Here is a 57,538-nt window from a genome sequence, read left to right as displayed (position 1 = left end):
CTTCTTTTCTGCATCGGCTTGTTTAGCCAATTTAGAGGCAGTTTGGTAATCAAATAAGGTTGCAATAACGGTTGAAAGCGCGAGCGAATTTTCGGCATCTTGCTGACATTTTTCTGCGTTTGCCTTGATGCCATCAATGCATTTGCTGGCCAATAAAGGCATGCAAGCGCCTAATAAATCACAAGACTCTGATACGCAATTTAGTATCAAAGACTCCCATACGTTTAAGTCCAGCTCACCCTCACAAGCACGGGTGATAGCCAAATCATTGCCGAGTACTCTAAAGTAAACCTGCATAGCCATTTCTGGCATCACAGGGTTGATTTTACCCGGCATAATAGAAGAGCCAGGCTGTACTGCAGGGATGGTTATCTCCCCCAATCCCGCTCTTGGGCCGGATGACATTAAGCGTAAGTCACCTGCAAGCTTATTAAGGTTAAGGGCAATGGCCTTAATAATGGCTGAGACTTTTATCCAAATATCTGCATTTTGTAGACCGTCGAATAAATTGTGCTCAACGGTCCAGCGGGTTTGAGTTACCTCTTCAAGGGCGCTAAATAAAAAGCTTTTATAACCTGGGAAGGTGCCAAACTCGGTGCCGACAGCTGTGGCTGAAAGCGGTAATTCTAAGCAGGAGGCTTTAATGTCATGCAACTCGCTAATCATTCTTTCAAAGCCATTACGGTAACCACTAAACTGCTGACCTAGGGTCGTCGGTAGGGCATCTTGAAAGCAGGTGCGTCCTAACTTAACGACGTCATTAAATTCGGTTTCCTTTTTCTGCAAGGAAATAACAAAGTTGGTCAAAACGCTTTCAAGATCATTTAAGGAATTAAATACCGCCATCTTCATGGCCGCTGGTATAACATCATTGGTCGATTGACCCATGTTGACATGGGTGTTCGGGTGAACTTGATCGTAACCCTTATGACCTGTCATGATCTCGTTAGCGCGATTTGCTAACACCTCATTGATATTCATATTGGCCGATGTGCCGCCGCCGCCATGATAAATATCGACGACAAAATTAGCGGGATCAGGGTTTGCTAGCATTTCATCTGCAGCCTGACAAATGGCTTTACATAAGTTCTCATCCAGCACTTGGGCTTTATGATTTGCCATTGCCGCTGCTTTTTTAATCTGAATAATACTTTCGACAAAGCTGGGTATGTTTGAAATGGTTTTGCCAGAAATATCAAAGTTCTCTTTTGCCCTTAGGGTTTGAATACCGTAATAAAGGGTTTCTTCTAATTGGCGCTCGCCTAGTGCATCATGTTCAATTCGCATTATTTTTCTCCTAACCTAGTGCCACAATTCGCGTTCTTCAGGGCCATAAAGACGCCCTTGAATACAGATATAAATTCCCGCAGGAGCATATTGAGCCGCCAAGCAAGCTGCGCCTAAATTAAACAAACCATCACTATAGGTGAAGCCATCAATCGGGCGTAAAGAGCCCGTTAAAATCACGGTCTTTCCGGCATAACTTGCTTTGTGCTTTTGTAAAAAACGTCCTAAGTCAAACAAGGTGAAGGAGCCATGGGTTAATACAATGGCCTTGGTCTGGCTATTAACAATGGCTGCCAACATATCCTCTCTGTCTGAGGTGGTCATTTCACGGCTGTCTTTCATGCATACCTGACTAAATTGGTATGCATCTTTATCAAGCGCACAATGTTGCTCTAGGTATTTTGGCAATACACTTTGCTCAAAACACAGGGGCCCACATTGGTCTGGGTCATAGTAAGAATCTATGGTACCGCCTGTTGTAATTAGGTGAAAATTGATTGGATTAGTCATATAAACTCCATTAAAGCCCAGTGATTAGGCGAGGCAACCAAAGTGCCAATTCAGGTATAAAGGTGGTTAGCATCACAACCGGTAGATAGGTCAAAAATACAAAGACCAGAGTCGGTTTGATGATTTGAGGTAATTTGACGCCACCTATAAGTGTGCCGAAATAGAGTATGGGGGCAGTAGGTGGTGTGATTAATCCCATGCCTAAGTTAGTCCCGATAATGGCGGCAAAGTGAACAGGGTGTACGCCAATTTCATTCATAACAGGTAATAGCAAAGGGGCTGCTAGCAAGATGCCCGATACATCTTCCATGAACATACCGATTAATAGCAGGAAGAGATTGACCAGTAAAAGCAATAAAATCTTGTTGTCTGTAATGGCTAATAGACTTTCTAAAATTTGCTGAGGCACATCTTCAAAGGTCAATACGCGGGCAAGCATACTGGCACAGAAGATGACTAACATTAAGACAGCCGTCACTTGTGCTGCTTTCCAGACAGCCTCGTAAAAAGAGTTCCAAGTCATCTCTTTATAGATCCAAAATGCCACAGGTAGAGCGTACATAACGGCAACCGCGGCCGCTTCTGTTGGTGTCGTAACACCCCCATAAATAAAGCCTAAGATGATTAAAGGCATGGCTAAGCCAAAACCCGCACGACGAGTTTTTAAAAAGATATTTTGTCTCGCTTCTTTAAAACTCGGCTTGTCTTCAACGACCAATGGCATATTGCGAGTCAGGATATAATTCCAAAAACAGAATAAGCAGATTAATAAAATAGCGGGTATAACAGGGGCCAAAAAGGCTGCGGTAATAGACGTGCCTGTTACCCAGCCATACAAAATCATAGTGGCGCTTGGCGGAATAAGTAGCGCTAACACGGCCGAACATGACACTAAGGAAGTGGCATAGCCTCTGTCATAGCCTTTTTCGACCATGCGCGGAATCATGATAGAGCCAATGGCAGCAACAGCCGAAGACGCCATGCCAGAAATGGCACCAAAGATGGCGGTGGTTACCACAGTAACGATACCCAGCCCTCCTCGATAATGACCAAACACACTATCCGCTAAGTTCAATAAGCGTTTGGCAATACCACCATTGGTCATGATGGAGCCAGCAAGGATATAAAGGGGGATAGCTAATAACACCATAGAGGATGTTTTGCTAAACCCAGAGGTAATAAGAAAAGACGTACTGCCGTACTCACCCATAACAATAAGAAATAGGGCTGCTGCAACAAATGTCAGTGCAACAGGGACCCCTATTACCATTAAGGTAACAAGCAGGGCGACGTCCCAGAGAATAATGGAACTCATGGTGAATATCCTTGATTAAGCTTTGTGTTTAATAAAGTCAGTGCAGGCTTCGATGACTTCGATGAAAAAATATAAAGTCATTAGCAGCATGCCGACTAGCATGCCACCGTAGACCCAGGCCATGGGAATACGTAGCTCAACTGAGCGAGTGTCAAACTCTAGATTGAATTGCACTATCTGCCAGGTTTCCCAACATAGATAAGCGCAAAGTAAGGTAGAAATAACACGGGTTAAAAAGTGAGCGAAATCAACAAATAGACCGGGCTTAACTAAGGTGTCGACTATGCTGGCAGAAATATGTTCTTTTGCATGAGTGCCATAGGCAGCCCCGATAAAGTACATAACAGCAGCTAAATAGCTGGCGCTCTCTTCAATCCCAAAAATGGAATAGTTGAAGATGTAACGACTCACTACTTGGACAAAAACAAGTAGTGTAAAAGCAATACTGATACCAAAAAGTACCCAACGCTGTAAGCGAAGTTTGAATTGCCAAAGTGAGGTTAGAGGGCTGACCGTTTTCATATTTTTAATTGTAGTCGCAGTCATAGCAGCGAACCCTTGTATTAGGTGGTACTTCAAAAGTGCTTCTACTTGTCGATCAATAAGAAGCACTTTTGTAAAGCAAATGACTAAGTACAACCATGGGCACTAGGCCCAATGGTGTACTCAATAACCCTGATTTATTTACTGTAGTAAGCGCTTAGTTTTTGGAAAAGTTCATCGCCAATTTCATCTTTGATATTTGGCCAAACATCTTTACGAATCGCATCAGAAAAGACTTTCATCTCTTCATCAGAGAAGGTAACAACCGTCACGCCAGCGTCCGTTAACTGTTGGCGATAGTCGATATCTGCTTGTGCTACACGCTTAAAGCGTTCTGCGGCCATATTAGTGGCAATGTTCTGGATAATGGCTTGGTCGCCTTTATCCAGTGTGTTGAACTTTTTGCTATTAATGATGAGAGAGTTAACTTCGAAAAAGTTATTGATTTGTAACCAGGTTTTAACAATACCGTTCCAATCACGTACGGCATTTTCTGGTGTTCCACCTATCATGCCGTCAATCACGCCAGTTTGAACCCCAGTGTAAAGCTCGGCCCAAGGCATGGTGGCTGTGTTATAACCAAGACGCTCAAGTACAGGGCGCTGAGTACCCACACCTGATGGCCAAACACGGATTTTTAGGTTTTTATGTTTTGCATCTGGGTTAGCAGGGTTTGTTACATTAGAGCTAACCGCCATGCCACCCATACCCACTGCATAAGGTGCTAGCATGGTGATGTTTTGCGGTTTAAGTAGGTCATTGACGACATCAAAGATAAAGCCACCATCACTCCATGAGGTTTCCGCTTCGTCATAGGTTGATACAGAGTAAGGGAACCAAGAAATATTCAAACGTTTGTCATACTTGGTCGAAAAAGACTGTACAGCGGCATCGACAACACCGTAGCGAATAAGCTCATAGACTTCTTCAAGGTCACCTAGCTGGTTTGCAGGGTAAACTCGAACATTAACGCGGCCTTCTGTTTTAGCCTCAACACGCTTGGCAAACTCTTTTGACCAATCATCTTGCTCTGATCCCGGTGGAGCAGGATGAGAAAGACGCAAGCTGGTTGCAGCAAAACTGCTACTTGCTGCTAAAGAAATTGCACCAGCGGTGACGGCTACCATACCTAGTTTGAAGATTTGTTTAATTGGGCTGCTCATGGGACTACCTCGGTTTAATTTTATTGTTTATTCTAGTTGTCCGCCAAGACATATGAGATGCACTCACTACCTGACTAAAGGCGTCTTGGGCAAATCCATTGAACGCCCTTACAAAAGTAAGCTCTACTAGCATCGGGAATTCTAATTTTAAGTATTACTAGAGCCGATGTTAGGTTCGTCTCTGGTAATAATGTCTAAAAAGGCTTGTTACAACCTAACGCCTTGGTGGGTAAACTAATGTTAGAAGTGATCAGTAAATAGGCAATACAAAGAAGGTCTAAAAGCCTTAACTTTCTTTAAATAAAATGAGCAAGGATGATTATGTACATTGAATCAGAAGCACAACTTAGAGAGCTCTATGGCTTTGCAAAAGGCAGAGCAAAAGACAAACAACTGGATGCATTAGAAAAGCATTCGATTAACTTTATCGAGCATTCTCCCTTTGTCACCTTATCCAGTTATGCTAAATCAGGTGCGTTAGATTCATCGCCAAGGGGCGGTGAGCCTGGGTTTATCAAGGTGATCAATAACAACTGCATCATCATCCCAGATGCAAGAGGGAATAACCGTCTTGATACCTTGGTGAACCTTCTTGAAACAGGCAATATTGGTTGTTTATTTCTGATCCCTGGTGTGGATGAAACTTTAAGAGTCAATGGCACAGCGCGTATTTCGACCAGAGAAGATTATTTGAGTCTCTTTGCTTCCCATCAAAAACCACCTATCTCATGTATCGAGATCCAAGTGACAGAGGTCTTTTTACATTGTGCTAAAGCGCTAATGCGATCTGAGCTTTGGTCTGAAGACACGAAAATTGAACGCTCTAAGCTGCCGACCATGGGTAGAATGATGCATGATCAACTTAAGATAGATGAAGAGCCAGAAAGCCAAGAGGCCATGATCGCCCGATATAAGCAGGGTCTTTAAAGCACAGACAAGGGATAAGGCAAATGAGCAGGGCTAGACGAGATGCACTAGATGAATTCCTCTCATGATACCTTAAGCCTTTTGCGTGGTAATAATTTAGAAGTGACGTAAGCTTGTCGTCCGCTGAGAGTCACCATAAGTTATTCTCTGCGCGTTACTTCTATTATCCTTCGGAGCGTTTGACAAAGTGAACAAAGTGTCCCCTTTGGCAGTTTTGCCATTTCTCGTATTTTTAAGTCTTTTTATTGGTAGCGGGCTTTATTATCAAAGCTTAGGTACTGATTTTGCCTTCTATCAAATCAAAGCCCCGGTGGCGATTTTACCCGCCATTCTGATTGCCTTTTTTATGGTAAAAGGGCCTTTCAATAAAGCCCTAGATACCTTTATTAAAGGAGTGGGCGATAACACCATTATTACCATGGTACTTATCTTTTTATTAGCGGGTGCTTTTGCCAGCGTAATGAAGTCGATAGGGGCAGTTGATGCGACGGTTAACTTTGCCTTAGCAAGTGTGCCTAGTAGTTTTGTTCTGCCGGGTTTGTTTATTATCTCTGCCTTTATTGCCACCGCCATGGGTACGTCAATGGGTACTATAGCTGCTATTGCACCCGTTGCCTTAGGTGTGTCTGAGGTCAGTGATATCGAGCTAGTGCTCGCTATCTCAAGTGTAGTGGGTGGTGCCATGTTTGGTGACAACCTATCTATCATTTCAGATACCACGATTGCGGCAACCCGCACCCAAGGTTGTGAGATGAAAGACAAGTTTCGTATGAATGTGAAGCTTGCCATTCCAGCCGCACTCATCACCTTGGTTGTCCTTTATTTTGCCGGTGCCGATAGCCAATTAGCCGATGTGGGCGACTATGAATACATCTTGATTTTGCCTTACCTAGCGGTATTAGCTTTGGCCGTTTTGGGTATCAATGTTTTTGTGGTGCTTTTTAGTGGCTTGCTACTCGCTTCGGGTATTGGGTATTTCCACCAAGAAACCTATGGCATTGCCAGCATTAGCCAAGATGTGTATGCAGGCTTTGGTGCCATGCAAGAAACCATGCTCCTATCTTTGTTGATAGGCGGTCTTGCTGCTCTCATGCGAAGTGAAGGTGGCCTAGCTTGGATCTCAGCCAAACTACAAGCCTTGGTAAGTAAACTTGCTGATCTAGGTTTAATGCAAACCAAAGCCGGTGAGATCTGTATTGCCTTGCTCGTCGCATTAATGAACTTTGCGACCGCGAACAATACCATTGCCATTCTCATCTCAGGGGCCGTAGCAAAAGAGATTGCCGAGAAATACCAAGTCAGTGCTGCCAGAAGTGCGAGCTTACTGGATATTTTCTCTTGTGTGGTACAGGGCTTGATTCCTTATGGCGCGCAAATTCTATTGGCAAGTTCTATCGCCGCTATTTCGCCTTTTGCTTTGGTTTCAAGTATCTACTATTGTTGGGCTCTTGCGATTATTACCTTGTTCTTTGTTCTGTTCTTATGGCCAAGGGAAGATAAGCGCTAATCGGTTTTATCACTAGATGCATTTAGGGAGAGGGTATGTCTGAGTATTATGCTTGCGTGCAATGGCACAAAGGTGAAGATGAAAGTTTTATCGATAACCAATATAGCCGAGCACATCAATGGCATTTTGATGGAGGCCTGAGTGTGCCTGCATCCTCTTCTCCTCATATCGTGCCTTTGCCCTATTCGGTTGAAGCGAATGTCGACCCAGAAGAAGCCTTTGTCACCTCTTTGTCGAGCTGTCATATGCTTTTCTTTTTATCTATTGCCGCTAAAAAGCGCTATCTGATTAATGAATATAAAGATGATGCTATAGGTGTGATGGAAGAAGACGAAGAGGGTAAAATTGCCATGACCAAAGTCACCCTTCGACCTTATGTGGCTTTCTTGGGTGAGCGTCAACCAAGCCTAGAGCAACTTGAAAAGATGCATCACCAAGCTCACGATCTTTGTTTTATTGCGAACTCAGTGAAAACCCAGATCGAAACCCAAGTGCGCTTGTCTTTGGTCTGAATAAAGTAAGAAAAAAGCGAAGATCGCAGAAAGCAAAAAGGGAAGCCAGTGGCTTCCCTTTTTTATGTCGTAAGACGTGCTTAAGCGGGTGTCTTCTCAGCAATATCCATAATCACTTTGAAGAAGTCTTTCGCTTGGTGCGGCCCTTGGATAACGTATTGATCGTTAATCACATAGGTCGGCGAGCTATCGATTTCTAGCTTCTTAAATTGCGCTAGCTTCTTCTCAACTTTCACCTTAGTTTCTTCTGTGAAGGCATCTTCAATCGCATCTTCATCAAGGCCAGCCTGCTTACCAATCTCAGCTAACACATCCACATCACCTATGTCTTTGGCATCGCTAAAGTAAGCGTGGAAAAGCGCTAACGCGAGGTTAGTACCAAGCTTCTTCGTATTGGCAATATGGATAAGCTGGTGGCTTAGGTAAGTATTAGGGATAATAGCCTTATCGCTAAAGTTAAACTCTATGCCTTCTTCTTTACCTACTTGCTGCAGCGCGTGATCCGCTTCGTTGAGTCTTTCTTCACTGCCAAAACGGCTAGTCAAATATTCGATTCTGTCTTGTCCTTGAGTAGACACTTCTGGGTGTAACTCAAGGGGCTGCCAGCGAATATCAAATCGATAATCATCACCTAGTTGCTCCATCGCTTGTTTTAAGCGTGAATAACCAAGGTAAGCCCACGGGCAAACGGTGTCACAAATGATATCGATACGAAAATCAGCCATACGGCCTCCAATAGTCTGTTTCTTTGCGACGCTTTATACCTTATTACGCGAGGGAGTGTTAGGGCTTAGAGTGAAAAAAATTGGAAATTGTGGATTGGGGTCAGAGGAGGGATAAGTGAGCCTCGTCAAATTTAACAGATTTTATCTTTGTATCGGTTTTGTCTCGGGTGTAAAATCATATAGAATCAATGAGTTATAAAGTAGTGAAACAATGGTTTTGTTACTGATTAAGCAGGGATTGAAATAAGGCGTATGTACGTTTAGCCAGGAAGGTGTTTAGTTGATAAGTAACCTTTCCTTTTTAAATCTTATCTAAAAAAGAGTGATGTGACGTTTTGAGTGCGGTGGATAAGTCGGACAAATCGAGCGTGTGTATTATTAAAGTTTTAGGTGATCACAATGAAGTACTTTGCAACAGGAATAGTTCATCCAGAGAGGGCGGCTGTATCATTTAGTAAAGTGGGGATGAAGATAGAAGGTGGTGGCGAAGTTGTTGTGCAATGTGATGCATCTCAACTCACAGTAAGTCTTGATGTTCCGAGTCTAGACGGTTGGATTGCAGCTCATATTACAGCGGAAGATATTGCGAATATTATAGTCGGAGCTCTAGGTTTCTCACTTGGGTGTGGTTATACAGTTGAAATAGTACAAATTACTGAAGAAGATGGAACGCCTCATGTTTTTGGCGTTCGCCCTAGAGGTGAATCTCCTAATGAACATCTAGGATTTGATCCTCATATACCTACTTTCAATGCAGCATATCGCCTTGCTGGGAGGGATGTTTTTTTTAGGCTGTCAGTACGTGATTACCTGAATGCCATGACTGATACAAAAGATTGCGCTACGTATTGTTTTAGAGCAATAGAAGGAATAAAGTCTTCTTTTAATAGCTGGGAAGATATGCATAAGGCACTAGGAACTGATCGTTCCGAGATAACAGAATTAGTAAAGAATTATGCTGACCCTGTACGTCATGGAAATTGGGTCTCAGCACCTATTACGAACTCGAAAATTAGGTGGAAAATGCTGGCTATTACAAAAAACGTATTAGATAAGTATTTGCAATATGCCGGCGAATACACTTAATAAGCACATCAAAAACCGCTCCAAAAGTTTTATCAGGACTAAGTTTAGTTTTATTAGGACAGTCACTCCGAGTTAATATTTTTACGCCGATTTCTTTTAAAAAGCTTGTCTTGATAATCTAAAATGCCTGTTTTAGTAATCTTTGTATCAATTAAATTCATATAAAAATGGTGTAGTATTAAATGGTAAAATCAATAACCGTATTATTTTTAAGTTTTATTTTTATTCCTAGTTTATCGCTTGCGGGAAGCGTTTCGCAGGTTACGTCTAAAGTAAGCTATATACGTAACTACACAATAGAAGAGCATAAAGGTCTAGATATACAAGTTAATTTTGATGTTGAGTGCCCTGGTAGTAGCAGTGGTTTCTACCTTGAAAAATCGGGTGATTCTGAAACGGCATTATCTTTACTTTTAACTGCATTAGCAGCAGAAAAGGAAGTCGTTATACATTACGAAGCTAATCACCAACCTAATTTTGCTAGTGCTTTAGATTTTTGTAGGATTTATTCTGTAGGTTTAAAGAGGTAAGTGAGTTGTCATATTGAAGGTTGTTTTTACATAGTATTATTATCAGGAAAGCCTCTCCAATTTGACCTTCTTTTATTCATCATTAAGATGGATGTTTTTATGATTTTTTTAAGCTGTCCATTAGCAAGGCGTTATATGATTAATAGGGTTCATTAATGATTGGTAGTTGTTTCTGTGAAAATGTTAAATTCGAAGTTAATGGGGTAATGCCAAAACTTTATCAATGTCATTGTTCTATGTGTCGTAAGGTTACGTCATCCACATCAAATACTGCGTTTATTATTCCTAAAGAAAATTTTAACTGGCTATCAGGAACTAGTGATATTAAAACTTATCAGAAACCAACAGGTTATCGAGTTGATTTTTGTGCATCTTGCGGCTCTACAGTACCAAATATGTATCGCAATATTGAGTTCTGGGTTCCCGCAGGTCTTTTAGATAATGCCTTAGGGTTAGAGATAAGTAATCATTTATGCGTATCATCAAAAGCAAGTTGGGACGAAATCTCGGATAAAGGAAAGCAATATGATGGTGTGCCTGAGCTGCACCACATAATAAGCCATTCAAACGGACACTAAACAGTTGGATAGTTTCGTTTCTCGCAATTGTAGCCAACAATTTATCGCCTCTAAGCAAGGCGTTAGATTTTCTATGTAATTGGAAAATACTAATGAGACACCCATTCCAATAAGAGGGATTTTATGAAGTTATCAGAGTTACAAAGCTATATTAAAATGGTTGATCACAAGTTTTAACATGGCTGTCCATTTAATTTCCGGTGGATAAATCGGACAAATTGAGCGTGCGCATTATTAAAATGTTATGTGACTAATATGAAATTTGAACATAAGAAAGTAGAACCAAGTAACATTGATTTTCAGACTCTTGTAGCCGAATTGAATTCATCGCTCCGAAATATAACGAGTGACTCTGGTGAAAGCTCGTTTGTATCTGATGATTTCGATTCATTGAAAGATGGATGCTTAGTTGTATATCAAGCTAATATTGCAGTAGCTTGCGGCGTATTTCGATACCACGAATTCGAAGTTTGCGAGCTTAAGCGAATGTACTCTAATAAATCTGGCGCCGGTTCCTATTTGTTAAAACAGCTTGAGCTCTACGCAGTAGAAAACGGTTATAGGAAAGCAGTCCTATCGACACGTAGGATTAACTTAAAAGCGGTGGCTTTCTATCAACGCCACGCTTACTTAGAATCAACAGCGTATGGAAAATATGTGGGTGTATCACGTTCAATATGCTTATCAAAAGTTCTAGTCACACAGTACTAACAGGACACCCTTAACAATTTGATCTAATTCCATTCATGGTCTAGTTTTATTGAATTCACTCAAGGATGAGGAATCTAATATGCCTAAACCACGTAAGACTCTAATACAGTACTAACAGGACACCCTTAACAATTTGATCTAATTCCATTCATGGTCTAGTTTTATTGAATTCACTCAAGGATGAGGAATCTAATATGCCTAAACCACGTAAGACTCTAATAAGTTTGCAAGACACCACTTATTATCACTGTGTTTCCCGCTGCGTGAGACGTGCTTTTCTGTGTGGTACCGATGAGGTAACTGGTCAAAGTTATGAGCACAGGCGAGGCTGGATAGAAGATAAAATCCTCTCTCTTACTGCTATTTTTGCGATAGATATCTGTGCCTATGCCGTTATGAGCAATCACACCCATTTAGTTCTTCATGTCAATACTGAGAAAGCGAATAACTGGTCTATCAGGCAGGTAGTTGAGCGTTGGCATCGTTTGCATAAAGGCACGCAATTCACCGAAAAATATTTAGAAAACAAGGGTTTGGCTGATTTCGAATTAGCCTCTGTTTATGAAAGCTGTGAAAAATACCGTGAACGCCTTTGTGACATCAGCTGGTTTATGAGAGAGCTGAATGAGCCAATTGCTCGTATGGCCAACAATGAAGACAAATGTACAGGCCGATTTTGGGAGGGCAGGTTTAAGTCACAAGCGTTATTGGACGAGGCAGCACTTGTGTCATGCATGGCATACGTCGACTTAAACCCTGTTCGCGCCAAGATGGAAGTAACACCAGAAACCTCAAAGCATACGAGTATCAAAACGCGTATCGAAGTGGCCAAAGCGAATCAAACTCAACCAAAAACTTTATTTCCCTTTATTGGCTATGAAAGAGAAGATCAACCAGAAGGGTTACCTTTTAAACTCATAGATTACCTTGAATTAATCGATCTCACAGGCAGGATCATGAGAGAGGACAAAAGGGGGAGTATTGATGTTTCTCTAGCTCCTATTCTTCAACGAATTAATCTCACATCTGAGCAATGGTTAGAAGTCACAACGGGGTTTGAGAAACACTTTAAAGCAGCAGTTGGTTCAGAAGCTTACTTAGCTGAGTATTGTGAACATACGCAGTTGCAACGGCGATCTGGATTAGGTGCTTGTAAGCGACTTCTTTCTTAGGTTTAGCTCACTAAATTCAGTTCTATTTTAATTAAACCTTAATATCGTTAACGCGAGGGTTACTCGTGGCTTCAGTTTGAAATTCACTGATAATTCTTTGTAATTGAGCTTCGATTTACAGGTTTTTCTTCCTTCTGATAAATAAAATACAAAAAAATGGAAAAGTGAGTTTCATTCAGATGAAGTTGTTTTTGATCTCTTTTAAAATGGATGTCTTATTAAAACTGTTAAATTAATTAAGTAGATGTGACGTTTTGGGTGCGGTGGATAAATCGGACAAACCGAGCGTGCGCATTATTAAAATGTTAGAATTACCTACATACTGGAAGTATAATCGATGACGATAAAAACAATTGAATGTGATGATTGGACGGACTTTAAGTCAAAGATAGTCGATGATCTTTATGACAACGGACGTTTTAAAAAAGGAAAGTTTTTGTTCCGAGGACAAGGAGGTGAAAATTGGTCATTAAGCCCTTCTTTTGACCGCTGGTATCATGGTGAGCTTAAAAATAAAGTGAACACAGCGAAAAGCCTTCTTAACCAATTCATAAAAGAATGTGAATTGGAAGATCTTACTGATGAAGTGAGAAATAGTGAAATTTTAATGTTAAGCCTTGGTCAACATCATGGACTCCCTACTAGGCTTTTAGATTGGAGTGAAAGCCCATATGTTTCTGCTTTCTTTGCTTTTAGTAGCCACATACGTGCTACAGAAAACTCTGGAGATAAAATTGCAATTTGGGTTATAAAAACTGAAGATCCTATTTGGAACTCGGAATTTGGTTGTGAGATAGTAAATGTTCCATCTTTTGGCAACGAACGCATAAAAAATCAACATGGAAAATTTACCTACCTGCGAACTCCACAATCTTCGATTGAGGAATACGTTGCGAGTTATCCAAATGATGGTGAATTAATCAAATATGTAATACCAGCGCATAATGCAGTTAACGCATTAGCTGACTTAGACTCAATGGGGATCAACTTCTCAAGAATATACCCAGGGATATCAGGAAATGCTATGTCAGCTCAAGTTAGAGTATTAGCTGGCCTGTAATTCTAACAAGTTGCTTAAACGGACAAAAAACAGCTGGCTTTTTCTCGTTCCTCGCTAATTTTAGCCAGCTATTTTGTTGCCGCTTAGCAAAGCGTTATAGCGCAAAAACTATATGAATATAGATTTGAGTAAGATTACAACTGAACGGGAGCTTCATGAGCTATTGGCCAGATGCCTATCCTTTCCTAGTTTCTATGGCCAAAATTGGGATGCTTTCTGGGATTCAATTTCTGATTTAGTGTCTTTGCCTGAAAAGATTATTTTTACAGGTTCTTCTGCTTTAAAAGATCGGCTCCCATCTTCATATGAACAGCTTAAAAACTGCTTCAATGAATTGGCAGAAGAGCGCCCAGATATTAACTGCGCTGTTTATTGGGAATAGCCCTATAACAATGCGCTCAAGCTTAGGACGCAGTAAACTGCGCTGCTTAGCATGAGCGTTAGAACCCTTTCAAAGCAATGGAGTATTTAATGGAAAGTGGCATTTTAGATGTCCTATTTAATGGGAATAAAGAAATATTTATAGGAGTATTAACGGGCGTCATTAGTGTTCTTGTTGCTTTACCTATGTTCAGGATACTTGAGAGAAGAAAGCTATTCTATTCTGAAGATTCAGGAAGGGATATTGAAGATAGAGATCGACTAAGGATACTTGAAAAAGAGGTAGTAAAACTTAGAAAAGAACTATCCAGTGACCTCCTGAAAAATGCATCTAAGCTCATAGATCAGGAAGTTTCCGTGTATTTATCGGAAAATCTTGAAAGAATGGCAAATGAGCAGTTGAAAGATACTGGTGTTATCGAAAAGCAGTTGTTTGAACAATTGGAAAATCGTGTTAACGAGCGAATTGATAACTTTCTGTCTTCAAAGTCAGATGAAGACTTTGCTGCATCAAAACGAGAAAACCACCTCATTCATAGAAGAGAATCTGTAGAAAAAGAACTTTATCATACTGTAGAACAAGAGAGGAGAAGTGCTGGCTTGTTGAAAAGTGTAATGATCAACCTATTTGTAATTGTTAACTTTGGATTGATTACATTATATCTACTAAAAGGAGCTGATATTTCTCAATATGGTGCTATTTCGTTGTCAGGTCTTTATGTCAGCCTTGCTGGTTTTATTATTTATATCTTCCGCGCTTCAAATTCGAGAACGTCAGTTCTTCTTGCTATAAAAGAAGACCTTAAAAAACAAAACTCCGCAATGGAGTACGTTGAAAACTCTAAGCAGTCAGGTTCATTAACAGAGCACGATATAGAATTTATCCGTATGCTAATGACAAACCATTCTGAAAGGGAGAAGAAAATAGACCACCCCTATGAGATGGTTCTTAAAGGTGTATCAGGTACAAATATCCAATTCAAAGGTGGGAAAATGGCTATCGCGGAGAAATCGGGTTCTAACAAGTAGCTCAAAAGGACGTAAAACGCTTGGCTTGCGCTCCTTCGTCGCTAATTATAGCCAAGCACTTTACGCCTCTTAGCTAGGCGTTGGTATGACTCCCCACGTCAAGCAAAACGCAGAGATCCTTGCTAAAAAAATAGCCATAAATTCACTTTCTTTAAATAAAGTGAGTTAACGTACAGAATGAAGCAAGTATATTCGTCGGTTATCATGCTGATATTCGTGGATTACTTGTTTTTGCAAGCAGCGCCTACCTTACTTTTTTCGTCGTGGCACCTGTCTTCAGTCTATGTTCGTGGATCAGTTAATTTTCATCAACTGCCATCCTAACGCCGTCGGTGGTTGTGCCACACCCGATGCTTGATCCCATACGCTAACTCAACAACTTTTATCATGCAGGCACTCTCGATAACCGTAATTTCGGTTCAACTGGTGTCAGCACTATTTCACGCGATATTGCCCAGATGTATGCAATCATTTCCCGTGCTATAGCTGTGACAATCACATTGTAATGTTTGCCTCGGCGCAACATGGTTTGATAGCGACGGCACAACCTAAGCTGTGCTTTCCAAGCAATGTCGACAATGGTTTTTCCTAGATCTTCTTGTCGTAGCTGCAGTTCTGTTGATATGTTCGCTGCGTAGCGATAAGTATGCGCACCTTCAACCAGCAATCGCCTTGCGCGACTGTTACCGCACTTGGTGATTGCACCTATGCTGCGCTTGCCACCACTACTGTGTTCACTAGGCACAAGCCCAAGATAACTCATGAGCTTTCTTGGGTGATCGAAACGAGTTAGATCCCCTAGTTCTGCAACAAGGCCAGTTGCGACAAGTAAACGTACACCGCGCATCGCTTGGATCGCTTTTACCACAGGGTAATAGCGCCAGTTTTTAACATGATGCTCTAGCTCATTATCAAGCCGTTTTAATCGGTTCATACGCTCAGTAATGGCTTGTATGTATTCCTGCAAAACAATCTGTTGAGCAGGGTACGGCAAGATCAATTCGGTTAACCAGCGTAAATGTTGTTTCGACCAATTGTCTTTTACTTTTGCAGTGACATTATTACGTAGTAGCAAGGCTTTGAGCTGATATTTACCGTCTTTAAGATCTTTCATTGCTGTTTCTCTGGCGCGGGATAAGTCGCGTACAGCTTCATCTTCAGGTTCGGGCACGTAGATTGCCGTGAGATCTTCTGATTTGAGTAACTTAGCCAGATTCATTGCATCCCGTTTGTCTGTTTTAATTCTATCGCCAGGCTTCTTAGGAATAAGCGAAGGGGCGATCACATAGCAACAATGGCCAAGCGATGTGATCAAGCGGTAGATCCAATAACCGCAAGGACCTGCTTCATAAACGAAGTGTAATGTTGCATCAGGGTATTTTGACTCAAACTGCCTGACCAGCTTTTTAACTGATTGTTTAGTGGATGGATTTTTTCCAAGATGAATTGGTTTGACACCCCGCACATCTTCGATATAAGCGACTTCAATAAACGATTTGTGTGTGTCCAACCCAATAAAAACGATGTTATGCTTAGCCATGCTAGTCTCCAGTTTTATATTTCTGACGAATATATTATGGCTCTGGTTTTTAAAACTAACCCACGATGTTGGAGGCTAGCTCCTCAACGAGTGGGGAGTCATTATGTCTAGATTTTCTATGTAATTGGAAAATACTAATGAGACACCCATTCCAATAATAGGGATTTTATGAAGTTATCAGAATTACAAAGCTATATTAAAACGGTTGATCACAACCCACAGTTAGCCCACAAGTATTTTCTCAAATTGATCGAGGAAGTCGGTGAGCTTTCTGAATCAATTAATAAAGACAAAACAGGACAACCGGAAATTTCAGAGCTTAAGGGAAGCATTGCGGAAGAGCTGTATGATGTTCTCTATTATGTATGTGCTTTAGCAAACATGCATGGCGTTGACCTAGAGAAAACTCATTTTCTCAAAGACGAGTTAAACAAGGTTAAGTTCGGTGGATAGTTCAGAAGCTAGGTAGCTAAGCCTAGCTCATTTGCTCGCGTCAGAATACTAACAGCATAGCCACTCCAATTTGATCTAATTCCATTCACTATCTAGCTTTATTTGATTCACTCAAGAATGAGGAATCTAAAATGCTCTCTTTTAGCTTTTTTAGGTAAGCGCAAATACCTTATTCGTCTTCTGTTCTTTTTTAGATAAGTGCTTATTATCACTGCGTTTCTCGTTGTATTTTCTATTAAAAGGCGCGTGCTTTTTATAGGAGCACACGCACTTGGTGCTGCAAGTTGGCACTGAAGAAGCAAATAATTGATCCTACCTAAATAAAAGCATCATCTGTGCTCTAAATAGAAGTGCACCACCTATAATTTTTAATTCGCACTTTCTAGGTTAACACGACCTAATTTTTCTGATTACACCTATGTTGCTAATTGTATAAATTATACAAGGTGTCATATCCAGGTAATACACATGATTTAGCTTTAATGGTGTGACTCTGTACTCACGTGCTGTGCCTTATCATGGCGTTAGGGTTTATAAAGTAACGGCCTATGGTATGAGTGAGTTACAGCAGAACATTCAAATCAAACAATTAAAAGAAAGGAATCAGTGAATGATCAGACTTAAGCAATGCCGAGCGATCGGTTTAGTCATTGTCGGTGTTTTATCAAGCTTACTATCGGGCCAAGCGTTGGCAGAAAGCTACGTCTATTTAACTAACAATACCATGGAAACCTTGACGCTCAGTACTCAGCAAACGGGACATGACAATATTCGTCATGGGGATCAGTGGCAGCAATTAGCTGCTGAAGTGCCACCATTAGGCACGGTTAAGTTTCTGCGTTTTAATCGTGACCAAGGCATTAAATGGGGAAAAGAATATATTTTTACAACAGCTGTTAATGGTGCGTCACAGCCAGTTTATTTAAAGCAAAAATTGCTCGGCACCCAGACATTTAGCAAAATGTGGCTCAGTGGTCAGGATGATCCATGGCACTATGATCGCGACATTCATCGTGTGTCTTTAGTTGATCAGCAACAAGTTTTGGCATTTAAATCTTCTTCAGCCAGAGTTTCAGGCGATGATATTCACTATGTGATCCACGAGAAATTTAATCAATCAGACAAGTCTCAATATTCTAATGAACTCAATGTACTGACTTACAACACCTGGGCATTACTGCCGCCGCTTGCCTCTAAAAATACGAGTGATAGGTTAGACACTATCGCTGAGTATATGACCCATTATGATGTGGTTGTCTTTCAAGAAGTGTTCGACCCCATTTTAACGGCGAAATTCAGAGCAAAAGTCGCGCAGACTTACCCCTATATGACCCAGATCCCATGGCAAGTGGGTAAGATTTTGACAGGAGGTTCATTTATTGCGAGCCGCTGGCCTATCGAAGCCCAAGACGCAGTAGTCTATGACGCATGTCGAGGAGATGGGTGTTTGGCTGCTAAGGGGATGAATTATGCGAAAATAAGAAAAGGCAGTAATGTGTTTCATATCTTTGGGACCCACACGCATGCGTATGCCAGTGAGCAAGATATCACGGTTCGTTTTGAGCAATTGGCACAGTTGAAACGCTTTATTGAAAGCAAGCAGATCCCATATCAAGAGCCTGTGATTATGGCGGGTGATTTTAATGTGGATAAGATTAACTATCCGCAAGAGCATTTAGACTTTTTAGCCTTGTTGAATGCTACAGAGCCTGAAGCCACTGGCGCTTATCCATATTCATACGCTGGCCCAGTTAACATTTATGCTGATGAAGCCTTTAATGAATACTTAGATTATGTTTTATATAGTAATGACCATATTGCGCCTTACGCTTCAGAAAATAAAATGCTGACACCGCGTAGTATCGACAGCCAGCATTGGCAAAGCTGGGATTTGTCTGACCACTATCCTGTAGAAGGGCGTTTTGCATTTCCATTGACTCCTGAATACATGCTTTTCTAAAAAAGCTTCGCAGCACACAGTAGGCTAACTGTCGGGCGAAAATTTGGGAGTAAAGGGCGTTAATTTTGGGTGGGGGTTATTAAGCGATTAGCCTGAGTACGAATTCTAATCGGTAACTCTAATCGACCCCCCCATCTTAATATATAGCCTTTTACACGATTGTCCTTTTAAAACTTTTATCCGTACAAGACGTATTACGCTTTCTATGGGAGAATAGCGCCTTTAATTTCTCTTCAATTTTAGATAATAGACCTAGATAAAAATGAATTTTGACGCAGCTATTTTTGATATGGACGGTTTGCTGCTCGATACCGAGCGAGTATGTATGAGGGTGTTTAAACAAGCATGTGCGGCACAAAATGTCCCTTTTCTAGAAGATGTCTATTTATCTATTATTGGCTGTAATGCAGCCGGTATTGAGCAAATATTACGTGATGGTTATGGGGCAGGGCTTGATTATCCTACCTTACATAGTGAGTGGAAAGAGCGTTATAAGGCGATAGTGATGCATCAAGCTATCCCTGTTAAAGAGGGGGTTGTTGAGCTTCTTGAATGGTTCAAACATCATAATATTGCGTTAGCCGTTGCGACTTCCTCTAATCAAGAGGTTGCTTTGGTCAAACTTCGCTTAGCCAAACTTGATCATTATTTTTCAACCATCACAACTGGCTGTGAAGTTAAGTCTGGTAAACCTGACCCTGAAATTTACCTATTAGCCGCAGAACGATTAGCGGTTGAGCCTTCTCGATGCCTTGCATTTGAAGATTCAAATAATGGAACTAAGGCTGCGGTCGCAGCAAATATGGAAACGTACCAAGTGCCTGATCTTGTTAAGCCTTCAGACGAGATTATCGCCCTTGGACATGAAGTTTATCCTTCGTTGTCCCATGTGCTGCAAAAATTAAAAGAGGTTGTATTGCCTGATTTTATTAACTGATTTTATCGAGACATTCATTCTAACTTTTTATGAGCTTCTCACTAGCAAAGAAGCCCTCAAAAGCTTTTAAAAAGGTCGCTTAATAAAGCTGATGTATGAGCTCTATAACTTTCATTAGCTATGTAAGTTGCTAAGGTAACTTGTATTCACTCCCTGTCATGCAAACTATCCATACAAAGCGTCCACCGTTGTATCTCACTACCCCTTTTGTGTCGACATCCGCTTGATTACTAACACCATCAATTTTTTCATTAATGCTTTTGGCCACTTTTTCAGGCACGCTCCATATACAGGCTGCGATCTTGCACGACGTTGAGTTTGCATTGCAGCCTTCAGGTGTGCTGCCTTTACTCCATTCGGTTTCCTCTTTTACAAGCAATTGTGCCGCAATATAATCAGGATGGCTCAGATACTGTTCAAACCCAAACCAATCGTTATTGTATGGTAGGTATGGGCCGTTCCAATCCTTTGTTCCAGGGTCTTCAATGAGATAGTCGATTGCAAGGTAGCCATACTTGACATTCGTATCAGACGTAATGGGAAGCACACTGCCTGTATCTTGCTCGTATCGATCTGCCGCTTCAAGCATTACCTGTAATTCATTAATAACCTTGTCTCGCTCAGTATCAACGTTTTCGCTGGCTGTTACTGAAAGCGATAATAAAGCAATCAGAATTGTGGAAAGCGTTTTCGTCATTCTTTTTCTCATGGTTCTAGTTGGGATGTTGGTTATGTTTGAAAGTAGTATTGTCAGCGTTTTAATTGCTGCGGCTATATACCACCTAATTTTACACCTGCTTCTCGTCTGCAAGCTGAGAGTAATCTCTCAATTGAATCTTTATCCTGAAGTGTTCTAGCTATTGCAACAGCACCAATCATCATTGCTGTGACTGATAAAATATCTTGTTCGTCACAGTCACAATAGTTACTCGCATGCTCCATAACGGCGGTATTCATGCCATTGTAAACGTTGGCATAAGCTGTTTTTATTGTTTTATCCTGCATATTGATATCTGTGGCTAAGAAAGCAAGCGGGCAAGACAAAGCGTGCTCTCCTTCAACATGCTCCAAACTTAGGTATTTATCTAGCAATAAAGATAACCACTGCTTATTGGATGTGCCCTCTGGCTTAGGGCTGGCAATTTTAGTCTTGCTTGCTCTAAATTTTAATGTTTCACGGTAAAGTTCTGCTTTGCTTGTAAAGTGAGCATAAAAAGCGCCTCGGGTAAGGCCGCAGTTACTCATCAAATCATCGATTGTTACGCCTTCAAAGCCTTTATTTGCAAATAGACTAAAGGAGCTATCAAGAATTTTTTCGCGAGTTTTATTTTTGTGTGCCTTTGTGTAGGGCATAGGGGTGGCCTTTCTTTACTTATTTATGTTTTTTATCATATAAAAAGTTTATTCAAAGATGAAGTGACATCTTTAGAAAGGAAGTACCTTTAAGCAAGGGAAGCTGCGAATAAGTTCTCCCGTCTCAGCATGTAGATAAAAGCAACTAGATTTATTGAGAGGCGCGTTAATTTAAATACTGATCTCTTTTAAAGTGGTTTTTTATTTAACTCTGTAAATCCCTAATTGGCCTTAGATTCTTTTTTGATAAAATGAACATGAATTCACAAAGTGTTCTTATTCTGAAAAATCCGTCAAAAATTGAGGAAAGTGGCTTTTTTGAGGTGAAACTTTAAACTTTATCTTTTAGAATTGCGACCTTAATAATTTGTTAATAAATATTTGTTAGGGACTGCGTTAAATACGCATATCAATACGAGTGATGAGTGCTTGCTGATGCAATTGAGCAAGGACATATAGAGATTTGTTATTTGAAATGACTAAGAGAATGCGCTTTTATTTAATAATAACAGCGACGAGTTTACTGTGGTGGTAATACCTAGCTTTTCACTTCTATTTTCTTTTATTTCTGACATTAGGCATTCTATGCATCCTCTTGGGCATTAACCCTAGGGTAATTGTGTATGTCTTAGGTATTGCATTTTCGAATATATCGAACTCGTTAGTTCATGCTGAGCGCTGACATTGACAAAAAATGGACTTTTTAAACTTTTAAGGAATAGACATGTTCTTGCTTCGTGGATTCATTTATCTTTTTTTTATCGTGGGGGTTGCCCAAGTCATCTCCCTTGAAGGCTTTGAGTTAGGGCCGAATGCCCAGTATTCTGAAGACTCACTGACTGAAACGCTTCAAGATGCGTTTGCTGGTTTCAGTGCAATTATATTTTTCTTAAGTGCTTATTTGAGCACTAAGTTCCGCTATGCTGGCATCTTACTTGGTGCTTTGATGTCTATGATGTTTGTACGAGAGGCGGATGCATTTCTGGATGAATATGTATTTGATGGCGCGTGGCAGTTAATTGTAACGGCTATTATCTTAACGGTTTTGTTATCACTAAAAGGCAAATTTGGTCAGGCATTCAATTCTGTAAAAGACTACTCTACGACGGCAAGCTTTGGTTTTATGTCCGCTGGGATTGTGATTATTATTGCTTTCTCTCGCCTTATGGGCAGAGGATCTCTGTGGCAAGCTGTAATGGATGATGCCTATATGCGTGTGGTAAAAAATATGGTGGAAGAAGGCACTGAACTACTAGGTTATACCATTGTTGTGCTTGCTGCGGTTGAGTTCTTTGTTTACGTTTATCAGCGTCGTGATCAAAGTATTCGAACCATGATCAAATCAAACTTAGTTAGGTTTCCTAAACTAACTTAATTTTTATCACTCTACTTTCTATTGGTAGGGCACTTAGTGCCCTATTTAAATACAGATAAATAACACTGCTATTCTCTAAATTCCAATCAATAAAAAAATCACCCTCGCAATTCTTATTTTAAATAAAAAAACTTCAACAGTATGACCGCTCTTTAACATTAGTGAGGCTTATTTTTATGATATTGTGTTTGATCTTTTAAAATGCATGTCTTGATAAAAAATGTTCTTCGATATGAATTATATACTCTATAGATATAAAGGAGTTTTCGGGTGAAGGGCTATTATATGATGCTGTATATAACAAAAATCAGAAGGGTTATAACAGCGTTTGTAATTGGGAAAAATATACTGTAAATTCGCCTGATAATGGTAGTTACAGAGCCAAATAAATAAGGTTTTTACCTCATCCCTAATGTGGAAAAGATGAACAAACTGAGCCTATGATCGATGAAAGTGTTATATTTTTCATAATCAACTTAGCTTTAGTGCGCGTGAAAATATGTATGACCCTATAAAAGATGGAATGGAAAAAAGTATCGGCCCAGTTAGTTATCATGAGTCTAAACCTCCGCAAACCCTACAACATATTGTCCATAGTTATTGGCAGATAAAAACTGAAACAACATTGGATGAAGATTTTACACTTCATGCTATTCCTGATGCGTGTATTAATCTTTTATTTAATCAGAAACAAACAGAGATAGCTGGTGTTACAGGATTAAAAACCACTTACACTGAATTAAACCTTGGTAAGAATTTTGATTATGCTGGCATTCAGTTTTTTCCTGGGGTTTGGCAAGGACGTTGTGACGAGACAAAAGGTAGTTTTGTTGGTTCAAAATATTTAGGTAAGCTCCCCCTTATTGATGTCAATGTTAAAACTCAAGCGTTGAGTTTTAGTGATAAGCTGCCTATCTTTTCGAATTTGGTGATGAGTTTAGTTGAGCAAAAAATTGTCGAACAAAACAAGATCGTTCAAAAAATACTCTCTAATTTGAATCGGGTGAGTCGCGTTTCTGATATGGCTGACCTTGTTCATATTTCCCCTCGTCAATTGCAACGAATCTTGAAGGAAACAACCGGCTTTTCTCCTCATGATTTTCTAAAAGTAATGCGTTTGCAGCAGTCATTAAAAGAAAATAATGTTGACCTTTATACTGATCAATCCCATTTTATTCGCTCATTTAAAAAGATTACGGGTTACTCTCCCACCTCTTACTTTCGTAAGTATGATGTCTGATTTGTACAATACTGACTGGGCGTCAGGTACTAACATGATGATGTCTTAAACACATTGAGGATAACATCATGCAACAAAATGCAGTGGGTTGGTTTGATATTTACGTAAATGATATGAGCAGAGCAGAAACTTTTTATGGCACAGTGCTACAACGAGAATTTGAAGCCATTTCTGATCCCTCAGATACCTCTGTGATTATGAAGGCTTTTGTCACCGACATGGATCATTATGGGGCTGGTGGTGCATTAGTAAAAAGAGAGGGAGTTGGGCCTGTTACGGGAGGGACAATGGTATATTTTGGTGTTGAAGACTGTGCAGCGGAAGAGTCTCGAGTTGAAGAGTCGGGTGGAAAGGTAATTAACCCTAAAATGTCTATTGGCAAGTATGGTTTTGTCAGCGTATGCATGGACACTGAAGGGAATTTATTTGGTTTAAGCTCGTTTCAGTGATAATAATTATCAGGCCAAAAATCAGCGGTTGCTATGGCTCCGCTGTTTTGCGTGTTAAACCTATTGGGCGTTTGTTAGGGAAGGTATCTTATTCTTATATATGCTAGTTTAATTAAAAATATTAGTTTTTAATTGTGCCTAATTATGTAGTAAATAAAACATATGATAAATATTTTATAAGGAAACAAATGAAAAAATTTATAAGTGCTTTAATTATGTTAGCTTCTTTAGATGTAGTCGCTGGTAGTCGTGTGGAGCAAGGAAAAATTTTTGAAGTGCTAAGCGGCCCTGAGCACGTGAAAGAGTCATGATTAAAGTGAACTCAGCACCAAGCTCTTTGCCAACTTGTTCAGCAAGTTATGGTTCGACTTGGAATTATGTATTTGATGGCTCTTCAGAAGTAGGCAAAAGAACATTAAATATGGTTTTAACGGCGTATGCGTCTGGTAAGAATGTTAAGTTGATAGGAACAGGCTCATGCGGTATTGATGGAAAACCTTATGACGTTGAGCAGCTTGGATCAATTATTCTGAAATAAGAGGGATAAAATTTACAAGGAATTAAAATAGCCGAGCAAATTAAAGAGGTTTCAATACCATTAAGTATCGCAGAGTCCTACTTGAAAGAAATGCTAAAAGCCGATGATACTAAAGACTTTGAACTTTATATTAAACGTTATGAGAAAGGTCGCATCGTAGGCTTTAGCCAAGAGCGGTTTCATAAGGATATTGAGTGCATGCACCAAAACAATGGGATGAATCTTGGTTATGAATTTTTAACCTCACTTCGTACTCAAAGCATTGATGAATTAACTGTCTTTAGATCGGTTTGGAAAGGCATCTACGAAAAACGAGATGCGGTAATCGAAATAGGGATTTATGAAAAAGAAGGCAACTGGTACTTGATTCGCTCCGCTGTTTATTAGTCTCTTACATCTATTTTTATGATGTTAAGACATTTCTTTTTTTAACCATGCCATAAAAACGTTTGAACGCATTAACCTTGGTGAGTTCGGGTCATAAACCATATAACGTTTCACTGGGTTTGGATGTGAAACAGGAATGGGGATGACCAACTCGCCATTATCAAGTTGTCGCTGGCATAAATAAGGTACAGCTAAAGTGACACCGTGTCCGTTTACTACGGCATTGATTGCCATATCCGTGCTGTCAACTTGAGTCCACTTCGTGTGTGCGCTTAAGTCTGTAGTCTCTGTGTGATCGAACCAAGTTTGCCAATCATAAGCCCTAGGGTTTTCTAGGGTAACCAACCAAGTCTTTAGTAAGTCTTTAGCTTCTATTAATGAAAGCTTGTCGGCTAATGCGGCTGAACAAATTGGATACACTTTTGTTTCACCAAAATACTCACATGCCAAGCTTCGAGGGGTCTGTTTTACTACTTCTGTGCCAAAACGTATGGCTAAATCTATGTGTGCTTGTTTTAAATCATCAAAGTCTGAAGAGGATACTACGCGAACTTTAATCTCAGGGTGTTGCTCGCTAAAACTTTGTATTCTGGGCATAAGCCAGAGCGTGGTGAAAGCTTGGGTGGAGCTGATGGTGAGTTCGCCAGCAATCTCTTCTTGGTGAATTTGGCTTAGCCCTTGGTTGATGATCTCAAGAGCTTTTTGAGCTGATTCGAACACTATTTGTCCCTGTTGGCTCAGTAACATCTCCCTGCCTTTACGGATAAATAATTTGGTATCTAACCCTTGTTCTAATTGCCGCATTTGTTGACTGACAGCGGCTTGAGAAATGCACAACTCTGCGGCGGCTAAGCTGTAACTTTTATGCCTAGCAGCGCACTCAAAAGTGACCAATAAATTAATATTTTTAAACAAAATGGATAAGCCTTGAATTTAACTGATGGAGAATTATAAGCATTCCTTATATTAGAAGTCGATTTATGTCGTTGGCAAATTGCTTTAATTATAAAGAAGATAGGTTTATCGAAAGTACGGAATGTTTTGTTATCTCGTACCACAAAAAGGATAAATACTATGTTGAGGATAAATGCCATGTCAGAATTTAAAAAGCTACATCAAAATGCCAAGCCACTTTTATTAGCTAATGTTTGGGATGCGGTCAGTGCAAAATGTGCGCAAGAGGCGGGTTATCAAGCCTTAGGGACCTCAAGTGCAGCAATCGCTAATATGCTTGGATATGAGGATGGGGAACACATTTCGTTTAATGAATTAGCATTTATGGTGCAACGTATTGCAAGCGCGAGTTTGTTGCCATTAAGTGTGGATATTGAAGCGGGATTCAGTCGAGACCCTGTTGTTATCGTCGAACATATTCAGCAATTGGCCGAATTGGGGGTAGTAGGGATCAATATTGAAGATAGCTTAGTTGATAAGGAACGAATGCTCGTCGAGACACATGAATTTACGAACTTGCTTTCTATAGTATGCGCTGAGTTAGCCAAGCATCAGATAGACGTATTCATCAATGTCAGGTGCGATACCTTCTTATTAGGGGTGGACAATGTGATTGAAGAGTCGATTAAACGAGCGCAAGCTTATCAGCGAGCGGGAGCTGACGGATTATTCTTCCCTTGTATTACGCAAGTTGATGATATTGAAGCGATAATCGAGCAGGCATCTATTCCGGTCAATGTCATGGCAATGCCTGAATTACCTGCTTTTGAGACTTTAGCGGAATTAGGGGTGAAGCGTATCAGTACTGGCAACTTTGCCCATGAAACCATGACTGCAACATTAAGGCATCATTTACTGACAATCAAAGAGCAGGGGAGCTCTGCTTCATTATTTACTTAGCCCTCTATTTAACTATTTACTTAGCTACTTAATTAGTTACTTAATTTAACTAGAGAACCAAAGAATTAATGAGGCGAGAAGTTGTCATGCTAATTTGCCTCATTCATCTAAATAGCTGTTTAGATGAATACAGAAGGGTTGAGTGATTTAACGCTTTAATCACGGATATTCGTTGTCCATCACACTTTATAAATAAGTAAAACAACCTAACTCTATCAAGATTATAAAAACACTCCGCTTTATCTTCATGTTATTATTCCTCTTTTAATAAGTATTAATATAAAACGAAGGTGGCGTGCACCCATTTCGTTTTGATCGCTTACATTCATTTCTATTTTTACAGAGGCTTATCATGTATGAATTGCCAAAAATAAACCTTAAAGGCAAGGTGTCAGCCCAGGAGTGGCAGACTCGTGTTGAATTAGCCGCGTGTTATCGTTTGTTTGTGATGCATGGCTGGGATGATCTTATTCATACGCATATTTCTGCGCGTATTCCTGATTCGGAACACTTGCTGATTAATGCATTTGGTTTGAGCTTTGATGAAATTACGGCATCGAATTTAGTGAAGATTGATATTCATGGCAATATCGTGGACCCAGATTGCCCGTTTGAAATTAACCCAGCGGGGTTTACCATTCATAGTGCTGTGCATGAAGCGAGACATGAAGATCAATGTGCGCTGCATGTTCACACGAATGAAACCATTGCGATTGCCAGCCTGGAAAAAGGCCTCTTACCTTTGAGTCAATACTCCATGTTTGCTTTGGCATCCATGAGTTATCACGATTATGAAGGGCTTGCGGTAAATCATGAGGAAAAGCTGAGATTGCAAGCAGATCTAGGCACAGCAAACTTTATGTTATTGCGAAACCACGGGGCGCTAACCATGGGGAAAACCATAGGGGACGCTTTTATGCATATGTACGACTTAATCCGTGCATGCCAAGTCCAATTGCAAGTGATGTCGACTGGTATGGCGCCTATTTATGTGGATCAAAGCATAGTCGATGGCATAAAAGCTCAGGCAAATATTGTCCATTCAGGACTAACAGGTGGACAAAAAGCTTGGCCTGCTATGATGAGAAGAGTTTCTCGTCAATATCCAGATTTTGCCGATTAGGTTGATGCGAGTATCAGTTTAATCGCTTGTAAAAATATAAATAAATATTATCTATGAAAGCCTCTGTCGAGAGTGCTTTTTAGAGCCTTTTTAGTGAATGGTTGAGAGAAAGTTATGAAAATCACTCGTGTAGAAATTTTTGATATTGAATGTCCTAAGCGTCCACCTTGGAATCCTGTGTTTGTGCGTATTCATACGGACGAAGGTATCAGTGGCGTGGGTGAAGCCGGTCTTGCGTATGATTGGGGTCACAGTGCGGCTGCGGCTATGGTGAAGGAAATTGCCGAAGCGGTTCTGATTGGTTTTAACCCTTTTAATACTGAGCTTTTGTGGTCAAAAATGCTGCGAGAGAGTTTTTGGGGATTAGGCGGCGGGCCGGTTTTATATTCTGCTATGAGTGCGATTGATACCGCACTTTGGGATATTAAAGGTAAAGCCTTGGGCGTGCCTGTTTACCAATTATTAGGTGGTAAGGTGAATGATGAGCTTCGTACCTATGCCAGCCAGTTACAGTTTGATTGGGATACCACAATCACTAAATTGATTGAACCAGAAGAATACGCACAAGCGGCGCTTAAAGCGGTTGCAGAAGGTTATGATGCGGTGAAGGTTGACCCGATTGTTTATAACCATGATGGTAGTTCTTCTTTTGACCGCACTAAGTTATTTACCAAGCCACAAATGCGCTTGTTTGGTGACCGTTTAAGAGCGATTCGTGATGCAGTGGGTGAAGATGTGGATATCATTTTTGAATCTCACTCCTTAATGGGGGCAGCGTCTGCGATTCAAATGGGCAGTGTGATCGAAGAAGTCGGCTGTATGATGTATGAAGAGCCAGTGAACTATTTAAATCCAGCAGTTCACAAAAAAGTGGCTGACAATGTGAAAGTGCCGATTGCAGGTGGTGAACGCTTGTATCACAGATGGGATGTGCGCCCTTATTTTGAAGATCAAAGTATTGATGTGCTACAGCCTGATGTGGGTCTATGTGGTGGATTCACCGAAGCGAAAAAAGTGTGTGATTATGCGGATGTCTACGATATTCGTATTCAAGCGCACGTCTGCGGTGGTCCTGTTGCGACAGCAGCTTCATTGCACTTAGAAACAGCGATTCCCAACTTCTTGATTCATGAGCATCACACTTATGCGACCAAAGATTGGAACCGCGAATTATGTATTCAAGACCCTCAACCTAAAAATGGTATTTTCAAGGTGTCTGAAACACCCGGTATCGGTATTGAACTGAACGACGAAGTGGTAAAACGCTCACCTAACGTTACCGTTAAGTAAGCACTTTCGTTTAAGGTTTGCTTGTGCTCAAGGTTTAATCCTAAAGATTAAACCTTGAGCTTGTACCAATAAGCTGCATTTGAATGGGTGAGTGCTGTAATTTGTTCTTGGTTCAACTGGGTCTTATTGTTGAGACTTAGATAGGATTGCCACAAATCATCATAGCCCTTTGAGAATAAGACTAAAGGAAAGTTACTGGCGAGCATCACTCGTTTATCGCCAAATGCCTCTAGGCAAGTATTAATCACGCTAAGCTGCCATGATTCTTTATACGTCCTTTCTGCCATCTCCCAGCCTGAGCACTTAATCGCACATTGCTCAAACTTACTTAAAGCAACAAGGCCAGTTTGCCATTCTTGCCAAGCCAAAGATGCTTGTTGTTCATTGTCCGTATTGGTTTCTATTGGAGGCCAGCCCGCATGATTGATAATCAAGCTTAATGTCGGTAAGACTTTAAGTATCTCTAATAATTTATAGATAGCGGGGAGATCACTGAGTGACATTTGCAAATCAAAACTTAATTGCTGGCTTGCTAGATAAGCTAGGTTGTTTTGTACCTTTGTTTGAGACAGTAACGCACAGGCTTCCTCATCTAAAATATGGCGACAACCCACTACTGATTGATGATTTGTTAAGGCCTCTATTTGATCTATAAAGGCGTCTTCATTAAGAGTGAGATCAATACCTGCGACGGCTTTAAAGGGAAGGGTGCAGCTTGACTCTAACCAAGCGATTTCTCGCCAAGGCTGATCGTTATCAAAACCCGCTTCAATATGAACAAATCCAGCAAGCTGGATCCCCTGACTAAGCATGAGAGCATCTTCATGAAAGTTATGACATAGCTTGGCTTTATCCGGCCAAAAAGGTGCATTACCTTCTCTTAGCCATTGGTAATGCCCTTGATTAAGCTCAAAAAAATGCAAATGGGGGTCAATAATATGCTTCATTCTATCCTGAATTTTCTGTCTTATAAAAGTAAGTTTATTGAGTGGTATAACCGCCATCAATTACCTGTAAACTGCCTGTGATGAACTTAGCTTTATCTGAGGCTAGAAATAAAACTAATTCTGCGACTTCTTCAGGCTGACCTAAGCGCCCCAAGGGTTGAAGCTTGGCTTCCTCTTGATGAATCTCTTTTTTGTTTGCGCCAGATTGATTGCAATAGTTATCGATAGCAGCATGATAGAGAGGTGTTTCAATCGTACCTGGGCAAACTGCATTGGCGCGAATATTAAAACTGGCGTAATCCAACGCTGTGGTTTTAGCCATAGAGGCCAAGGCCGTTTTGGTTAAGCTATAGGCAAAGGAGTTAGGTTTGCCGACTAACGCTTGTTCTGATGAAATTAAAATAATGGCGCCATTTTGGTTAGCTTTCATATTGGGAAGTACGGCTTTTACCGCAGCATAGGCACCTTTTACATTGATGCTAAAGATTTTATCTAGCTCATCTTCACTGGTATTTTCGATTGTCGCAGAGAGGTGTATGCCAGCATTTGAGACTAAAGCATCGATATTATGCTGCTTAGTTATGTCATCAATAATTTGGCTGACTTGGCCTATATTGGTGATATCACATTGGCAAAACACACCGAACTCACTTGATTGAAGGTCAAGGTTAAAGACCTGATAGCCATGCTCTAAAAATAGTTTTACAACACTCAAGCCAATGCCTGAACTTCCACCTGTGACTATGCATGTTTTTTTCATTTGTAGGCTCATCAATCATTTAATTTTCTTGAAGATACAGGATTTTCAATCAGTACAAAAGTTTTCCTTTAGGCTTAAACTTAAAGAGGTATCTTGAGTGGAAAACATTATAAAATAGGGTTTAAATGCTAAAAAAATCAAATACTAGGAAAATGATATGTATAAAGGAAGTTGCTTGTGTGGCTCTATTCAATTTGAGCTAAAAGGTGGTGTGGAAGATCCTATTTACTGTCATTGTTCATTGTGTCGTAAAGCAAGTGGTAGCGCCTTTGCGACGAATGGATTTATCAAAGCTTTGGATCTTGTTTTAAGTGATGCTAAATCTAGTCTTACTTATTATGAAGCTAGCCAAGGTAAGTGTAAGTATTTTTGCTCAAACTGCGGCACACCTATTTATAGTGCTAATGCCGCTGACCCTGACAGGCTAAGAATCCGCTTAGGTGTGTTTGATACAGAGATTGAAGAGCGACCCATTTCCCATAATTTCATCACGTCAAAAGCAAATTGGGAAGACTTGGATGCCGATCTTCCCGTGTATGACAAGCATGAACCTACAAGAAGTTAGGGCCGTACCTCTGCTTAGAATATAGTGATTGTTACGTCTATAGCCTCTGCTTAGAATATAGTGATTGTTACGTCTATAGCCTCGGCTGATTTTTTTGCTAAGAAGGTTAGATGAGCCTTAATTAAAATACGCCATTTGAGTTTTCAATATTACCGCCTGTCATTAAGGCATACAGTCTCATAAAGCCATCAAGGGCTTGAATTGAGTCCCAATGCTCAACAATTCTGCCATTTTCAAGACGCCAAGTATCTATGATGTTCATGCCTTTTTGATCATTGCCTCTGTCTTCTTTTTCAAGGGTGGCATGAGAGTGGAAAATGACATAATCACCATCAACATAAATGTGTTTAACGTCATAGGTATATTCTGGGTAATCTTCAACAAAGTCTTTAAGAAAGCCAACTAGCCCTTGGATTTTATCGGGCAGGTTTCTGTTGTGCTGTTTATAAGCACTATCATTAAAGTTTTCTAACACATATTCAAAATTGTGATTGTTCATTAAATTTTGAACAAAGTCCGTGACTAATTCTGCTTTTTCAAGCTCTGGCTTTGTCCAGCTGTCTTTTTTCAACGATTCAAAATTTATTATGAGCTTGCCTGAGCTTAAGTTGCTTTGATTTGTACCGCTTGCTGTGGCAATGCTGGTTATCAGCAAAAGGGTGATAAATGAAATGATTTTAAACATGATGTACTCCAGAGAAATGCTATTTAAGTTACTAATGTATACTAGGGTAATGAATTGAATGTTAAGGTGCAATAAGGCACTATTAGGTGACTAGGTTACATTTTGGTAACTTCTGGAAGTGTTTTTGTTTGAAAAAGAGGTGAGTGTTGTTATGGCAAAGAATAAGGTAGAAAAGCGCATATTTTATAATAATGAAGAGTGCCCCATTCGTAATGTTGTTGCTCAAATTGGCGATAAATGGTCTTCACTTATTTTATTTGCTTTAGTTGATGGCGCCGATAGGTTTAATTCTCTTAAATCAAGAATAGAAGGAATCTCCCAGCGTATGTTGACTCAAACATTACGGGATTTAGAAAGAGACGGTTATGTTGAGCGAACTATTTTTCCAGAAGTCCCAGTCAGAGTAGAATACGAGCTTACAAAAATGGGGCGTGAATTAGTCAAACCCTTATATCAATTAGTAGCTTGGGCAGAGGCTAATCACCAGGCGATTAATCAGTCGCGCAAAGCATATGATGAAAGGTAGAGCTAGATTGCTACTTCTTGAAAGATAGCCGTAAACATTTAATACAATGAATGAAAAACATTTGATTGATCAGACTAAACTAAATAATGGTGTTTAAAATTAGTCGGGGCATTTATGGCTAAGCATTTAGGGCTTAACACAAAAAGCCACTCTGATATCAGTGTCGATTCACCTTGTGTGCGTAATTGTTGTTTGGATCAGGATGAAGTGTGTTTAGGCTGTTTTAGGTCCTTAGCTGAGATTTTGCAGTGGAATAGGGCGACAGGTGCTGAAAAGCAAGCGATTTTGGCACAATCACTCTTGCGAAAGGCATCTCGACAAACAAAGTTTGGATGATAGTCGTGCTAGCTAGCCTGTGACTAAGTCACCTCTTCTCAGTTTACTCTTTTTAGTGTTTTTCGGAAAAAGTGCTAAACAAGGCGTGGATTTGTCATTGATTAATAGAAAGTTATTCTAATCCCTTTTGAGAAAGGACAACGTGAAAGATATTTTTTTAATATGCTGATCGGCATTACTCTGTCATGCCTTCAGGGTGACGCTTTAGGTCAATGCTGAAGGCGGGTCTTAAAAGTGTTTTAACCACTGATAACCTTTATCGCCGTTAGAATGCCACTTACTCACAAAAAAATTAACCGTGTGTTTAGTGGTTAACGCTAAAGGCTATAATCTGACTGATTTGGCTTAGAGGGCGCTGGCTTTCTTTATGCCAATGGTTAAAAGCATCTTGCGCTGCACGCCAAGCGGATTGTGTATCACGACCTGTGGTGATGATTTCGCGATTCCTTAAATAACCTTCAACATCACGGCTTAAAATAAAGGTATCTTTGCCCATGACTCGCAGGGAGTAAGGGCCAGTATTTCCGCCTAATCGTTTACCTTCTTTTTTAAGGTATGCCCATAGGCCGATAATATCCTTACTTGGCCAAGTGGCCACCATTTTGGCAAAACTGCCGTGCTTAATACTGGCCTCGTGCATCATGAGGGCATTTTTACGGATTGTCATCACCTTGCCAAAATTGCGAATAATACTGGCATCCTTAGCCTTTTCTTCCCACATTTCATCACTGATCAAAAGCATTTTTTCGATATCAAAGCCAAAAAATGCTGTTTCAAAATTGGGCCACTTATTACGTACGACTTGCCAGCTGATACCTGATTGGAAAATTTTCTGGGTCATAGCGGCCAGCCATCTGTCATCACCAATTTGGCTAAGCTCATCTTCTGTTAAAGGGGTTGCTAGCATACTTTCAAGCATGGACGGCCCTTGATGACGATCCGCTGCTCTTTGGTAAATATCATCAAATGACTCATATTTTGGGCTCATAGGTCTTCCTGCTATATCTTGTTCTATGCCGTTTTTTCTTGGTTTAAATCATTTAAAAAGAAGTGTTTGATGCTTGTTTTTTGGCGATCTCAAAAATCGCTGCATTGACTTCTTTTGGATGTGTCATGTTAATAACATGGCCGGCTCCCTCAATCCATACGATTTTAAGTTGGGCGTTAGGAAAGATTTTTTCCGCCATGGCCGCACTACCTGGTCTGACCAAACTGTCATCCGTACCCTGTACGATAGTGATGGGCATGGTAATTTTTGCAAATTGAGATTGCAAGTTGGCTAAGCTAGGTGCGATATCCAACACTTCAGCATTCGAATTGTACCAAGCATCAGGAATCATAAAGTTAGGTATGAAAGAAAGAAGATCATTAAACCAACGTGCTTTCGCCATGACAGGGTCTAAGTCGCCAGCTAGTATAACAATCGCTTTGATGAAATGAGGGTAATCCGCTGCAAGCTTAGGCACTAATGACCCCCCCAAGGAGTGGCCAATGAGAATGATCTTCTTTTCATTATTTTTGCGCCATACATCTTCTAATAATGGGCCCAAAAGTGCAGATTGGCTGCTTAAACTGGTTGGAAAGCGTTTGCCTGGATAACTTGAGGCTCCCCAGCCAGGACGATCAAGGGCATTAATATTAAAGCTTGATAATAGGGTGTCATCTTCAAAATACCGTGAGAAGGCTCCCCAATTTCCTGGGGTTCCATGCACAAAAACTAGACTGTCTTTATCTTGGTTCAAATTAGGCTTACTGCTTGAGACATAATGTAATTGATAACTAGGCAGAGAGATTATGTGGTTACTAATCTGATTCTGACTGACCCTTTCTGTAATCGCTTCATTACGCTTTAGTTGGTCTAATTGTTCTGTCCCTGAACAGGCACTAATAAAAATGGTGATAAGACTAATGAGCGTCAACTGCATTAATTTTGGGGTAATCATGAGTCTCCTGATGTATGTACACATATTCATGGATGTTTAGTCATAAGTTGCGATGGCACTGTGACATAAAAAAGCCTCAGAAAGTTCACTTTTGCATGAGAATCCTGAATATTTACGCATTTTAATTTTGACTATGTTGAGTGCCGAAAAAGCTGGGCGCATTTTATCAAACTCGCCATGAGGTTTGGCTTTTGAGCTTAATAAAGCGTGAAGGCAGGAGGCCAAGGTTTCGCTTAGAAAGTGGTTTATTATTAGTCAGAAATTTCTTTTTTAAACAAAAACCTATAAATAAACCAGATTATAAAACATTTGGTTGAAAGTCAGCGTATAGATTGTCATATAATGGGAACAACTTAGTCTCATACAGATAGAAATAAAATGACTCATTTAAGCGTAAATTTAAACAAAATCGGCCTGCTTAGAAACTCTCGCGGTCGTGATTATCCAAATATGGTTGAAGTGGCCAAAAAAACCTTAGAGCTAGGGGCTTTTGGAATAACGATTCATCCTCGTCCTGATCAGCGCCATGCGACTTATCAAGATGCAAGAGACTTAAAAGCCTTATTGGCGAACTACCCAGGTAAAGAACTCAATATTGAAGGCTTCCCAGATCAAACCTTTATTGATGTGGTGCTAGAAGTGGTGCCTGAACAATGTACCTTAGTACCTGATGACCCAAATCAGTTGACCTCAGATCATGGTTGGAATTTGGGCCGTGATTCTGAAACCTTAGTTCCCATTATCCAAAAAATGCAGGCTGCGGGCATTCGTGTTTGTTTGTTTATGGACCCGGATGCGAGCGCGATGAAAATGGCTAAAGATACCGGTGCTGATCGTGTTGAGCTATATACCGAAGCCTATGCGAATGCTTATGGTACTGAAGAAGTAGAGAATGTTTTAGCCGATTACAATAGCGCGGCTCAAGCGGCGGTTGATGCGGGTCTTGAGGTTAATGCAGGCCATGACCTTGACTTAGAAAATGTGAAAGCCTTGTGTGATTCTGGCTTGATAACCGAAGTCTCGATTGGTCATGCATTGACAGTCGAATCTCTCGATTTAGGCTGGAACAATGTGGTTAAGGCGTATTTAGATCGTTTGTCTTAGGTCCAAGTTACGCTTATGGCTCGTGAATATTGTGCACAATGTCATTATTTAAAAATGCAATGTATCTGTGATTTGATCCCTAAGCTGATACAACCTTTAAAAATAGTGATATTTCAGCATCCTAAAGAAGCAAAGCATGCTAAAAATACGATTAAACTGGTACAGCAAGTTTGGCCAGATGTCAGTATTATTGAGCTGCCTGAAGATGATCGAGAAAATACCACTTATTTTGATGGCATCAATGAAAACTGGCATTTACTATATCCAGGTGAATCGAGTTCAGTGTTAGAGGAGTTGTCCGAGCCTCACAAGCAAAACATAGAAGGTTTGGTACTCATTGATGCAACTTGGCGTAAGGCGTTTAAACTGCTCAACCTTTACCCTAGATTAAGTGCCTTACCAAAACTTTGTTTTGGACAAATTCCACATAGCCTATATAAAATTAGAAAAGCACCAAGTTTAGAGGCCTTATCGAGTTTAGAGGCACTGGCTTATGCCAGTCAGCTTATTAGTTCGCAGGATACGAAACCCTTGCTTGAATTTATGGTCGAAGCTCAGGCGCGTTTATGGCAGCAAAGGCCAAGCAAGCACTAAGCTCCCTTTTAAAAAGAATATGGAAACCATTATGTCTAATGATAATCAACAAACCGAAATTGAAGCGGCGGTATTAAGACGCTTATTAGCTCACCTTGATGAGCGCAAAGATGCCCAGAATATTGACTTGATGAATCTAGCTGGCTTTTGTCGCAACTGCTTAAGTAAATGGTATTTAGCTGAGCATCAAGCCCGTGATTTAGATATGGATTATGATAAAGCCCGTGAATATGTTTACGGCGAACCTTATGAAGATTGGAAACAAAAACACCAAGTGAGTGCTAGCAAAGAGCAGATGGCGAAGTTTGATCAAGTCACAAAGAAGTAATTTGGTTATCAACTAAAATTACCCCAACTCTCTTTCAATGATAGATAGGATTAGAGCCTTATATGACTCTAGCTTCACTTAAACGCTATTATTTGCCGTTGCTAATCGGGGCTTTAAGCCTAGTGATTATTGCTGCGCCAGATAAGTATCAAGCCTTATTTGCCTCGGTGGATGCAAAATATGGTGAGAGGGCAGTGAAGCGTGTGAAAACCTGGCGTGACTTGGTTGCTGAGAACCAAGATGCGAGTGAGCTGGAGAAGCTCACCCGGGTCAATGACTTTTTTAATCAAATGGACTTTGTCGATGACATTATTCATTGGGGAAAAGAAGATTATTGGGCAACGCCGGTGGAATTCTTAGGAACTATGGGAGGTGATTGTGAAGACTTTACCATAGCCAAATATTTCACCTTAAGAGAGCTTGGGATCAGTGATGATAAACTGCGTCTAGTTTATGTAAAATCCCTCAGTCTCAACCAGCATCATATGGTGCTAGCATTTTATAACAAACCCACCTCAGTCCCTGTTTTGCTTGATAATCTAGATAAGCAATTAAAGCCTGCATCAAAGCGTAGAGACCTTTTACCCATCTATTCATTTAACGCGAAAAATCTTTGGTTATCGAAAGCCAAAGGGCGTGGTGAGTTAGTGGGGGGATCTTCTCGTTTAAGCCTATGGACAGATTTAAACAAACGCTTGGAGGACTTCAATTGAAACGAATATTAATACAAGTAGGGGTATTGGCCGATAAGCTTATTAATGCCGGTACTTTGGACCATGGAGCAGCGAAATGACGTTATTTAGGCAGTTAATGTTCACCATAGTCGTGATATTTACCTTGATGTTGGTTGTGGTAATGGCGATTAACTTTAATACCACTAAGGAATACTTGGTTAATCAGCTCGCTTCGACGGCGCAAGACTCTGCGAACTCCTTGTCCATGTCCATCTCTGATTTTATGAGCATGGAAGATTACACTGCTGTTGAATCCAGTATCCTCGCTGTGTTTGACAGTGGCTATGTAGCAGAAGTAAAAGTGCATGTTTATGCAACTGATGCGCATATTGTGCGCGCCGAACCTACTCAGATTGAAGGGGTGCCGGACTGGTTTATTAATGCGATTGATTTTGATGTGCCAACTGCTAATGCCATTGTCTCAAATGGTTGGAATGAGCTGGGTCAGGTGTATATCACCGGGAATGCAGGTTACGGGTATTACCAATTGTGGATAGCCAGTGGGGAGTTGTTATTTTGGTTTGGTTTAATTGGCTTTTTGACCTTAGCGATTGGTGCAGGGACATTAAAACTGATTTTCAAACCCTTGGTTGCAGTTGAAAAACAAGCGGAGGATATCCAACAAAGACGGTTTGTGAAGATGCAGACCTTACCTAAAACCCGTGAATTAAAGCGGGTTGTAGAAGCCATGAACCGTATGGCTGATAAGTTAGAAAAAGAATTTGAAGCCGAAGCAGAAACGGCTCAGTGGCTTCAATCCCAAGCCTTTAAAGATCCGGTAAGTGGCTTAGGCAATCGACATTTTTTTGATAGTCAGGCATCCGCGCATTTTGCTGAAACGGACAGGGCAACTGATGGTCTTATTTTAATTAGCTTAATTGATCTGGCTAAACTGAATAATGAGAGGGGCTTTGAAGCGGCTGATGCGTTTATTCGTGCTTCGGCTGATCTTGTTAACTACAAGTTGGAAGAGTGTGCCAACAGCAGCACTGTCGCACGTTTATCTGGGGCTGACTTTATTGTCCTTATTCATAATATCGATTATGAGTCTCTGGCTAAACTGGTAGAAAATATCATGGCTTCACTTTATAAGTTGGTGGCAACCCAAACCACTTATTCAGAAGGTGTTGCTAACATAGGTGCTGTGATCTTGAGCGATAGCATTGAGAAGTCGAAAGCCATGGCTCAGGTTGACAGTGCGCTTCGTACTGCCAGAACCATGGGGGTTAACCAAGTAAAGGTATTTGACTTGGATGATGACAAGCAAGTGGCGATTGGACGCTTAGCTTGGAAAGACATGCTGGAATTTGCGATCGAAAATAAAGCCTTTAGATTACGTAAGCAAAAAGTCGCTCAATTAGCTGACAAGCAAATACTCTTGCATGAAGAGGTTTTCGCCAGTCTTGAATATGGCGGTAAACAATATCACGCGGGTTATTTTATCAGTTTGGCGGAGCAGTTTGATTTAGGTGATCAAATTGACCAAGTTATCATAGAGAAGGTGATTGAATTTATTGAATCAGACAGCTTGTCTAACCCGCTTACAATTAACTTATCTGCCTCAGCCTATGTTAAACCTAGCTTTATCAACTGGCTTGATAAGACACTTTCAGGGCTGTCTTTAAGTACAAAAGAAAAGCTTTGTTTTGAGATTTCTGAACAGAGTGTTTTAAACACAGAAGACAATGCGATAATTTTGGCGAAAACCTTTAAGCAGCACAAGATCAGGTTTGGCATAGATAATGTGGGTAAGCAGTTCTCGGCGTTTCAATATTTACAAAACCTGATGCCAGATTATGTCAAAGTAGATGCATCTTACACTCGTATGGCGGTCGGTAATAAATCTGAATCCTTCTTTATGCATACCCTGTGTAAAATGTTTAATTCATTACATATACAAGTGGTGGCGACAGGCGTTGAGAGTGAAAGTCAGTGGGAGATATTGCAGCGCTTCGATATCTTTGCAGGTCAGGGTTATGTGTTAGGAAGTGCGATAGATATGGATTAACTAAACCAGACAGCTAGCGTAAGTTTTTGTAAGCTAGAAAGTGTCTGGTTTGTTGCTATTAAATTAATGAGTCGTTATTGCTTGATAAGTCTGTGTCACCGATCAGGCTTTCATCATTGCCTGTGTGGATACCACGAACCCATTTACGACTAAGCAGTTTTTTCTGTGCTGCTAGCGGAAGTTCGGTAAATTGGATAATTCTTTTTTCCGTTAGCAGGTTCACCAAATCTTCAAGTACCCGCATCATCTCTGAGTCGGAGGTTTCAAGCATAGATTGAGTGTCTTGCCCATTTAGCTTTTGTTCGAGTATCTCCATTACATTTTTATCTTCTGGGGAGACTAAGGTCTTGTACTCATCCGAAGGTTTTGTAGCCACATCTATAATATTGTTTTGCTCATCAAGTTTGGCATACAACATAACTAATTCCTTGATTTATAAAAAATTTAACTGTTAGCCTAGGTAAACAAATGTACCGAGCCTATTATTTGCAGTGCATAAACCCTATTCTAGAGTAATAGAATTAGTAAAAGTAGTTTTGATTTACAGATAGAGGTATTTGATGTCAGATTCAAAGCAAGGGTCAAACAATACTCCTGCACAGCATCCCCATGTGGATGCTGAGAATACATCTGTGAAATCCAGCAGTTTAAATGATTCAATCGCAGCAACTTACGATCGTAAAGAAAGGGAAAAAAGCTTAAGTGATAAGGCAAAAAGTCCCACTGACTCGGTAGATAAAAGTATGACTGAAGATGATAAAAGTTCAGCGGATTCAAAACCTCAGTGGGACTTAACAGGTCAGGGGGTGGAGTATCCGAATCCATTACTTGATTGCTTGGTGCTGCTTAGTAAATATTTTCATAACCCCTACACAGCAGATGCTATTCGCGCTGGCCTTCCTATTACCGATGACTTGATGACACCGGAACTTTTTTCTCGCGCAGCGCGTCGCATTGGTGTCTCTACCCGTTTCGTAAAGCGAAAACTAAATAAAATATCCAGCATGGTATTACCTGTCGTCTTACTGTTAGAAGATCAAGACGCGTGTGTTTTGCTAGAAGTAAATGAACAAGATCAACAAGCAAAAATTTTTCGACCTGAATCTGGTGAAGGGGAAGTGTTTGTTAGCTTAGCGGATTTAGAATCAAGTTATACCGGCTACTGCTTTTTTATAAAACCTAAGTTTCGTTTTGATGAGAGAGCGCAAGAGAATCAATACTCAAAAAGTCATAAACATTGGTTTTGGGGGACCATCACTCGTTCTTGGCGTATTTATCGTGATGTGTTTGTCGCCTCACTGCTAATTAATTTATTTGCAGTAGCAAGTCCTCTCTTTGTGATGAATGTATATGACAGGGTCGTCCCCAACAATGCCTTTGATACGCTTTGGGTCTTAGCGGCAGGGGCGGTAGGGGTTTATTTATTCGATTTCCTACTCAGAAGCTTAAGAAGTTATTTTATCGACCTTGCTGGCAAAAAATCGGACATTCTTATTTCCGCCAATATTTTTGCTAGGGTAAACAATATTAAAATGGCCGCAAGGCCTCGCTCTGTGGGTGCCTTTGCTAAAAACCTGCAAGATTTTGAGAGTATTCGAGATTTCATCACATCAGCCAGTATTACCACTTTGGTTGATATTCCTTTTATGTTCTTGATCATTGCCATTATATGGTTAATAGGTGGCCCTGTGGCGTATATTCCTATGATTACCATCTTCTTGATCATAGGGTATAGCTTGATTATTCAGGTGCCATTGCGCCGCTCCATTGAAGAAGGGCAAAAAACAGCCTCACAGAAAAATGCTCTATTGATCGAAAGCTTAGCCAATGCCGAGTCAGTTAAACTCAATAATGCTGAAGGTGTCATGCAACAGCAATGGGAAGAATCGGTAGCCAATATTTCTACTTGGGGTGTGAAAACGCGACAGCTAGCCCAATCTTGTTCCAACTTTGCCATGGTGAGCCAACAATTAACCACGGTTGTGATGGTGATTGTGGGTGTATATCAAATCTCCGAAGGCTTAATGAGTATGGGGGCTTTGATAGCAGCCGTTATGTTAACGGGTCGTGCGCTGGGGCCTATGGCGCAAGTGGCGGCATTAGCGACGCGCTACAATCAAGCCAAGTCTGCATTTGTCTCTATTAATGAGATTATGAGTTCCCCGGTTGAGCATGCTGATGATGTGAAATATGTACACCGTCCTCAATTTGAAGGTGAGTTCCAGTTCGATACAGTGACGTTTGCGTACCCTGAGCAAGAACAAGCTGCGATTAGTAATATCAGCTTTACCATTAAAAAAGGGGAAAAGGTTGGCATTATTGGACGGATTGGCTCAGGTAAATCGACCATAGGCAAGATAATGACGGGCTTGTATGAGCCTATGGATGGAGCGGTGCGGGTAGATGGCGTCGATGTTAGACAAGTTAACCCGACAGACTTACGTCGTAATATTGGATCTGTGTCACAGGACGTTAGCCTTTTTTATGGCTCAATTAAGGACAATATTGTACTGGGTGTGCCTTATGTTGAAGATGAAGCCATCATTCGAGCGGCGAACTTATCTGGCGTGTCTGAGTTTGCTAACCGTAAGCCAAGCGGCTTAGATAGCATGGTCGGAGAGCGAGGTATGCTTTTATCAGGTGGGCAAAGACAAAGTATTGCGATAGCAAGAGCCTTGTTATTTGACCCTTCAATTTTGATCCTGGATGAACCGACAGCTTCCATGGATAACACCACTGAAACCCGGATGAAAAGGCGTTTGCAGGCGGGGGTAAAAGACAAAACCTTGATTCTGATTACTCACAAATCGTCCATGTTAGATATGGTGGATAGATTGATTGTGATGGATAACGGTCGCATGATTGCAGATGGACCAAAAGCCCAGGTGCACGAAGCATTGCGCCAAGGGAAACTTAAGGTAAGTTAATTAACTATGAGTAAAACAAATATATCTCAAGCGGATCTTGCCTACTCCTCTAATTATAATGCGGCGCTTATGCTGAAAACCCCAAGGGGTGGCCGTATTATTTTATGGAGTATTCTTGTTTTTGTGATCTTTGGTGGACTGTGGGCAAATTATACCAAGTTAGACGAAGTCACTGTGGGTGAAGGGAAAGTCATTCCTTCAAGTCAGGTGCAAATTGTCCAAAACCTTGAAGGCGGTATCCTTAAAGAAATACATATAGAAACTGGTGATAATGTCGAGCGTGATCAGCTATTGATGACAATCGAAAACACCGCCGCCGTGTCTTCATTGCGTGAACAACAGGCTGAGGGGATTAACTTAGCTGTTCGTGCTGCTAGATTGAAGGCTGAGTCGGGTGGAGACACACCAAGTTTTGATGCGGATTTACGCGCACTTTACCCAGAAGTGGTGGAGAGGGAGCTGCGTCTTTATCAAAACCGATCTGAATCTTTAAGTACGAATCAATTTGTTTTTGAGCAACAAGTGGCGCAAAAGCAGCAAGAAATTATTGAACTTTCAGCCAAGCTTGATAACTTGAGAACCAGCTATGAACTGGCTCAAGAAGAGCTTAGCCTGACCCGTCCTGCCTTTGAGCAAGGGGCCGTTTCTAGAGTTGAGTTATTGCAGTTAGAGCGTCAAGTTAACCAGATGGAAGGGGATATGAAAGCCAGTCAATTAGCCCTTCCTCGGGCTGAGTCCTCTTTGGTCGAAGCAAAAACAAAACTATTAGAAAGCAGCGCTAAATTTCGAGCAGAAGCCCAAGAAGAATTAACGAAAGTACAAACCACCCTAGATAAAATTAAAGAGGCCAGTGTTTCTTTGGAAGATAAGGTATTAAGAACCCAGGTAAGGTCCCCTGTAAAAGGGATTGTGAAGCAGCTTCAAATCAATACGGTAGGGGGGGTTATTCAGCCCGGACAGAGTTTGGTGGAAATCGTGCCATTAGAAGACTCCCTATTGATTGAAGCCAAAATACGCCCTGAAGATATTGGCTTTATCAAACCTGAATTAGTTGCGATTGTTAAGTTGTCTGCTTATGACTTTGCTATCTATGGGGGGCTTAATGCACAGGTAGATAACATCAGTGCTGACACCATCATTGATGAAGAGGGGAACAGTTTTTATCTGGTAAGAGTCAGGACAAACAAAAGTTACCTAGGCACAGAAGAAAACCTTTTACCCATTATTCCTGGTATGCAAGCGACGGTTGATGTCATAACCGGTAAGAAAAGTTTGTTAGATTACTTGTTTAAGCCCATTTTAAAGGCCAAACAGAATGCACTGAGGGAAAGGTAAGTTATCAATTCATAACAATACTCTTGTCTAACCCATTCATTTTGAAACGAAAATTAACACTATTACATTCGATGGAACGTAGAATAGCAAGCAGGTAAAAATGGTTTGAAAGCAGGTAGCCAATTGAAAATAGTGTGTTGGAATACGGACCCCGTTGTGATTGCCCATTGGCAAAAAGTGGTTCCAAATCAATATGAAATTGTTCTAGTGAATTCGCTTAACGAGGCGCAAATGTCACTGGCTGAGCTTGATATGGGCTCATCATTTTGCTTTATCCACCTACCTGATGATGGCTTTAGCATTATGGTTGAACATGTGGTCATGATTCGAAATTTATTTCCCCAGCTTAAGATTCTCGCCTTTCCAAATCAGACTAGTCAGACGGCAGCACTTAGAATGTTTTCTCAAGGGGTAAACGGCCAGTGCGCCCCCTTTATTGGTAACGAGCAATTGGACTTGGTGATGTCGGTCGTGTCCTCGGGAGAAATTTGGGGCGGTAAGACTTTTATTGAAAACTTGATTAATGAATCTGCTCGCAGCGCTTCAATGAAAGCGGAATCGATTAATCAGGGTAAACGACGTGGAGATGATAAACGTCTTAAAAATGATGCTATTTTGGCAAGCTTAAGTCAGCGAGAAATGGATGTCGCAAAGCTCGTGGGACAAGGGTTGAATAACAAAAAAATTGCACAAGAACTCGATATTACCGATCGCACTGTTAAAGCACACCTCACTGCTATTTTTAAAAAATTGACCTTAAAAGACAGACTCTCTGTGGCGCTTTTGGTGCAAAACTCCTCTCATCATATTTAAATAGTGCATAAGCTTCACGACGTTATGACCTATTGCTGCTACAAATTGGAACCAATAAATAGAATTAAAAGATAAAAGCCCACTTATCTATATCTACAAATAAGCACACCTGTTCCAAGGTATGAATAAGGTGTTTGAAAACCTCACCTCGTCTTCACTTATCTCTCTTTTAACCCTTCTTTTTGCCCTGTTTTAATCCTCTTTTCATTTATGGCTTAACAATTGCATTTTTTTGATGCAAGCAGGTTTTTGGCTGTGCATTGCTCATTCTTGAGATCTAATTAAAGAATAGGGTTATTGCGCCTAGGAGATGAAAAGTGACAGAACTGACTGTAATGCTAATTGATGATGAGCCTGCTAGGGCGGCTATTGTCGAGCAGGCGCTGACAGATAATGGTTATCAGGTTATTAGGCGGCTTGAAAACACCCAAGGCCTTAATCAGGCTGTGACTAAATATCAACCGGATATTGTCATCATAGATATAGATAGCCCAGATAGGGATACCTTAGAAAATATGTCTCGTCTTACTAATGATAACCCAAGGCCAATTTTGATGTTTTCTGAGCAGGAGGATCTTGAGCATATGGAGGCAGCAATCAGAGCGGGGGTGAGTGCTTATATTGTAGACGGGCTGCAAACCAATCGAGTTAAGCCGATTGTGCAGGTGGCAGTGGCTCGTTTTCGGGAGTTTCAAGCCCTTAGAAATGAATTAGAGTCGGTGAAAACTCAGCTTGAAGATAGAAAGCTAATTGAAAAGGCAAAAGGCCTAATTATGAAGAGCCAAGGTTGTGATGAAGCGGCTGCTTATCAGGCGTTAAGAAAGTTGGCTATGGATAGAAGTCAACGGATGGCCGAGGTTGCAAAGAATGTCATTGCCGTGATGGATTTGATGGGAGAAATAAAGTGATTGAAGTAGACAGTAAAGGGCCAAAAAAAATGACAGATATTAATATTGGCTTTATTCCTCTTATTGATTGTGCACCATTTGTTATTGCCAAAGAAAAAGGTTTTTTTGAAGCACTGGGTGTGAGCGTTAAGCTGCATAAGGAGGCTTCTTGGGCCAGTATTCGAGATAAGGTCGCATTCAAGGTGCTAGATGGTGCGCACATGTTAGCTGCCATGCCAATTGCTACAACGTTAGGAGTCGGGGTGATTAAATCATTACTCAAATCCCCCATTAAAGCTCCAATGCAAACGGGGTTTACTGTCAGTCAAAATGGCAATGGTATTACGGTTTCAAATCTTTTGTATGAACAGATGAGTCACTATGCGAATCATGGGGTGGAAATTCGAAATGGTACTGGGTTGCGCCGTCTATTAAAGGATAAACCAGAGCAAAGTATTCGTTTTGCCAGTGTGTTTCCCTATTCGTCCCATACTTATCAACTCAGGGATTGGCTTTCAAGGGCAGGCATAGATGCAGATAGAGATGTACAAATTCTGGTGATTCCACCCACTAAAATGATTAGTCATCTTATTAAAGGCGAGATTGATGGTTATTGTGTTGGCGAACCTTGGAACAGCTTAGCAGTTCAACAAGGCGTTGGTCATATGTTGCTGACAGGTTATGACCTTTGGGGAAGCACGCCAGAAAAAGTCTTTGCGGTTAATTCTCAATGGCAAGATGAAAATCAAGCAACCCATCTCAAACTTATTAATGCCTTACATCAGGCATGTGCTTGGGTTGATGAGGCGGCGAATCAAGAAGAGTTGTTGTCCATCTTGGCTAAACCAGAATATTTAGACTGTGACTCGGATGGACTAAGGTATGGCTTTAACGCGGTCAAACCGGCGGGAGATTTTGCTTGGCCTAAAGAGGCCTATCAAACCTTTTCTGGTGCTAGGGTAAATCGCCCCAATCCTGAGTATGCTTTATGGCTAATGTCTCAGATGGTTCGTTGGCAAGAGTTAGGTCAACAATTTGAGGTGACTGAAGTCATCAACCAAGTATGCCGTCAAGATTTATATTTTAAAGCCCTAGGGCTTACTGAAGGCAACTCTCTTTATGAAGATGCAACCTTTAATGCAAAAAGGTGGTTTGAGAGCTCTTTGGCTGGACAAACCATGATTCATCCAGATGGTTTAGAAAAGGGGCTAATCTACTAACGCTATATTCGTGTGCATCTGACGATAATAAAAATCACTTATAGTGCATTTTCTTCTTGATAACGGGCCTATAGTGACTAAAAAATAAGGCTAAAACTGAACTTTATAATAGAAAACAGTTGTTTAAGATTTTTGGCATGGTAAGTGCTTTATCAATATCAAGAGATTAATTTAATGTTATTAAGAAGTTAACGACGATTTCACGATAACAAACAGCCAGCATAGTTTTACTAAGAGCTTTGTATGGCACCCATTAAAGATGATGGGATTAAAGGCAAAGGCGCCAGTAATACTTAATTTATTTTAGGTATTGCTCGCGCCTTTTTTGTTGTCCAAATTTTAGAAAATAATAGGAAGTAAAGTATGTACAAAGCATCTAGAGTCACACTAACTACTCCCAAAAGCTTTCCATTAAAAGCGGTTAAGGCGGCGTTATTCTCCGCTGTATTACTGCCTTCCTTGTCGCTTGCGAGCAGCATAGGCGACCCAGAAAAAGAAGATTTAAAGTTTGGTTTTATCAAACTCACGGACATGGCGCCTTTGGCAATCGCCTATGAAAAGGGTTATTTCGAAGATGAAGACCTTTATGTCACTTTAGAAGCACAGGCAAACTGGAAAGTTTTGTTGGATAGGGTCATTGATGGTGAGCTTGATGGTGCACATATGTTAGCGGGTCAACCTTTAGGTGCAACCTTAGGTTATGGCACACAAGCTGACATTATTACGGCTTTTAGTATGGATCTAAACGGGAATGGCATCACAGTTTCAAATGAGATATGGCAACAAATGAAGCAGCATTTAACGAAAGATGCTGCAGGTAAATACCATCATCCTATTAGTGCCAGTGCTTTGAAGCCTGTGATAGAAGATTACAAAGCCCAAGGTAAGCCATTTAATATGGGAATGGTATTCCCCGTATCAACTCATAACTATGAACTTAGGTATTGGTTAGCCGCAGGTGGTGTGAACCCTGGGTTTTATGCACCGGCTAAGGGGGATATTAGTGGACAAATTTCGGCAGATGCCCTGTTATCGGTAACACCGCCACCGCAAATGCCAGCAACCATGGAGGCCGGAACCATTTATGGCTATAGCGTGGGTGAACCTTGGAATCAGCAGGCCGTTTTTAAAGGGATTGGTGTGCCCGTTGTGACAGATTATGAGATTTGGAAAAACAACCCTGAGAAGGTATTTGGGGTCAGTAAAGATTGGGCAGATAAATATCCGAATACCCATCTACATGTGGTGAAAGCCTTGATTCGTGCCGCGAAATGGTTAGATGAGGATAATAACGCTAACCGTAAAGAAGCCGTAGAGATCTTATCCCGTAGTGAATACGTTGGGGCTGATTACGATGTTATTGCCAACAGTATGACAGGTACCTTTGAATATGAAAAAGGTGATGTGCGAGAAGTGCCTGATTTTAATGTGTTTTTCCGCTATAACGCCACCTACCCTTATTATAGCGATGCTATTTGGTACCTCACACAAATGCGCCGCTGGGGCCAAATTGATAGCTTTAAACCAGATGCCTGGTACATGGATATGGCGAAGAAGGTTTATCGTCCAGATATCTATGCACAAGCGGCTCAATCTTTAATTGAAGATGGAGTGATGGCTGCATCTGACTTTCCAGACTTTAAAACTGAGACAGGCTTTAAGCCAGAGCAGAGTGAGTTTATCGATAATCTAAGTTATGACGGACGCTATCCGAATAAATACCTAGAAAGTTTAACAATCGGACTGAAAGGTTCTCAAACCCCTTAATCTAATGTGAACTTGACCTCACCCTTTGTTGGGTGAGGCCTGATGTTATAGCACCACCTTATTTGCGTTTTAAAAAGTGAGAACCGAATGAATACGTCTCTTTCTAAATCTGAGTCTAAACAAAGTGCATTAATTGCTGTGAAGCGAATTTATGATGCCATATCCATTAAGTCTATTTTATTGCCCTTGTTAGGAAGCTTACTGTTTGTTGTTTTTTGGCATGTTGGGGCCGCTAAAATTGATACCTCATTAGGTGTTTTTCCAGGCCCAGGTGTTGTTTATCAGCAATGGCAAAGTTTGGTTGATGATCATGTGAGGGAGCGGGGTAAGGAGGTTGCTTTTTATGAAAGGCAAGAAAAGCGCCATGCTAAGAAATTAGCGAAAGATCCTAGTTATGTCGCTAAAACGCGGCCTTATACGGGTAAACCAACCTTTTTTGATCAAATAGGTACCAGCTTATATACAGTCGTTGCAGGTTTTGCTTTGGCGTCTTTAATTGCTATACCTTTGGGGATATTAATTGGTCTAAATTCCTCTATCTACAGTGCGCTAAATCCTATTATTCAAATATTTAAACCGGTTTCTCCGTTAGCTTGGTTACCTCTTGTCACCATGGTAGTCAGTGCAACTTACGTGAGCGCGGACCCCATGTTTTCTAAATCATTTTTAACTTCCATGTTTACTGTGACCCTGTGCTGTATGTGGCCGACACTCATCAATACGGCAGTGGGGGTTGCTGCTATAGATAAAGATTTACTCAATGTTTCTAAGGTATTGCGCCTTAATTGGTTAACTCATGTCAGAAAAATTGTTGTGCCGTCTTCCATTCCTATGATGTTTACCGGATTAAGGTTGTCTCTAGGGATTGCTTGGATGGTATTGATCGCCGCTGAAATGCTGGCGCAAAACCCAGGGTTAGGTAAGTTTGTTTGGGATGAGTTTCAAAATGGCAGCTCTAACTCGTTAGGTCGCATTATGGTGGCTGTGCTCATGATAGGGTTTATCGGTTTTGTATTGGATCGCGCCATGCTTTCTCTGCAAAAAATGGTGTCTTGGGATAAGAGTCAGGTGCTTAGATAAATTCTTAGTGATAAACGTGAGTTAGATAAGAGATTTATTCATTTTAATTGAGGTTACAAGATGCAAACCCATTTGGATATTAGTCAAGTTTCCATGTCCTTTCCTACCGATAAGGGCAGTTTTAAAGCCTTAGATCAGGTCTCATTAAAGATTAACAAGGGCGAATTTGTCTCTCTGATTGGTCACTCTGGTTGTGGTAAATCGACAGTACTTAACTTGGTAGCAGGATTATACGATGCAACCGAAGGGGGCATTGTCTTAGATGGTAAAGAGGTTAATGGTCCTGGGCCTGAGCGTGCGGTTGTGTTCCAAAATCATTCGCTTTTGCCTTGGTTAACCAGCTATCAAAATGTTGAATTAGCCGTAAAACAGATTTTTTCAGGCAAAAAGACGAAACAAGAGATGCATGACTGGATTATGCACAATCTTGAGTTAGTGCATATGACCCATGCTAAAGATAAGCGACCAGATGAAATTTCTGGCGGCATGAAACAAAGGGTCGGTATTGCAAGAGCGTTGGCAATGGAGCCCAGTGTGCTCTTGTTAGATGAACCTTTTGGTGCGCTTGATGCCTTGACGCGTGCACACCTGCAAGACTCTCTGATGCAAATTCAAAAACAGCTGAATAACACTGTCATTATGATTACGCATGATGTGGATGAGGCTGTGCTTTTATCCGATCGTATTGTCATGATGACAAATGGTCCAGCAGCAACGGTGGGTGAAATATTGGATATTGATCTTGATAGGCCAAGAGACCGTTTAGCCCTTGCTAATGATCCGCAATATACGGACTACCGTTCTCAGGTTCTAACTTTTTTATACGAAAAACAAAACAAGGTTGAACCCATGTTTCAAACAGGTACAGATAACGATGAAAAGGCAGATGCAAAAAAAGCGTCATAACGATTTTGCTGTGAATACCTTTGAGAAGTGATGTTTAGCCGTTGGGAGGAATAATGAGCCAAAGTGAAGCACCTCAGTCGCCATTCGCTAAGCAAAAGTTAGTGATTATTGGTGCGGGTATGGCAGGTAGTAAACTTGCTCATGCCATGGCAATCGAGCATGGCGATCAATACCAAGTAACACTCATAGGTGAAGAAGCGCAGGTTGGCTACAATCGCATTATGCTGTCTTCATTATTAGCGCAAGAAGTCAGTGAAGACGATATCGGTTTAGTGGATCTTGATGCAATGACTCAAAGTGGTGCACTCATTATTGCTTCTGATCCTGTGATAGACATAAACCTTTCTCAAAAGCATTTAAACTTACAAAGTGGTAGGGAAATTAGCTTTGATAAGCTTGTTTTTGCAACGGGAGCAAGAGCAAGAAAACTAGATGTTCCAGGTGTGAATTGCGTTAATGTGACCCAGTTTAGAGATTTATCTGATGTGGCTTTTATGTCAAAAATTCAAGAAAAATCAGAGGTTTGTGTCATAGGTGCAGGTCTTCTCGGGTTAGAGGCTGCTGTCGGTATGGCCAAACGCGGTCATCAGGTTTCTATGGTTCATAGGGCTGACTATATTTTAAATCGCCAGTTAGATAAAGACTCGGCACACTTGTTGCAGAAAAGCTTAGAGAAAAATAGCTTAGAGAAACGTAGCTTAGATAAAAGCAGCTTAGAGAAAATAGGCATTCGCTTTCATTTAGGCTCTGCGCCAACCGAGTTTGTTTCAACTAACGCTGACGCAAATGCAAAGATTGAAGCGGTTAAGCTAGCATCAGGTAAATTGATTAAAACAGATTTAGTGATACTTGCCACTGGGATCAAACCAGAAGTTGAGCTTGCAAAGGCTGCAGGACTCACGGTGAATAAAGCGATTTGCGTTAATCAAGTGATGCGCACCTCCCATCAGGATGTCTTTGCCTTAGGCGAGTGCAGTGAGTTTGAACAGGTAACTTTTGGCTTAGTCGCCCCAATTTGGCAGCAGTTCGATGTTTTGGTGGATCATTTAACGCAAAAACAGAGTCGATTCAAAATAGAAGCTGTTGCAACCAAGTTAAAAGTGTCTGGCATTAATTTATTTTCTGCGGGTGAAGTGAATAGCGATTCCTCATCCGAGTCTATTACTTATCGTGATAGCGCTCAAAATCAATACCGAAAACTGGTCATCAAAGAAGGTGTGCTAGTCGGTGCAATATTATATGGCAACGTCGCCGATGCTAGCTGGTATTTCCAGCTGATTCAAAATAAAACCAAAGTATCAAAGATCTTAGATCAACTGGTTTTTGGCGAAGCCTATTGTCATGCTTTAGTCCAAGGTGCTTAACCGCACTCTCATCCAGTTATCTCTTTGATTTTTTGCCGTTAAGTACGGCATCCGCGAAGGGTATCATGATGAATAAGAATACAAATTTAGAGGTTACACAAAACTTAGCTGAGTCTAATCCAAGTGCTAGCACCCATATTGTCGTGGTGGGTAATGGCATGGTGGGACATCATTTTGTTGAGCAGCTCATTCAGCATGAAGGCGCTAACTATTGTCAGGTAAGTGTATTTGGTGAAGAGTCTCATATTGCCTACGACAGAGTGCATTTAAGTGAGTATTTTACTGGTAAAGATGCTCAAGATTTGGCATTAACGGATGCTGACTTTTACCAGCGGAATCGCGTTGATTATTACGCTAATCAAAAAATTATTGAGATAGATCGCTCCCATAAAAAAGTCATCACTGAAAGTGGCGAATCTTATTCTTATGACAAGCTGGTGCTTGCGACTGGCTCTTATCCTTTTGTCCCCCCTATTGATGGTCATAAACGTGCTAATACCTTTGTTTATCGTACCTTAGAAGACCTTGATGCTATTCGTGATTGCGCTAAAAATGCCAAAGTAGGAACTGTGGTTGGTGGTGGTTTATTGGGTTTAGAAGCGGCGAATGCGATAAAGAATTTAGGCCTAGAAACCCATGTTGTTGAATTCGCTCCAAGGCTCATGCCAGTTCAGTTGGATGAGCAAGGCGGTAATTTGCTTAAAAGCATGATTCAAGAGCTTGGCGTAAAAGTGCATGTGGCCACAGGAACGCAAAATATTGTAGAGGGTGAGCAGTGCTTTCATCGAATGAATTTTTCCGAAGATGGAAAGGAGTATCTAGAAACCGATTTGATCGTTTTTTCTGCCGGTATTCGTCCACAAGACGCTTTAGCAAAATCGTCAGGGTTAGTGCTGGGTGAGCGTGGTGGTATTCAAGTGGATAGCCATTGTTTAACCAGTGACAAGGATATTTATGCCATAGGTGAGTGTGCTCTTTATGAAGGTCGTATTTATGGTCTTGTTGCTCCTGGTTACAACATGGCAAAAGCGGCGTTAGATCATGTATTAAAGCAAGGTAAGCTTGAGTTTAAAGGGGCTGATATGAGTACCAAACTCAAATTGCTAGGGTGTGATGTGGGCTCTATTGGGGATGCCCATGGACAAGCACCGGGTTCAAAAACCATTGTTTTCCAAGATGGCATGCAAGGCTGCTATCGTAAAATGGTGGTCAATCAAGATGCGACTAAGCTCTTAGGCGCCGTCTTGGTGGGAGATAACGCGAGTTACGATACCTTATTGCAGTATTACCTTAATGACATTGATCTACCAAGCCAAGCTGAATCTCTCATTTTACCTGTTTCTGATGGTGCTTCACCTGCGTTAGGTGTGGATGCTTTACCAAGCACGGCCTCAATCTGTAGTTGTCTGAATGTGACTAAAGCTGATATCAGCCAAGCCGTTGCCAAAGGAGCCTTATCCCTTGCTGATGTCAAAGCTGTCACCAAGGCCAGTACGGGTTGTGGTGGTTGTGCGGCGTTAGTCAAAAATGTGGTGGATAACGAATTATTGGCCTTGGGTGTTGAAGTAAGCACAGATATTTGCGAGCACTTTGCCTATACCCGTCAAGATTTATATAACCTGATTAAAGTTGAATCTATTAAGAGCTTTGATGAGTTACTAGAAAAGCATGGTAAAGGACAGGGTTGCATTGTTTGTAAGCCGCTAGTTGGCAATATCTTAGCCAGTGTTTGGAATGACTATGTACTCAAAAAAGAGCATGTCACCTTACAAGATACGAATGACAGATACCTAGCCAATATGCAAAAGGATGGCACTTATTCGGTGGTGCCAAGAATCCCTGGAGGTGAAATTACACCCGAAAAACTTATTGTGATTGGTGAAGTTGCTAGAGACTACAAGCTCTATACCAAGATAACCGGAGGTCAAAGAATCGATTTATTTGGTGCTCATTTAAATCAGCTACCTGATATTTGGGACACCTTAATTAAGGCTGGATTTGAGACAGGCCAAGCCTATGGAAAATCTGTGCGCACAGTAAAGTCTTGTGTTGGCAGTACTTGGTGTCGATTTGGTGTGAATGACAGCATGACAATGGCGATCGATATTGAAAATCGATACAAGGGATTGCGAGCGCCTCACAAATTAAAATTTGCAGTGTCTGGTTGTACGCGAGAGTGTGCCGAGGCGCAAAGCAAAGACATCGGCATTATTGCAACAGAAGGGGGGTGGAACCTTTATGTGTGCGGTAATGGTGGCATGAAGCCACGACATGCGGACTTATTCGCCACGGATTTAACGGATAAAGAACTGGTGCAGTATATCGATAGAATCTTGATGTTTTATGTGAAAACCGCCGATAGGTTGCAGCGTACTTCGGTTTGGATGGATGGCCTTGAAGGCGGTCTTGATTACCTTAAGTCGGTAGTGATTGATGACAGTTTAGGACTGGCGCAAGAGTTAGAAGATCAAATGGCCTTGATTGTTGATACCTTCCAATGTGAGTGGAAAACCACGCTCGAAGATCCGCAAGCGGTGAAAGCCTTTAGGCATTTTGTGAATCACGATGGTGTGGATGAGCAAGTTGTCTTTGTTGAAGAACGAGACCAAATTCGCCCAGCGACTCAGTCTGAAAAAAACCACTTAATCGCCAAAGCCAGTTAAGGAGAAACGTATGTCATTCAATTGGAAAACAGTCTGTAAGCAAGAAGACCTTATTGAGGGTGTGGGTGTGGCGGCTTTATTTGAAGGTGAGCAAGTGGCTATTTTCTACCTTCCTAAACTTGATCCTCAGGTTTTCGCCATAGCTAATTGGGACCCGATCGCAAAAGCCAATGTATTATCTCGCGGGATAGTCGGTTCGATAGAGGGCAAGCTGGTGGTTTCAAGCCCTCTTTATAAACAGCACTTTGAATTAAGTTCGGGTCAATGCCTTGAAGAAGACATTGTGATTCCTTGTTGGCAAGTCAGTCTTGAAAACGGTGAGGTTAAGTTGGCGAGTTAAGCCTATCCACTTTTTAGGGTAAGCATAAGTGTTGAGGCTAAAACAGAATGTTGTTTTAGCCTCTAACGCGTGAGTCGATTTATGAGCTTAGTTCGTTTAGGAGAAAGCATATGCCAGCAAAAGAAATGAAAACCACCTGTCCTTATTGTGGGGTAGGTTGTGGTCTTAAACTCAGTACCGATATCAATGAGCAGGGTGAATGTCTACCTGTGTCAGGCGATGAAACACATCCTGCAAATTTTGGCAGTTTGTGCGTAAAAGGCAGTAACTTATCGCAGACTTTGGTGCCAGATGGTCGCCTCTTAACCCCTTATGTTGATGGTAAAGAGACCGATTGGCATACGGCTGTTGATGAAGCCGCAGAGAGAATTAAAGCCATAGTTGCGAAGCATGGCCCAGATACCTTTGCGTTTTATTTATCAGGCCAGATACTGACCGAAGATTATTATGTGGCTAACAAGCTTGCTAAGGGCTTTATTGGGACAGCGAATGTTGATACTAACTCACGCCTTTGTATGGCATCTGCGGTTGTGGGCTATAAACGCGCTTTTGGCTCTGACACAGTACCCTGTAATTATGAGGATTTAGAAACCTGTGATCTTTTGATTATGGTGGGTTCTAATGCCGCTTGGACTCACCCTGTTTTGTATCAGCGTATTGTCGCGGCGAAAAAGTTAAGACCTTGGATGAAGGTGGTGGTGATTGATCCTAGAAAAACCGCAACTTGTGATATTGCTGATCTACATCTAGCCATTACACCTGGTAGTGATGCAGCGATCTTTTCCTATTTGTTAGTGGCAAGTGCTGATACTAAGCATTTAGACACAGCTTATATTGATCAGTTTACGAATGGTTTTGAAGGCTGTATTGCAAACGCCAGAAAGGTGACGCCAGACCTAAAGAGTACAGCAGAGTTTTGTGGTATAGCCGCTGATGATCTTGAGTTATTAGTGCAACTTTGGTGTAGCAAGGAAAAAACAGTCAGCTTTTATTCTCAGGGAGTGAATCAATCTGCAACGGGTGTTGATAAATCTAATGCCATTATTAATTGCCATTTGGCCACAGGTCGTCTTGGTAAAGAAGGGATGGGTCCTTTCTCTATTACAGGCCAGCCTAATGCAATGGGGGGAAGGGAAGTCGGTGGCCTTGCTAACCAGTTAGCAGCGCATATGGATTTTGCGACGCCAGGCGCTATCGATCTGGTAAAAGATTTTTGGCAAGCGCCTAATATGGCGAAAGAGAATGGTCTAAAGGCGGTCGATTTATTTAAACAAATGGAAGAGGGTAAGGTTAAAGTGGTGTGGATTATGTCCACAAACCCTATGGTGAGCTTACCTGATACGGCGCAGGTTCAGAGTGCATTAGAAGCTTGTGATTTGGTTATTGTCAGTGATATTCAAGCCAGCACTGACACTTCAAAATTTGCAGATATTTTACTGCCAGCAACAGGCTGGAGTGAAAAAGATGGCACAGTCACTAACTCAGAACGTTGTATTTCTCGACAACGAGGCATCTTGCCTGCACCAGGTGAGGCGCGCCATGATTGGCAAGCAATTTGTGATCTGGCTAAAGCATTGGGTTTTGCTTCTGGCTTTAGTTATCGAGCACCCCATGAGATTTTTGCCGAGCATGCGGCCTTGTCTTGCTTTAAAAACAATGGCAAACGAGACTTTGATATTGGCCATTTCAGTCAGATAAATCAGCAAGAATATGATGCTTTATTGCCAGTGCAATGGCCTGTCCCTAAAGGACGGCCAGAAGGAACTAAAAGAATGCTAACCGATGGTCGTTTTTATACACCAAATAAGAAAGCTAATTTCATTAGTATTACTCCGCAAAAGCCTGTCCTTAAGGTTACTCAAGACTTTCCTTATTTGCTTAATACTGGCCGTATACGAGATCAATGGCACACTATGACGCGTACGGGGAAAACAGATAAATTGTCACGCCATATTGATCAACCTTATTTAGCTATCTCGCCAAAGGATGCGCAAACGCTTAATTTAGTCGAAAAGCAGGTCGTGTCTGTGGCGAATGAGTTAGGTAGACTTTTTTTAAGGGTGAAAATCAGTGAGGATCAAAAACAAGGGCAAGTTTTTGCGCCAATTCATTGGACAGCTGCTTATGCGAGTAATGCGGTAGTGTCACGATTAGTCCAACCTGTGGTTGAT

General features: G+C 41.0%; 59 protein-coding genes (2 of these 59 cut by a window edge). 43 read left to right on the top strand and 16 right to left on the bottom strand.

What is annotated here, in order from left to right:
- The 5 genes from MED121_RS01660 to dctP form a co-directional block, all read right to left on the bottom strand.
- A protein-coding gene (locus MED121_RS01660) for an aspartate ammonia-lyase (protein WP_009831847.1) crosses the window boundary here: on the bottom strand, positions 1-1,287 show its 5' portion. Its footprint begins 135 nt before the window's first position; only the first 1,287 of its 1,422 coding nucleotides appear in the window; the start codon lies at positions 1,285-1,287; its stop codon lies off the left edge, out of view.
- A 15-nt stretch (positions 1,288-1,302) separates the two neighbouring features.
- The gene (locus tag MED121_RS01655) at positions 1,303-1,797 is read right to left on the bottom strand and encodes an asparaginase domain-containing protein (RefSeq protein ID WP_009831846.1); all 495 of its coding nucleotides are present in this window, start codon (positions 1,795-1,797) and stop codon (positions 1,303-1,305) included.
- Between the two features lie 10 nt (positions 1,798-1,807).
- Positions 1,808-3,112, bottom strand: a complete 1,305-nt coding sequence (locus MED121_RS01650) for a TRAP transporter large permease (protein ID WP_009831845.1) — start codon at positions 3,110-3,112, stop codon at positions 1,808-1,810.
- 15 nt (positions 3,113-3,127) lie between these two features.
- Positions 3,128-3,658, bottom strand: a complete 531-nt coding sequence (locus tag MED121_RS23510) for a TRAP transporter small permease (RefSeq protein ID WP_050764512.1) — start codon at positions 3,656-3,658, stop codon at positions 3,128-3,130.
- 134 nt (positions 3,659-3,792) lie between these two features.
- Positions 3,793-4,818 carry a TRAP transporter substrate-binding protein DctP gene (gene dctP, locus MED121_RS01640; protein WP_009831843.1) on the bottom strand — a complete coding sequence of 342 codons (1,026 nt, stop codon included), beginning with the start codon at positions 4,816-4,818 and terminating at the stop codon, positions 3,793-3,795.
- Between the two features lie 321 nt (positions 4,819-5,139).
- Here dctP and MED121_RS01635 point away from each other — a divergent pair, with 321 nt between their 5' ends.
- The 3 genes from MED121_RS01635 to MED121_RS01625 all read left to right on the top strand — a co-directional run bounded on the left by MED121_RS01635 (position 5,140) and on the right by MED121_RS01625 (position 7,764).
- Positions 5,140-5,745 (top strand): pyridoxamine 5'-phosphate oxidase family protein, encoded by a 606-nt coding sequence (locus MED121_RS01635; RefSeq protein WP_036178501.1) that lies wholly within the window; start codon positions 5,140-5,142, stop codon positions 5,743-5,745.
- A gap of 196 nt (positions 5,746-5,941) precedes the next feature.
- The gene (locus MED121_RS01630; protein WP_347372374.1) at positions 5,942-7,252 is read left to right on the top strand and encodes a Na+/H+ antiporter NhaC family protein; all 1,311 of its coding nucleotides are present in this window, start codon (positions 5,942-5,944) and stop codon (positions 7,250-7,252) included.
- 35 nt (positions 7,253-7,287) lie between these two features.
- A complete protein-coding gene (locus MED121_RS01625) occupies positions 7,288-7,764 on the top strand; it encodes an OsmC family protein (RefSeq protein ID WP_009831840.1) in 477 nt (158 codons plus the stop codon).
- An 80-nt stretch (positions 7,765-7,844) separates the two neighbouring features.
- On the opposite strand, the gene MED121_RS01620 is transcribed toward MED121_RS01625, so the two are convergent.
- Positions 7,845-8,489 carry a DsbA family oxidoreductase gene (locus tag MED121_RS01620; RefSeq protein ID WP_009831839.1) on the bottom strand — a complete coding sequence of 215 codons (645 nt, stop codon included), beginning with the start codon at positions 8,487-8,489 and terminating at the stop codon, positions 7,845-7,847.
- Positions 8,490-8,888: 399 nt separating this feature from the next.
- Between MED121_RS01620 and MED121_RS01615 the strand changes: the two genes are divergently transcribed.
- The 8 genes from MED121_RS01615 (at position 8,889) to MED121_RS01580 (ending at position 15,036) form a co-directional block, all read left to right on the top strand.
- Positions 8,889-9,575: a hypothetical protein gene (locus tag MED121_RS01615; protein WP_009831838.1), complete on the top strand. Its 687-nt coding sequence runs from the start codon at positions 8,889-8,891 to the stop codon at positions 9,573-9,575.
- Between the two features lie 182 nt (positions 9,576-9,757).
- Positions 9,758-10,105 carry a hypothetical protein gene (locus MED121_RS01610; protein ID WP_009831837.1) on the top strand — a complete coding sequence of 116 codons (348 nt, stop codon included), beginning with the start codon at positions 9,758-9,760 and terminating at the stop codon, positions 10,103-10,105.
- 155 nt (positions 10,106-10,260) lie between these two features.
- Positions 10,261-10,683 (top strand): GFA family protein, encoded by a 423-nt coding sequence (locus tag MED121_RS01605; RefSeq protein ID WP_036178496.1) that lies wholly within the window; start codon positions 10,261-10,263, stop codon positions 10,681-10,683.
- Between the two features lie 255 nt (positions 10,684-10,938).
- Positions 10,939-11,394 carry a GNAT family N-acetyltransferase gene (locus MED121_RS01600; RefSeq protein ID WP_009831835.1) on the top strand — a complete coding sequence of 152 codons (456 nt, stop codon included), beginning with the start codon at positions 10,939-10,941 and terminating at the stop codon, positions 11,392-11,394.
- A 194-nt stretch (positions 11,395-11,588) separates the two neighbouring features.
- Positions 11,589-12,566 (top strand): transposase, encoded by a 978-nt coding sequence (locus MED121_RS01595; protein WP_009831834.1) that lies wholly within the window; start codon positions 11,589-11,591, stop codon positions 12,564-12,566.
- A 337-nt stretch (positions 12,567-12,903) separates the two neighbouring features.
- Positions 12,904-13,626: an FRG domain-containing protein gene (locus MED121_RS01590; RefSeq protein WP_009831833.1), complete on the top strand. Its 723-nt coding sequence runs from the start codon at positions 12,904-12,906 to the stop codon at positions 13,624-13,626.
- Positions 13,627-13,750: 124 nt separating this feature from the next.
- A complete protein-coding gene (locus MED121_RS01585; protein WP_207382764.1) occupies positions 13,751-14,008 on the top strand; it encodes a barstar family protein in 258 nt (85 codons plus the stop codon).
- Between the two features lie 89 nt (positions 14,009-14,097).
- A complete protein-coding gene (locus tag MED121_RS01580) occupies positions 14,098-15,036 on the top strand; it encodes a hypothetical protein (RefSeq protein WP_116371547.1) in 939 nt (312 codons plus the stop codon).
- 385 nt (positions 15,037-15,421) lie between these two features.
- Here MED121_RS01580 and MED121_RS01575 read toward each other — a convergent pair whose 3' ends face one another.
- Positions 15,422-16,576 (bottom strand): IS110 family transposase, encoded by a 1,155-nt coding sequence (locus tag MED121_RS01575; protein ID WP_009831830.1) that lies wholly within the window; start codon positions 16,574-16,576, stop codon positions 15,422-15,424.
- A 168-nt stretch (positions 16,577-16,744) separates the two neighbouring features.
- Between MED121_RS01575 and MED121_RS01570 the strand changes: the two genes are divergently transcribed.
- The 3 genes from MED121_RS01570 to MED121_RS01560 all read left to right on the top strand — a co-directional run bounded on the left by MED121_RS01570 (position 16,745) and on the right by MED121_RS01560 (position 19,926).
- A complete protein-coding gene (locus MED121_RS01570) occupies positions 16,745-17,029 on the top strand; it encodes a MazG nucleotide pyrophosphohydrolase domain-containing protein (RefSeq protein ID WP_009831829.1) in 285 nt (94 codons plus the stop codon).
- Positions 17,030-17,639: 610 nt separating this feature from the next.
- The gene (locus MED121_RS01565) at positions 17,640-18,989 is read left to right on the top strand and encodes a sphingomyelin phosphodiesterase (RefSeq protein ID WP_009831828.1); all 1,350 of its coding nucleotides are present in this window, start codon (positions 17,640-17,642) and stop codon (positions 18,987-18,989) included.
- Between the two features lie 262 nt (positions 18,990-19,251).
- Entirely contained in the window at positions 19,252-19,926 is a 675-nt protein-coding gene (locus tag MED121_RS01560) for an HAD family phosphatase (protein WP_009831827.1), read from the top strand.
- A gap of 130 nt (positions 19,927-20,056) precedes the next feature.
- On the opposite strand, the gene MED121_RS01555 is transcribed toward MED121_RS01560, so the two are convergent.
- Both MED121_RS01555 and MED121_RS01550 read right to left on the bottom strand, forming a co-directional pair.
- Positions 20,057-20,623, bottom strand: a complete 567-nt coding sequence (locus tag MED121_RS01555) for a hypothetical protein (RefSeq protein ID WP_085987749.1) — start codon at positions 20,621-20,623, stop codon at positions 20,057-20,059.
- A 74-nt stretch (positions 20,624-20,697) separates the two neighbouring features.
- A complete protein-coding gene (locus MED121_RS01550) occupies positions 20,698-21,279 on the bottom strand; it encodes a TetR/AcrR family transcriptional regulator (protein ID WP_009831825.1) in 582 nt (193 codons plus the stop codon).
- Between the two features lie 724 nt (positions 21,280-22,003).
- On the opposite strand from MED121_RS01550, the gene MED121_RS01545 reads away from it, so the two are divergent.
- The 6 genes from MED121_RS01545 (at position 22,004) to MED121_RS01525 (ending at position 25,268) form a co-directional block, all read left to right on the top strand.
- A complete protein-coding gene (locus tag MED121_RS01545) occupies positions 22,004-22,654 on the top strand; it encodes a hypothetical protein (RefSeq protein WP_009831824.1) in 651 nt (216 codons plus the stop codon).
- 523 nt (positions 22,655-23,177) lie between these two features.
- Positions 23,178-23,894 carry an AraC family transcriptional regulator gene (locus tag MED121_RS01540; RefSeq protein WP_207382763.1) on the top strand — a complete coding sequence of 239 codons (717 nt, stop codon included), beginning with the start codon at positions 23,178-23,180 and terminating at the stop codon, positions 23,892-23,894.
- Positions 23,895-23,962: 68 nt separating this feature from the next.
- Complete coding sequence (locus MED121_RS01535) at positions 23,963-24,343, top strand: VOC family protein (protein WP_009831822.1); 381 nt, start codon at positions 23,963-23,965, stop codon at positions 24,341-24,343.
- A 188-nt stretch (positions 24,344-24,531) separates the two neighbouring features.
- Positions 24,532-24,654 (top strand): hypothetical protein, encoded by a 123-nt coding sequence (locus tag MED121_RS24700; protein WP_009831821.1) that lies wholly within the window; start codon positions 24,532-24,534, stop codon positions 24,652-24,654.
- Complete coding sequence (locus tag MED121_RS01530) at positions 24,651-24,881, top strand: hypothetical protein (protein ID WP_009831820.1); 231 nt, start codon at positions 24,651-24,653, stop codon at positions 24,879-24,881. The genes MED121_RS24700 and MED121_RS01530 overlap by 4 nt, the downstream gene beginning before the upstream one ends.
- 81 nt (positions 24,882-24,962) lie before the next feature.
- Positions 24,963-25,268, top strand: coding sequence for a hypothetical protein (locus MED121_RS01525; protein WP_036178491.1), 306 nt, complete (start codon positions 24,963-24,965; stop codon positions 25,266-25,268).
- A gap of 24 nt (positions 25,269-25,292) precedes the next feature.
- Here the strand turns inward: MED121_RS01525 and MED121_RS01520 are convergent, their stop codons facing one another.
- On the bottom strand, positions 25,293-26,183 hold the full coding sequence (locus MED121_RS01520) for a LysR substrate-binding domain-containing protein (RefSeq protein ID WP_009831818.1): 891 nt from the start codon (positions 26,181-26,183) through the stop codon (positions 25,293-25,295).
- A 177-nt stretch (positions 26,184-26,360) separates the two neighbouring features.
- Between MED121_RS01520 and MED121_RS01515 the strand changes: the two genes are divergently transcribed.
- From MED121_RS01515 to MED121_RS01505, 3 genes are all read left to right on the top strand, one after another.
- Positions 26,361-27,122: an isocitrate lyase/phosphoenolpyruvate mutase family protein gene (locus MED121_RS01515; protein WP_009831817.1), complete on the top strand. Its 762-nt coding sequence runs from the start codon at positions 26,361-26,363 to the stop codon at positions 27,120-27,122.
- 352 nt (positions 27,123-27,474) lie between these two features.
- Positions 27,475-28,245 (top strand): class II aldolase/adducin family protein, encoded by a 771-nt coding sequence (locus MED121_RS01510; RefSeq protein WP_009831816.1) that lies wholly within the window; start codon positions 27,475-27,477, stop codon positions 28,243-28,245.
- A 114-nt stretch (positions 28,246-28,359) separates the two neighbouring features.
- Complete coding sequence (locus MED121_RS01505; RefSeq protein WP_009831815.1) at positions 28,360-29,535, top strand: mandelate racemase/muconate lactonizing enzyme family protein; 1,176 nt, start codon at positions 28,360-28,362, stop codon at positions 29,533-29,535.
- A 47-nt stretch (positions 29,536-29,582) separates the two neighbouring features.
- Here the strand turns inward: MED121_RS01505 and MED121_RS01500 are convergent, their stop codons facing one another.
- Positions 29,583-30,482: an amidohydrolase family protein gene (locus tag MED121_RS01500; protein ID WP_009831814.1), complete on the bottom strand. Its 900-nt coding sequence runs from the start codon at positions 30,480-30,482 to the stop codon at positions 29,583-29,585.
- A 34-nt stretch (positions 30,483-30,516) separates the two neighbouring features.
- On the bottom strand, positions 30,517-31,242 hold the full coding sequence (locus MED121_RS01495) for an SDR family NAD(P)-dependent oxidoreductase (protein WP_036178489.1): 726 nt from the start codon (positions 31,240-31,242) through the stop codon (positions 30,517-30,519).
- Positions 31,243-31,399: 157 nt separating this feature from the next.
- On the opposite strand from MED121_RS01495, the gene MED121_RS01490 reads away from it, so the two are divergent.
- Positions 31,400-31,807 carry a GFA family protein gene (locus MED121_RS01490; protein ID WP_009831812.1) on the top strand — a complete coding sequence of 136 codons (408 nt, stop codon included), beginning with the start codon at positions 31,400-31,402 and terminating at the stop codon, positions 31,805-31,807.
- Between the two features lie 121 nt (positions 31,808-31,928).
- On the opposite strand, the gene MED121_RS01485 is transcribed toward MED121_RS01490, so the two are convergent.
- Positions 31,929-32,492, bottom strand: a complete 564-nt coding sequence (locus MED121_RS01485; protein WP_009831811.1) for a nuclear transport factor 2 family protein — start codon at positions 32,490-32,492, stop codon at positions 31,929-31,931.
- Between the two features lie 124 nt (positions 32,493-32,616).
- Between MED121_RS01485 and MED121_RS01480 the strand changes: the two genes are divergently transcribed.
- Both MED121_RS01480 and MED121_RS01475 read left to right on the top strand, forming a co-directional pair.
- Positions 32,617-33,018: a helix-turn-helix domain-containing protein gene (locus MED121_RS01480; protein WP_242603164.1), complete on the top strand. Its 402-nt coding sequence runs from the start codon at positions 32,617-32,619 to the stop codon at positions 33,016-33,018.
- A gap of 114 nt (positions 33,019-33,132) precedes the next feature.
- A complete protein-coding gene (locus MED121_RS01475; protein WP_009831809.1) occupies positions 33,133-33,354 on the top strand; it encodes a DUF1289 domain-containing protein in 222 nt (73 codons plus the stop codon).
- A 304-nt stretch (positions 33,355-33,658) separates the two neighbouring features.
- Here MED121_RS01475 and MED121_RS01470 read toward each other — a convergent pair whose 3' ends face one another.
- Both MED121_RS01470 and MED121_RS01465 read right to left on the bottom strand, forming a co-directional pair.
- Entirely contained in the window at positions 33,659-34,342 is a 684-nt protein-coding gene (locus MED121_RS01470; RefSeq protein ID WP_009831808.1) for a DNA-3-methyladenine glycosylase I, read from the bottom strand.
- A gap of 52 nt (positions 34,343-34,394) precedes the next feature.
- Positions 34,395-35,297, bottom strand: coding sequence for an alpha/beta hydrolase (locus MED121_RS01465; protein WP_009831807.1), 903 nt, complete (start codon positions 35,295-35,297; stop codon positions 34,395-34,397).
- A gap of 378 nt (positions 35,298-35,675) precedes the next feature.
- Here MED121_RS01465 and MED121_RS01455 point away from each other — a divergent pair, with 378 nt between their 5' ends.
- The 5 genes from MED121_RS01455 to MED121_RS01435 all read left to right on the top strand — a co-directional run bounded on the left by MED121_RS01455 (position 35,676) and on the right by MED121_RS01435 (position 40,065).
- Entirely contained in the window at positions 35,676-36,401 is a 726-nt protein-coding gene (locus tag MED121_RS01455; protein ID WP_009831805.1) for a pyridoxine 5'-phosphate synthase, read from the top strand.
- A gap of 15 nt (positions 36,402-36,416) precedes the next feature.
- Complete coding sequence (locus MED121_RS01450; protein ID WP_009831804.1) at positions 36,417-36,995, top strand: tRNA-uridine aminocarboxypropyltransferase; 579 nt, start codon at positions 36,417-36,419, stop codon at positions 36,993-36,995.
- A 31-nt stretch (positions 36,996-37,026) separates the two neighbouring features.
- Complete coding sequence (locus tag MED121_RS01445) at positions 37,027-37,323, top strand: DUF1244 domain-containing protein (RefSeq protein WP_036178482.1); 297 nt, start codon at positions 37,027-37,029, stop codon at positions 37,321-37,323.
- A gap of 62 nt (positions 37,324-37,385) precedes the next feature.
- A complete protein-coding gene (locus tag MED121_RS01440; protein WP_009831802.1) occupies positions 37,386-38,036 on the top strand; it encodes a transglutaminase-like cysteine peptidase in 651 nt (216 codons plus the stop codon).
- Positions 38,037-38,112: 76 nt separating this feature from the next.
- On the top strand, positions 38,113-40,065 hold the full coding sequence (locus MED121_RS01435; protein WP_036178480.1) for an EAL domain-containing protein: 1,953 nt from the start codon (positions 38,113-38,115) through the stop codon (positions 40,063-40,065).
- A gap of 58 nt (positions 40,066-40,123) precedes the next feature.
- On the opposite strand, the gene MED121_RS01430 is transcribed toward MED121_RS01435, so the two are convergent.
- On the bottom strand, positions 40,124-40,483 hold the full coding sequence (locus MED121_RS01430; RefSeq protein ID WP_009831800.1) for a hypothetical protein: 360 nt from the start codon (positions 40,481-40,483) through the stop codon (positions 40,124-40,126).
- 142 nt (positions 40,484-40,625) lie between these two features.
- Between MED121_RS01430 and MED121_RS01425 the strand changes: the two genes are divergently transcribed.
- The 12 genes from MED121_RS01425 to MED121_RS01370 form a co-directional block, all read left to right on the top strand.
- Entirely contained in the window at positions 40,626-42,992 is a 2,367-nt protein-coding gene (locus MED121_RS01425; RefSeq protein ID WP_009831799.1) for a type I secretion system permease/ATPase, read from the top strand.
- Between the two features lie 6 nt (positions 42,993-42,998).
- Positions 42,999-44,327, top strand: a complete 1,329-nt coding sequence (locus tag MED121_RS01420; RefSeq protein WP_009831798.1) for an HlyD family type I secretion periplasmic adaptor subunit — start codon at positions 42,999-43,001, stop codon at positions 44,325-44,327.
- Between the two features lie 105 nt (positions 44,328-44,432).
- Positions 44,433-45,140 (top strand): LuxR C-terminal-related transcriptional regulator, encoded by a 708-nt coding sequence (locus tag MED121_RS01415; RefSeq protein ID WP_242603163.1) that lies wholly within the window; start codon positions 44,433-44,435, stop codon positions 45,138-45,140.
- Between the two features lie 317 nt (positions 45,141-45,457).
- Entirely contained in the window at positions 45,458-46,048 is a 591-nt protein-coding gene (locus MED121_RS01410; protein WP_242603162.1) for an ANTAR domain-containing protein, read from the top strand.
- Positions 46,045-47,247: a CmpA/NrtA family ABC transporter substrate-binding protein gene (locus MED121_RS01405; RefSeq protein ID WP_009831795.1), complete on the top strand. Its 1,203-nt coding sequence runs from the start codon at positions 46,045-46,047 to the stop codon at positions 47,245-47,247. The genes MED121_RS01410 and MED121_RS01405 overlap by 4 nt, the downstream gene beginning before the upstream one ends.
- A gap of 363 nt (positions 47,248-47,610) precedes the next feature.
- Complete coding sequence (locus tag MED121_RS01400) at positions 47,611-49,014, top strand: CmpA/NrtA family ABC transporter substrate-binding protein (RefSeq protein ID WP_036178478.1); 1,404 nt, start codon at positions 47,611-47,613, stop codon at positions 49,012-49,014.
- Between the two features lie 87 nt (positions 49,015-49,101).
- Positions 49,102-50,094 (top strand): ABC transporter permease, encoded by a 993-nt coding sequence (locus tag MED121_RS01395; RefSeq protein WP_009831792.1) that lies wholly within the window; start codon positions 49,102-49,104, stop codon positions 50,092-50,094.
- A gap of 60 nt (positions 50,095-50,154) precedes the next feature.
- On the top strand, positions 50,155-51,000 hold the full coding sequence (locus MED121_RS01390) for an ABC transporter ATP-binding protein (protein ID WP_009831791.1): 846 nt from the start codon (positions 50,155-50,157) through the stop codon (positions 50,998-51,000).
- A gap of 53 nt (positions 51,001-51,053) precedes the next feature.
- Positions 51,054-52,364, top strand: a complete 1,311-nt coding sequence (locus MED121_RS01385; protein ID WP_009831790.1) for an FAD-dependent oxidoreductase — start codon at positions 51,054-51,056, stop codon at positions 52,362-52,364.
- Positions 52,365-52,429: 65 nt separating this feature from the next.
- Positions 52,430-55,027, top strand: a complete 2,598-nt coding sequence (gene nirB / locus MED121_RS01380; RefSeq protein ID WP_009831789.1) for a nitrite reductase large subunit NirB — start codon at positions 52,430-52,432, stop codon at positions 55,025-55,027.
- 10 nt (positions 55,028-55,037) lie between these two features.
- Positions 55,038-55,367, top strand: coding sequence for a nitrite reductase small subunit NirD (gene nirD, locus MED121_RS01375; protein ID WP_009831788.1), 330 nt, complete (start codon positions 55,038-55,040; stop codon positions 55,365-55,367).
- A 110-nt stretch (positions 55,368-55,477) separates the two neighbouring features.
- Positions 55,478-57,538, top strand: partial view of a nitrate reductase gene (locus MED121_RS01370; protein ID WP_009831787.1) — the 5' portion only. The gene runs 645 nt beyond the window's last position; 2,061 of the gene's 2,706 nt are visible here — the first part of the coding sequence; it begins with the start codon at positions 55,478-55,480; the stop codon falls past the right edge of the window.

Origin of the sequence: Marinomonas sp. MED121 (assembly GCF_000153025.1) — a bacterium.
Taxonomy (GTDB): domain Bacteria; phylum Pseudomonadota; class Gammaproteobacteria; order Pseudomonadales; family Marinomonadaceae; genus Marinomonas.
The sequence above is the reverse complement of the archived record's forward strand: the minus strand, read 5'-3'. Positions and strand labels throughout refer to the sequence as shown.

What these genes read in the sequence shown, in the direction of transcription:
- MED121_RS01655 (WP_009831846.1), bottom strand. Translation starts at nt 1,797, where the DNA reads ATGACTAATCCAATCAATTTTCACCTAATTACAACAGGCGGTACCATA.
- MED121_RS01650 (WP_009831845.1), bottom strand. Translation starts at nt 3,112, where the DNA reads ATGAGTTCCATTATTCTCTGGGACGTCGCCCTGCTTGTTACCTTAATG.
- MED121_RS23510 (WP_050764512.1), bottom strand. Translation starts at nt 3,658, where the DNA reads ATGACTGCGACTACAATTAAAAATATGAAAACGGTCAGCCCTCTAACC.
- dctP (WP_009831843.1), bottom strand. Translation starts at nt 4,818, where the DNA reads ATGAGCAGCCCAATTAAACAAATCTTCAAACTAGGTATGGTAGCCGTC.
- MED121_RS01635 (WP_036178501.1), top strand. Translation starts at nt 5,140, where the DNA reads ATGTACATTGAATCAGAAGCACAACTTAGAGAGCTCTATGGCTTTGCA.
- MED121_RS01625 (WP_009831840.1), top strand. Translation starts at nt 7,288, where the DNA reads ATGTCTGAGTATTATGCTTGCGTGCAATGGCACAAAGGTGAAGATGAA.
- MED121_RS01620 (WP_009831839.1), bottom strand. Translation starts at nt 8,489, where the DNA reads ATGGCTGATTTTCGTATCGATATCATTTGTGACACCGTTTGCCCGTGG.
- MED121_RS01615 (WP_009831838.1), top strand. Translation starts at nt 8,889, where the DNA reads ATGAAGTACTTTGCAACAGGAATAGTTCATCCAGAGAGGGCGGCTGTA.
- MED121_RS01610 (WP_009831837.1), top strand. Translation starts at nt 9,758, where the DNA reads ATGGTAAAATCAATAACCGTATTATTTTTAAGTTTTATTTTTATTCCT.
- MED121_RS01605 (WP_036178496.1), top strand. Translation starts at nt 10,261, where the DNA reads ATGATTGGTAGTTGTTTCTGTGAAAATGTTAAATTCGAAGTTAATGGG.
- MED121_RS01600 (WP_009831835.1), top strand. Translation starts at nt 10,939, where the DNA reads ATGAAATTTGAACATAAGAAAGTAGAACCAAGTAACATTGATTTTCAG.
- MED121_RS01595 (WP_009831834.1), top strand. Translation starts at nt 11,589, where the DNA reads ATGCCTAAACCACGTAAGACTCTAATAAGTTTGCAAGACACCACTTAT.
- MED121_RS01590 (WP_009831833.1), top strand. Translation starts at nt 12,904, where the DNA reads ATGACGATAAAAACAATTGAATGTGATGATTGGACGGACTTTAAGTCA.
- MED121_RS01580 (WP_116371547.1), top strand. Translation starts at nt 14,098, where the DNA reads ATGGAAAGTGGCATTTTAGATGTCCTATTTAATGGGAATAAAGAAATA.
- MED121_RS01575 (WP_009831830.1), bottom strand. Translation starts at nt 16,576, where the DNA reads ATGGCTAAGCATAACATCGTTTTTATTGGGTTGGACACACACAAATCG.
- MED121_RS01570 (WP_009831829.1), top strand. Translation starts at nt 16,745, where the DNA reads ATGAAGTTATCAGAATTACAAAGCTATATTAAAACGGTTGATCACAAC.
- MED121_RS01565 (WP_009831828.1), top strand. Translation starts at nt 17,640, where the DNA reads ATGATCAGACTTAAGCAATGCCGAGCGATCGGTTTAGTCATTGTCGGT.
- MED121_RS01560 (WP_009831827.1), top strand. Translation starts at nt 19,252, where the DNA reads ATGAATTTTGACGCAGCTATTTTTGATATGGACGGTTTGCTGCTCGAT.
- MED121_RS01555 (WP_085987749.1), bottom strand. Translation starts at nt 20,623, where the DNA reads ATGACGAAAACGCTTTCCACAATTCTGATTGCTTTATTATCGCTTTCA.
- MED121_RS01550 (WP_009831825.1), bottom strand. Translation starts at nt 21,279, where the DNA reads ATGCCCTACACAAAGGCACACAAAAATAAAACTCGCGAAAAAATTCTT.
- MED121_RS01545 (WP_009831824.1), top strand. Translation starts at nt 22,004, where the DNA reads ATGTTCTTGCTTCGTGGATTCATTTATCTTTTTTTTATCGTGGGGGTT.
- MED121_RS01540 (WP_207382763.1), top strand. Translation starts at nt 23,178, where the DNA reads ATGGAAAAAAGTATCGGCCCAGTTAGTTATCATGAGTCTAAACCTCCG.
- MED121_RS01535 (WP_009831822.1), top strand. Translation starts at nt 23,963, where the DNA reads ATGCAACAAAATGCAGTGGGTTGGTTTGATATTTACGTAAATGATATG.
- MED121_RS24700 (WP_009831821.1), top strand. Translation starts at nt 24,532, where the DNA reads ATGAAAAAATTTATAAGTGCTTTAATTATGTTAGCTTCTTTAGATGTA.
- MED121_RS01530 (WP_009831820.1), top strand. Translation starts at nt 24,651, where the DNA reads ATGATTAAAGTGAACTCAGCACCAAGCTCTTTGCCAACTTGTTCAGCA.
- MED121_RS01515 (WP_009831817.1), top strand. Translation starts at nt 26,361, where the DNA reads ATGTCAGAATTTAAAAAGCTACATCAAAATGCCAAGCCACTTTTATTA.
- MED121_RS01510 (WP_009831816.1), top strand. Translation starts at nt 27,475, where the DNA reads ATGTATGAATTGCCAAAAATAAACCTTAAAGGCAAGGTGTCAGCCCAG.
- MED121_RS01505 (WP_009831815.1), top strand. Translation starts at nt 28,360, where the DNA reads ATGAAAATCACTCGTGTAGAAATTTTTGATATTGAATGTCCTAAGCGT.
- MED121_RS01500 (WP_009831814.1), bottom strand. Translation starts at nt 30,482, where the DNA reads ATGAAGCATATTATTGACCCCCATTTGCATTTTTTTGAGCTTAATCAA.
- MED121_RS01495 (WP_036178489.1), bottom strand. Translation starts at nt 31,242, where the DNA reads ATGAAAAAAACATGCATAGTCACAGGTGGAAGTTCAGGCATTGGCTTG.
- MED121_RS01490 (WP_009831812.1), top strand. Translation starts at nt 31,400, where the DNA reads ATGTATAAAGGAAGTTGCTTGTGTGGCTCTATTCAATTTGAGCTAAAA.
- MED121_RS01485 (WP_009831811.1), bottom strand. Translation starts at nt 32,492, where the DNA reads ATGTTTAAAATCATTTCATTTATCACCCTTTTGCTGATAACCAGCATT.
- MED121_RS01475 (WP_009831809.1), top strand. Translation starts at nt 33,133, where the DNA reads ATGGCTAAGCATTTAGGGCTTAACACAAAAAGCCACTCTGATATCAGT.
- MED121_RS01470 (WP_009831808.1), bottom strand. Translation starts at nt 34,342, where the DNA reads ATGAGCCCAAAATATGAGTCATTTGATGATATTTACCAAAGAGCAGCG.
- MED121_RS01465 (WP_009831807.1), bottom strand. Translation starts at nt 35,297, where the DNA reads ATGATTACCCCAAAATTAATGCAGTTGACGCTCATTAGTCTTATCACC.
- MED121_RS01455 (WP_009831805.1), top strand. Translation starts at nt 35,676, where the DNA reads ATGACTCATTTAAGCGTAAATTTAAACAAAATCGGCCTGCTTAGAAAC.
- MED121_RS01450 (WP_009831804.1), top strand. Translation starts at nt 36,417, where the DNA reads ATGGCTCGTGAATATTGTGCACAATGTCATTATTTAAAAATGCAATGT.
- MED121_RS01445 (WP_036178482.1), top strand. Translation starts at nt 37,027, where the DNA reads ATGTCTAATGATAATCAACAAACCGAAATTGAAGCGGCGGTATTAAGA.
- MED121_RS01440 (WP_009831802.1), top strand. Translation starts at nt 37,386, where the DNA reads ATGACTCTAGCTTCACTTAAACGCTATTATTTGCCGTTGCTAATCGGG.
- MED121_RS01435 (WP_036178480.1), top strand. Translation starts at nt 38,113, where the DNA reads ATGACGTTATTTAGGCAGTTAATGTTCACCATAGTCGTGATATTTACC.
- MED121_RS01430 (WP_009831800.1), bottom strand. Translation starts at nt 40,483, where the DNA reads ATGTTGTATGCCAAACTTGATGAGCAAAACAATATTATAGATGTGGCT.
- MED121_RS01425 (WP_009831799.1), top strand. Translation starts at nt 40,626, where the DNA reads ATGTCAGATTCAAAGCAAGGGTCAAACAATACTCCTGCACAGCATCCC.
- MED121_RS01420 (WP_009831798.1), top strand. Translation starts at nt 42,999, where the DNA reads ATGAGTAAAACAAATATATCTCAAGCGGATCTTGCCTACTCCTCTAAT.
- MED121_RS01400 (WP_036178478.1), top strand. Translation starts at nt 47,611, where the DNA reads ATGTACAAAGCATCTAGAGTCACACTAACTACTCCCAAAAGCTTTCCA.
- MED121_RS01395 (WP_009831792.1), top strand. Translation starts at nt 49,102, where the DNA reads ATGAATACGTCTCTTTCTAAATCTGAGTCTAAACAAAGTGCATTAATT.
- MED121_RS01390 (WP_009831791.1), top strand. Translation starts at nt 50,155, where the DNA reads ATGCAAACCCATTTGGATATTAGTCAAGTTTCCATGTCCTTTCCTACC.
- MED121_RS01385 (WP_009831790.1), top strand. Translation starts at nt 51,054, where the DNA reads ATGAGCCAAAGTGAAGCACCTCAGTCGCCATTCGCTAAGCAAAAGTTA.
- nirB (WP_009831789.1), top strand. Translation starts at nt 52,430, where the DNA reads ATGATGAATAAGAATACAAATTTAGAGGTTACACAAAACTTAGCTGAG.
- nirD (WP_009831788.1), top strand. Translation starts at nt 55,038, where the DNA reads ATGTCATTCAATTGGAAAACAGTCTGTAAGCAAGAAGACCTTATTGAG.